This window comes from Chryseobacterium sp. JAH, from assembly GCF_001507335.1.
Classification (GTDB): domain Bacteria; phylum Bacteroidota; class Bacteroidia; order Flavobacteriales; family Weeksellaceae; genus Chryseobacterium.
Window position 1 is genome coordinate 403,315 of the sequence record NZ_LMAH01000003.1, and the last position, 57,671, is coordinate 460,985.

The following is a 57,671-nucleotide window of genomic DNA, read 5'->3' on the forward strand; positions in this document are numbered from 1 at the left end:
CAGAGGGCTGGAGAACAGTAGAAATCTATGTAAATGGATTCAGTTCTTCTCTTCCTGAAGATGTACAAATAAAAGCAATGAAACATATCCCGGGATTTGAAAACGTAAAAGTATTCAGGCCAGGCTATGCTATTGAATATGACTACTTCCCTCCTACTCAGTTGAAGCATACCTTAGAAACTAAATTGGTTGATAATTTATATTTTGCTGGCCAGATTAATGGAACTACAGGGTATGAAGAGGCAGCCGGACAAGGCCTTATGGCAGGTATCAATGCCCATAATAAGGTTCATGAGAAGGATGAATTCATACTTAACAGAGATGAAGCGTATATAGGTGTTCTAATTGATGATTTGATCACTAAAGGAACTGAAGAGCCCTACAGAATGTTTACTTCTAGAGCTGAATACAGATTACTGTTGAGACAAGATAATGCCGATATCAGGCTTACTGAAAAAGCATATCATTTAGGTTTAGCAAAACAAGAAAGATTAACGAAAGTTGAAGAGAAAATCACTAAGAGTCAAGAACTTGAAACATACCTCAGAGAAACTTCTTTAAAGCCAGGAATTATTAATCCTATATTAGAAAGCATTGAAAGTAATCCTGTAGATCAGGCTTACAGAGCTTCGCAATTTCTTACCAGACCTAATATTACCTTAGATAAACTGGATGAGATTGACTCAATAAAAGAATTCACTTCTCAATACAGCGATGAAGTTAGAGAACAGGCTGAAGTAAATATCAAATATAAGGGCTATATCGAAAAGGAAAAAGAGAATGTTGCCAAGTTGAACAGGCTTGAAAATGTAAAGATCCCCGTAGATTTTGATTACATTAAAATTACCAGTCTTTCATCCGAAGCTAAACAAAAAATGAATAAAGTAAGACCTAAAACATTAGCTCAAGCAGGGAGAATAAGTGGTGTGTCTCCAGCTGATATCAACGTTTTAATGGTCTATTTAGGACGATAAATTAAATATGTTTCACGTGAAACATTTAAATTAAACTAAGGTATTTAGAAGCTTAAAACACTTTTCTGAATACCTTTATTTTTAAAATTCAATACTCAAAATGAAAATAAAAGATCATTTTCTTTCTCAGGAAATATTTGAAATACAAGAAACAGAAACTCAAGGAGTCTTCAAGACCTCTCCTATTCCATCCAATATTTCTAAATATTATGAAAGCGAAGATTACATTTCTCATCATCAGGATTCCGGAAGTTTAAAAGAAAAGCTCTATAAATTTTTGCAATCTTTCAATCTTAAGTATAAAAAAAATATTCTTATTGACAGAATAAAAAAGAACTCCAGAGTGCTTGATTACGGATGCGGTGCCGGCGAATTTGTAAAATTTATTGAAAATGATTTTGAAACTTTCGGATTTGAACCAGATCCTGATGCTAAAAAAGCAGCATCAAGTAAAGCCTCAAAAGCAAATATAATTGACAATATTGATTTAATTGAAAACGGATCTTTAGATGCAATCACACTATGGCATGTTTTTGAGCACATAGAAAATCAGGACGAAATGTTAGAAATTTTCAGTTCAAAACTGAAAGATAAAGGTCTCCTAATTATCGCTGTTCCCAACCCCACGTCTTACGATGCAAAACATTATCAAGAATACTGGGCGGCATACGATGTACCAAGACACATATTTCATTTCTCTAAAACAGGAATGGAAAATCTAATTTCTAAAAAGCCAAACTGGAAAATAAGAAAAATAAAACCTTTGGTTTTAGATTCATATTACATCTCCATGTTGAGCGAAAAATACAAAAAATCACCCCTATTTTGGCTAAAAGCAGTCATTCACGGAACAATTTCCAACGTAAAAGCACTGTTTTCTAACGAATTTTCAAGTTTGATATACATTATCGAAAAAAAATAGAAAATAGATTTTCAAGCTATTTCTGTAAGCCGATTTTTACTAAAATTCATTAAAAATTAATAAAACTCAGGATATTTTCCTGAGTTTTTATTTTTTATACATCTTTTTGTAATCTATTTAAAATCTACAGATTTACACTTCTATCAAAAAAAATAATTTCAAATCTTCAATTTAAAAATTTACCTCATTTAATTTTATAAAATTTATTTCTCTCCCAATACCAAAAATGTAAAATTCAAAATGATTACATTATCAAAAAAAATCTCAAAATAAATTATCTCACCAAATACAAATTCGTGAAAATTTAAAATTTCACCTGAAAAAAGATTTCGAAAATGCAAATTCTTACAAAAACACATCATTTTAAGCTTTAAATTAAAATCATGTCTATTTATATTAGAAATTTGAGATTTTAATTTTTTAATATGATTATGAAGGTCATTTTTTATAGGTTTTAAGAAAATTCAGACAATTTCAAATTAAAAATTCGTTTAATAAAAAGTCTTGCATTATTATTTATCATAATTATAAAATGAATTTTTTTCTTTATAATTTAATTTTTACTAATTTTTTGAAAAATAAAAAAGTAAAGAATCGAAAGTATTGAGGTAAATTCTGAAATTGAGAAAAAGAGCAAATTTTAAAATATTCTCCTGTGATAAGAATTTTAAATTTTATTTGATAGTGCTACTCTACAAAGTAAAACAAACGATATTCTTTTTCCAGCAGTCAAAAAAAATCCAAAAGCACAGTGGATGAAAAAAAATGGTTAGTTTGTATGAAACAAAATCCTTCTCCTATGTCAGACCTTCAAGTTTTAAGAGTTCAACAATAAAATTTCGAAACAATAAATTGATCCTACATCAAAAGAAATATAAAGAAAAATGACAGTGCTAATAGTTTTGTAGAACTCAAATTATGTTGCTGAAAGACATTTTCTAAACCTGCTAAATACTATATTAGAGGTTATTTCAGAACAAAATACAGGACTTTAAGTAATAAAAAAACCTCTGAAAATCAGAGGTCTTATATATTGATGTAGAAAATTTATTTGTTAATTGCAGCGATACCAGGAAGTTCTAATCCTTCCAAACTCTCCAACATTGCTCCACCGCCGGTCGAAACATAGCTTACCTTATGATCATACCCAAATTGCTTAACGAAAGCTACACTGTCTCCTCCTCCTACTAGAGAGAAAGCACCCAGTTTTGTAGCTTCTGCAATGCTTTCACCTAATGCTACTGTACCTGCGGAGAAATTAGACATTTCGAAAACACCGATAGGTCCATTCCAAAGGATAGTTCTTGAGTTTAATAAAACATCATTGAACTGTTCACGGGATTTTGGTCCTGCATCCATTCCCATCCAACCTTCAGGAATTTGATAAATGTCCACATCTTTTATATCCGCATCATTACTGAAACTTTCAGCAATTACAGTATCGGAAGGCAGATAAACTTTTACATTATGTTCTTTTGCTTTTCCTAATATTTCAAGTGCTAATGGTAATTTATCTTCTTCGACTAGTGAATTGCCAATTTTACCACCTAGCGCTTTAATAAAAGTAAATGCCATACCACCACCAATGATTAAATTATCAACTGCTGGTAAAATATTTTCTATAATGGTAATTTTAGTTGAAACTTTAGACCCTCCCAGAATAGCCGTAACAGGCTTTTCACCACTTTTCAAAACTTTATCAATTGCTTTTAATTCATTTGCCATCAACAAACCGAAAAATTTAGTTGATTCAAAATAATTAGCAATAACTGCTGTAGATGCATGTGCTCTGTGGGCAGTTCCGAAGGCATCATTTACATAGGCATCTCCTAGTTCGGAAAGTCTTTCAGCGAAAGCTTCATCGCCCTTTTCTTCTTCACTATGAAAACGCAGATTCTCCAATAATAAGATTTCGCCAGGTTGAAGATCTGCTGCAGCCTCCTTAGCTTTCTCCCCTATTGATTCTTCTACAAATTTTACTTTATGACCCAAAACCTCTGAAACTTCATTGACAATATGTTTCAACGAAAATTCATCCTTAACCTCTCCTTTTGGTCTACCCAGGTGAGTCATTAAAATTACCGAACCTCCATCGCTAAGAATCTTTTCAATCGTAGGTTTAACTGCTGAAATTCTTGTATTGTCTGTAATTTTCAGCTGATCATCCTGTGGTACATTAAAGTCAACCCTTACTAAAGCTTTTTTATCTTTAAAATTGAAATCATTGATTGTTTTCATATGTAAATCTATCTATTTTTTAGTTTTTTAAAAATCGTTCCGATGAATTAGTTTTTGTCTTTCCTCAATTCATTTCGATTCATAAATAATTCTAATTTTTTGTTTCACAAATGTAAGATTTTAAACTTTTGAAAAAGATTCAAAAATGCAAAAGTTTTCAAAAAACTTCCCACAAAGCACTCACTCACCAATCAACATTAATTTCTTTATATATAAAAAAAGAATGATAGTTGTTGTTGAGTGTTGTGAGTTTAGGGGATAACTTTTCTTTAAAAACTTCATAACATACAGTTTGAATTCAATTCATATTTAATTCACAATCTAAATAACTGAACACCTGAATAATTTAAGACTTATTAACAAATATTGATAACTTTTAAACAATGTTAAATATTAGTTTCTCAATTATTGAAAAGGTAGAGATTAATCCCCAAAAAGATTTTGAAAGTTTTATATTGACTTTGCCGATCTTTAGTTCATTAGTAAAATTTCATATTCAAAAATAATTTAGTTCGGAAAAGTTTTCCACAGTTATTCACAGTGCTTTTCACATTTTATGAGTGAGTAAATCACATTTTGTGAATAAAATCACATTTTTGTTTATTGCTGTTTGTAGTGTTTTGAAATTCAATATGTTGTGTGTTTTAGTGCCTTGTTACTAGTAATTGGTTATTAAATAAGAGAGCAGCGACATCTTGAAAAGAACTTGAAAATTTCTATTTCTATATTAAATCTGATAAATGAATTTTTGTGTGTTGATTGTAGCACTATTTGCTGTTTTTGCGCTTACACTATCAAAAGATGATGCAGTACATTAGATAGTTATAAAAGCTATCGAAACACAAACAATTACATTCTGATTTAATGTAACTTTGCAGGAAGATTTAATAACAATAGATATATAGTAAAAATGAAAAGAAAAATTGCTATTGCCGGAGATCATGCAGGTTTTGAATACAAAGAAATCCTGAAAAAACATTTGGAAGAAAACTTTGAAGTACAGGATTTTGGAACTTTTTCTACCGACAGCGTAGATTATCCGGATTTTGTGCATCCTGCCGCAAGTTCTGTTGAGAATGGTGAAAACGAATTGGGTATATTAATCTGCGGAAGCGGAAACGGAGTACAGATTACAGCAAATAAACATCAGAAAATAAGATGTGCATTATGTTGGATGCCGGAAATTGCAGAATTGGCAAGACAGCACAATGATGCGAATATGATATCTATCCCCGCTAGATTTATTTCCAAGGAAGTTGCGATAGAAATTGCAAACAGATTTCTTTCTACAGATTTTGAAGGTGGAAGACACCAGACAAGAGTTGATAAAATAGCATTCTGCTAAAACATAAAGGCTTGTAATTCAGTTTGCAAGCCTTATTATTTTTTTATTCCTATATTTGCACCATCAGACAGAAATTACCAATCTGTTTATTCCATTCTGATGCCTGAGAATAATTTAGATATTTATTGAAAGGTTTTCCTCCCACTTCTCCTTTTTTGTATTAAATTTATACAACTAAAATTTTCATTTTAAGCGAAAATTGAATTTTAAAAAATAAAAAACTACGGAATAATTTACCTTTTAAAAGTGATTGATAACTGTCGATTGTATATCATCAATGTTAGAAAATTCTCAAATAAAAGTCATTTCTGAAATTAAAACTAAAGTGAGAAAAGCACAGTAGGAAGCAATGAAGGCGGTGAATATTGTCTTGATTAATCTGTATTGGGAGATTGGGAAGTCGATATCAGAGAACCAGACAGAAAATTGGGGAAAATATGTTGTTGCTACATTATCAAAAGAATTACAAAAAGAATTTCCTGGGATTGGAGAATTTTCGGTTGGAAATTTGTAGTTGATGAATCAACTTTTACCTTTACCGGAAGATTATCAAAACTATACCAAATAATGAAGAATTATCAAATTTTCTTGATAATTATATTAAAAATTTAAAAAAATAAAATGCCAAAAAAAAATAAATACATAAGTCAGAAAAATGACTCAAAACTCCTAGAAATAGGAAGACTGATTCTCCGTTTTATGAATCAGAACCAAACCAAAATATACAATTATAAACAGATTTCAGACGGAATTGACTATAAAAATCCGAGACAGCGTGAGTTGGTGATTCAATCTTTGCACAAGCTTTTAGCAAACCAAAGAATTAAGGAAACTGAGAAAGGTAAATTCAGTATTAATCTTAATATTGAAGGAACTTTAACCGGAGTTATAGACTTTAATCAAAGTGGAAATGCTTATGTAGCTGTTGAGAATTTAAAAGATGATGTTTTCGTTCATGCAAAGAATGTGAAAGATGCTTTACAGGGCGATAAAGTTTTGATTGTTACCTACAATTTTAAAGGAAAAAAAATGGAAGGCTCTGTGCTTGAAGTTTTAGAAAGAAACCGTACAGAGTTTGTAGGAACTTTCCAGCTTGTTCCGCATAAAGAATTCGGGTTTGTAGTTTGTGATAAGAAAACGATTAACACAGATATTTTTATACCAAAAGGTAAGATCAACGGTGCTGAAAACGGCGATAAAGTCGTTGTAAAAATGCTGGAATGGAAACCTGGTGACAAAAATCCTGATGGAGAAATTATAAAAGTTCTCGGCGCTCCGGGAGAGCACGAAACAGAGATTCACTCTATTTTAGCAGAATACGGTTTGCCTTATAATTTCCCTGAAGAAGTAGAAGCAGATGCCGAAAAGATCGATAGAAGAGTGACTGATGAAGAGGTTGCCAAGCGTAGAGATATGCGTAAGATCTGTACATTCACAATTGATCCGAAAGATGCAAAAGACTTTGATGATGCTTTATCTATCCAAAAATTGGATAATGGAAACTGGGAAATCGGAGTACATATTGCCGATGTTTCTCATTATGTAGTTCCCGGAACGATGTTGGATGATGAAGCTTACGAAAGAGCAACTTCTGTGTACTTGGTTGACCGAGTTGTACCCATGTTGCCGGAAGTGTTGAGTAATGATGTTTGTTCATTACGTCCCAACGAAGATAAATTTACTTTCTCAGCGGTCTTTGAGATGAATGATAAAGCTGAAGTCGTGAATGAATGGTTTGGAAGAACTGCCATTCACTCCGACAGAAGATTCACCTACGAAGAAGCTCAGGAAAGAATTGAGACTCAGGAAGGTGATTTGACGGAAGAAATTCTGACACTCGACAGGCTCGCAAAAATTATGCGTGACCAGAGAATTAAAAATGGTGCGATTACTTTTGACAGAAGCGAAGTTCGTTTTAATTTAAATGAAAAAAGCGAACCGATTGGGGTTTACTTTAAAGTCAGTAAAGATTCAAATCATTTAATTGAAGAATTCATGCTTTTGGCGAATAGAAAAGTTTCTGAATTTGTTTCGCTTAAAAAAGGAAGACCAAATGGTAATACTTTTATTTACAGAGTTCACGACGATCCAGATCCGGCAAAATTAGAAGCTTTAAGGGATTTCGTTTCGACTTTCGGATATAAAATGGATTTGGCAAATACCAAAAAAGTTGCCGAATCTCTGAATAATTTACTTTCTGAAGTGAAAGGTAAAGGAGAAGAAAATATGATCGAAACACTTGCTATGCGAAGTATGAGTAAAGCAGTGTATTCTACAGAACCCATCGGTCATTACGGACTTGGATTCGATTATTATTCTCACTTCACCTCTCCTATCCGTCGTTATCCCGATTTATTGGCGCACAGATTACTACAGCATTATTTAGATGGTGGAAAATCTCCCGATAAAAATGAATTAGAAGAAAAAGCTAAACATTGCAGTGCAAGAGAGCGCTTGGCAGCAGACGCAGAGAGAGATTCGATCAAATTTATGCAGGTGAAATTCATGGAGAAACATTTGGGAGAAACATTCACAGGTGTTATTTCGGGAGTGGCTGAGTTTGGTTTCTGGGTGCAGATTCCTGAAAACGGTGCTGAAGGTTTAATTAAATTACGTGATCTGATGGATGATTCTTATACGTATGATAAGTCGACACACGCAGTTTACGGCTCAAGAACAGGTAGAAAGTTTCAGCTGGGCGAAGAAGTTCAGATTAAGGTAGTGAAAGCCAATTTAATTCAGAAGCAACTGGATTTTAAGATTGTTGATTAAATTTTAATGTTAAATAAACGAAGACTGTCCTCTGGGGCAGTCTTTTTCTGTTCACAAAGTTTTTATCATCCAATTTAGATTTAAAAAATTCATTTTTGCGGGCAAATAGAAATATAATTTTTAAATTTGGGATAGAAACAATTTGAATGTTTGAACTCGTATTATCGGCCGTTGGTCTGGGCTTCATGTTGAGCCTGGTTTTCATAGGTCCTATTTTTTTTCTCTTGATAGAAACCAGTTTTACAAGAGGTCCAAGACACGCATTAGCGTTAGATTTTGGAGTAATTACAGCAGATTTACTGTGTATTGTAGCAGCTTATTATGCAAGTGCAGATATTGTAAGTCTTATTGATAAACATCCTGGTTTTTATAGAATTACATCGATTCTTATTCTTTCATATGGTATCATTATGTTGGTTACAAAAACCAAAATGCACTTGCCTGGGGAAGAAAAAATCATCAGCCAGAATTATGTAAAAACTTTTCTTAATGGTTTCCTTTTAAATCTTTTGAATGTAGGAGTTGTCCTATTTTGGCTGGTAACTGTCATAGGGGTAAGAAATCAATATCCCGATACAGGAAATATGATATTCTACTTAGGTTTAGTGATTTCCACCTATTTGATGATTGATTTCCTCAAGATTTTTTTAGCTAAACAATTTCATGACAGACTCACGCAAAAACTTGCCAATAATATTAGAAAAGGTGTGGGTGCGGTTTTAATCCTTTTCAGCTTTTTTATTTTCCTCCAGAGTTTCAAAAAATTTAATCAGTTTGATAAGAAATTGGAAGAGGCTGAAAAAAAAGAAATCATCTACAAAAAGAATCAATAATAATTTGATTTACATTAGAAAAAAAAGCAATTGACAGATGAAAATAATATTTCCGAAACCCCTTAAAAAGGGAGATAAAATTGCCATCATCTCTCCTGCTGGATCCGTAGAACCTGCTCAGCTTCAAAAAGGTATTCAGATGGTTAAAAGTAAGGGGTTTGAACCTGTTCTAGGCGAAAATCTGTATACTAAATTTTCAAATGGATATAATTACGCAGGAACTGAAGAACAAAGATTGAAAGATGTTAATTGGGCATTAAACGATCCTGAAATTTCTGCTATTTGGGCCTCCCGTGGTGGTTATGGATGCCAGCATCTCATTGAAAATTTAAATTTAAAAGGTTTTATAAAAAATCCGAAATGGTATATTGGATATTCTGATAACACAGTGATACAAAGTTATTTGTTGAAGAAAGGTTTCGCTTCGATTCACGGACAAACTATTAAAACCTCAAGTTTCGGAGTAACCGATGAAAGTTATGATCTGACTTTTAATATTCTTAAAGGAAAACCCTTAAAATATACTTTAAAATCGAATCAGTTTAACAAAGAAGGAAATGTGGATGGCGAATTGGTTGGAGGAAATTTAGCTTTAATCTATGCACTTTTAGGAACTAAATATTCTTTTGATTTTAAAGATAAAATTTTATTCATCGAAGATATTGGCGAAAACTTTTATGCTTTGGACAGAATGATAATGAGTCTGGAATTGGCTGGAGTTTTCAATAAAATAAAAGGACTTATCATTGGTGGTATGACCAATATGGGTGACGAAAAAGACAACAAAGAATATGAAGACAGCTTTGATGCATTTGCTTATAAACTGATTTCAGAAAGAATTTCAAAATATAGATTCCCTGTAGTTTTTGCGTTTCCAAATGGGCATATTCATGATAACAGACCATTGATTATCGGTGCACAAACACAATTGAAAGTTGGAAAAATAAGTTCATTAAGTTTTAAAAATTAAATGTTTGTCTCAAAATTTTTACTCGCATTTTTGCTGATTTTAGCCGGCGTTTTACATTTTGTAAGACCCCATATTTTCACGAAGATTATGCCAGATTACATACCAATGCATTTGCAAATGGTATACATCAGCGGTGCTGTAGAAATTTTATGTGGATTTCTCCTCCTTTTTCCGGAAACTCAAAATTTGGGAGTATACCTTTGTATCGCTCTATTCCTTGCCGTTTTTCCTGCCAATATTGAGATGGCAAAAAAATTTTATCAGATTCATCATAAATATTTTTGGCTAACTGTTTTAAGGCTTCCTTTACAGATCGTTTTGATTTGGTGGGTGTATCAATTTAGAAAGTAACAACGAGTATGAATTTTATATTTATTAGAACTTTAGGGATGTATTTTATTTATTTTAAATCTTTATTAAAGGGAGAAAAACTAAGTTTACAGGAGATTTGGAATAAAAAAGATGATTATGATCTCGCATTTTATGGAGCAATTTTATGGATTTTTATCCTGTTTTTATGCTTTGGTATAGTAATTTACTGCGTTAAAAATAATCTTTCAGTTTATTAATATAAATAGTATGGCAGATCACAACGACCTTGGAAAGAAAGCGGAAGATTTAGCAGCTGAATACTTAATTAAAAACGGCTACAGAATTTTAGTGCGGAACTATCGTTATCAGAAAGCTGAAATCGATATTATTTCTGAGAAAGACAACTTAATTATCATTACCGAAGTGAAAGCAAGGTCAACTGATTTTTTCATCTTACCACAGGAAGCCGTGACAAAAGGTAAAATTAAGTCAATTGTTACCGCAGCCAATCATTTTATGGAAGAATTTAATAAAAATCTAGAGGTAAGATTTGATATTATTTCTGTACTTCCAGACGAAAAAGGAAATTTAATTATAGAACAAATACCGGATGCCTTTCAGTCATTCGACGCCAATTAATATCACTGCAGACTTTTAGCTCTTAGCCAATTGTCAGCAGCCAAACGCTAAAAAAATGAAAACAATACTCATCACCGGAGCTACATCCGGTATAGGAAAAGCTACAGCAGAGCTTTTTGCAAAACAAGGAAACAGAATCATCATTTGTGGAAGAAGACGAGATGTTTTAGCATCTGTAAAAACAGAATTATCATCTTTTACAGAAGTTTTTAGTTTACAATTTGATGTGAGAAATCTTGAAGAAGTTGAAAACGCCATTTCAGGACTTCCTGAAGAATGGAAAAATATTGATGTTCTTATCAACAACGCAGGAAATGCGCACGGGTTAGAGCCTCTCTCGGCAGGAAATACACAAGATTGGGACTCTATGATAGACGGAAACGTCAAAGGGCTTTTATACGTCTCAAAAACGCTTATCCCGATGATGAAAAAAAGAAACTCCGGACAGATTATCAATATCAGCTCGGTAGCTGCGAGACAAACCTATGCAAATGGTGTAGTATATTGTGCCACTAAAAAGGCAGTCGATGTCATTTCTGAAGGAATGAGAATAGAGCTTACCGAATTTGGAATCAGAGTGACCAATATTCAACCCGGAGCAGTAGAAACAGATTTTTCCTTGGTTAGGTTTAAAGGTGATCAGGAAAGAGCAGCAACAGTTTATGCGGGTTATGAAGCTTTAAAAGCTGAAGATATTGCCGACGCCATTGCGTATTGTGTCAATGCACCGCAGCATGTTACCGTTTCCGATATGACGATTTATCCGAGCGCACAGAGTGAGCCAAGAACGATTTACAGAAAGTAAGAATTTGAAAATGGTTAATTTGAGAATTTGCAAATGAAAATTCTACACCTATTTTTTCTATTGTTTTTTGTTGTAGGATATTCTCAAAAATATTCAAAGGAGGAAGTAGCAGTTTTGATTCAGGCTAAAAAGCTTGATTCTCTCATGAAGGATAATGATCATTCGGTTATAAATTTATTTTCGAAAGACGTTTCTTTCGGTCATTCTAATGGATGGATTCAGAATCTGGATGATTTTAAAAAAGATTTCACTTCAAAGAAAGTAAGCTACAAGGAAATCAGGCAGACTGAAGTTTCCGAAATTAAAAGGTTTAAAAATACCGTCAGCCTAAGACGAACCATTCAAGTTGCAGGTCTCTATAAAAACTATAATTTTGAGATGAAGCTTGCAGTGCTTGAAATTTGGATTAAGAAGAAATCTGAATGGAAATTGTGGAGCCGGCAAAGTGTGGAAATAAAGCTATAAATTTGTAAAAAATTTTTGTTTAAATGAAAATCCTATACTTGGAAACATCTTCAAAAAACTGTTCGGTCGCTATTTCAGATGATGAAAAGCTGCTATGTGTATGCGAAGAAGTTTCAGAAAATTATAAACAATCAGAAAGTCTCCACTCATTTGTAGAATGGGCTTTGGAAGGGGCAGAACTTTCAATAAAAGATATCGAGGCAGTATGTCTGGGTAAAGGGCCGGGTTCTTACACAGGTTTAAGAATAGGAGCGGCATCTGCAAAAGGATTCTGCTATGGCTTAGATATTCCTTTGATTGCTGTTAATTCTCTGGAAAGCATGAAAGAGCCTTTTTTAGGTCAAAACTATGATTTAGTGATCCCTTTAGTAGATGCAAGGAGAATGGAGGTTTATGCGGCTGTTTATGATGGAATAACTGGGGAAGAACTCGTTACGACAGAAGCTAAGGTATTGGATGAGCATTCATTTGAAGAGTTTAAAGATAAAAAAGTGATGTGTGTTGGTGACGGAGCGAAAAAAGCAAAAGAAATTTTGCAACTACCGATGGCTGATTTTAATGAAGAAATCTATCCTTCAGCACAATATTTAGTCAAGAAAAGTTTAGAGAAGATAAAAAATAAGGACTTTGAAGATATTGCCTATTTTGAACCTTTTTATTTAAAAGAATTTCACGGAGTTAAAAAGAAAAAAAGCGAAGAATAATCTTCGCTTTTTGTTTATTTTGATTTTGAAGGTGCGGCATTTGGATTGGTCATATTAAAATTCGGATTGTTTCCTTCCGGCTTTTTAGGGCTTGGTTTTGTCTGAATTGTATTGTTCATCGGTTGCGAACTGTTTTGTAACGGATTGTTCTGATTTCCAGGTGCCGTTATATTCTGTGACTGCCCCATGTTTTGCGCCGGCTCTCCAAAACCTGCAGGAGTTTGCGGGACATTGTTATTAACAGGATTTTGAGGGAGTACATTTCCTTTATTATCTGTCGATTGAAATGCAATATCACTTTTCAGATAATTAAGCATTTCTTTAGCTTTTTCCCCCTCGGGAGTTTTACCGTAATTGAGAACAATCTGTTCTAATTGTAAAATCATCACCTCTTTCCCACTCGACTTTCCTGCATTGAAAGCATTAAGTAATGAGAGTTTGGGAACAAGTGCATCTTTAGGATTTTTCTGAATAGCCTGATCAATCAAAGTCTGACTTTCTGCAAATTTTTCAGATTCGAATAAAGCATATGCCATTTTGTAATCATTTTCTGTGTCCGGAGATGATTTTACAAACGTGTTGTTTTTAGGGTTTCTCGCAAATTCTGCATACGAACTGTAAGGGTAATCTGTAATTAGAATTTGTTTTGCACGAGCGGAGGCCTGCGGATTTTTTTCGTAATTCATTGCAAAAATCTCATACAAAGCCTGTAACATTACTTTTTCTTCCGGTTGTACATCAACGAGGTCATACAACGTCTTAGTAGCTAAGGGAGTGTTGGTAAAATAATTCTGATACATAATTCCGAGACCCAGAGAAGCAGTATCTCTGTCTTTTTTCAATTGAGAAAGTTTTCCTGCATCATTTGGAATTTGCTCGATGTAATATGCCGTTTCAAAACGTCTCGGGTTCGGTGCAGTACTCACTCCCAATGCTTCATTCTTCATATCTTCAATCGATGCCATCTTTTTAGAATAACGCCAGTTATCCACCAATGCTCTGTCTCCCCAAACCTGCTTAAAGGTTGACGTTCCCTTGCTTACCGTTCCGGTATTTCCGTAATAAAACCCTTTTGTTGCCGTTCCAAAGTCCTCAAAAGAATTTGAGCTGTTGGCAAAAAGCGAATTAGCGTTATAATCTCCTGTGTCAAAACCCTTATTTCTTTCTTCACGCAATCTTTCGAGTTCTTCTTTGGTTTCTTTAGCTTTCAGTTTCTCAATATGTTTGGCAAAATAATCAGTTTTCTGGGCATCAGACATTTTAGCAATCGTCAGAATACTGTCGTTTTTTCTTATTAAATAATAGTTTTTGGAGATTTTCTTAATATTTTCAGACTGATCCTTTAACAGGATTTTTGATGGTTCATAGGTCATTGTAGCCAATGCAGAATCATAGTAAGCACCTGCGCCAATGTAATCGTTTTTGTCTAAATATCTTCTTCCGATTTCATAATAGGTCAAACCTCTCACCTGTGGATCAGAAACCTTTTCCAAAAGTGATTTTCTGAAATATTCCTGTCCTTCATCAGGTTTCCCTGCTTTGCTGGCCATCAATCCTAATGCATAGTAAAATTCATTTTTTCTTGAAGCATAAGTTCCTTTTTTGCTGATATCTTCCAGATATTTTCTTGCACCTTGGTAATCACCCTTTCCGTTAAAAGTTTTTGCAATTTCGATTTGCGATTTAACTTCAAATTCAAAGTCATTGGCATATTTGTAGGCTGATGCAAAGCTTTCGCGGGCAGGTTCGTTTCTTCCCAATTCTGATAAAACCTGCCCTCTCAGGAAGGCAATTCTGCTTTTCAGTTTTCTGTTTCCGTTGAGTTCAAAAGCACGATCCAGTTCCTTTACTGCTTCTTCTTTTTTGCCTGCATCCAGTAGAGATTCAGAATAATAGATGCTCATGAGCTTCTCATGCTCTTTACTTATTCCTTCGCTTTTCAGTTTGGCAAAAACTTGATCAGATTTATAGTAATCTTTTAGCTCGGCATAGGCTAAACCTTCATAAACTCTCGCTAAAGGAAGTCTTTTATCTTCTTTCATGTGCGTAAAAACATAATTCAATGCATCAAGAGCCTGTCTAGATTTTCCTTGGTAAATACGTGACTGTGCAAGAATAATGTAAGCGTCAAAAATCGTTTTGTTCTGCTCCTCTCCTTTTCTGATGACAGAATATTTTCCGATTGCTTTCAGAGCTTTTGCCTCAGCAATTTCGAGTATGGTTGCCCCCTTATTTCCCTGTGAATTGTTGGGATCCTGAGGGGTTCCCGGCATTCCACCAGGTCCGTTTGGTGGCATTCCTGGTGTACTTCTCCCATTGGGAGGCGAAGGACGGTTAACTTCGGCCATCTTCATCGAATTTTCAGCAAATGCGGAAGATTGCCCAAGATCGCTGCCTATTGGCTGTTCTTCATAGGTCAAAATAGGAATGTGGGGCGCATAAAAGTTGTCTTTATGAGCTTTGTCTCGGTCTGTAAATTCACTGTTCAATGCATCTTTTGCATTAAAAAGTGTATTATAATATGTGGAGAAACCTTTTAGAAATTTAGATCTTGCTTCAGGCTTCTTTACCTTGGTACTGCATGAAGCAACGATAATCGCTGCCAAAAGGAATATAATATTCTTTTTCATTTTTCAATATAACTCTCTAATCTGCTTTTTATTATCTGATCAGATTGATGATTTTGTAAAAATAATAAAATTTTATGGGGAATTTATTTATATTTCTTTTAAAATTTTGTAAACCAAATGGGTCGGAAGTCCCATAATGGTATAAAAGCTTCCACTCATCTTTTTTATTTTTGCCATTCCAAGCCATTCTTGAATACCATAACTTCCGGCTTTGTCAAAAGGTTTGTAGTTTTTTATATAAAAATCGATTTCCTCTTCTGAAATTTCGTCGAATTCTACATCGGCAACATCCGTTTCGGTAATGGTTTTATTTAAAGTTTTAATAGAAATTCCGGTATAAACCTGATGGGTTTTCCCCGACAGTGTACGAAGCATTTTTTGTGCGTCGGCTTGATCTTTTGGTTTGCCTAAAATCTGATTATCAATAGCCACTACTGTATCTGCAGTAATTAAAACTTCATCCTGTTCTAATTTTCTAAATGCATTTGCTTTTAATTCAGATAGATAAGCTGCAGCATTTTCAATTTCAATATTTTCAGGTAAAATTTCTTCACAGTCAATTTTTACAACTTCAAAATCAAATCCTAAGCTGACAAGCAATTCTTTTCTTCTGGGAGATTGTGATGCTAAAAGTATTTTCATATTCAATTTAAACAGATTGTGTATTGTCATCATGCCATTTTCCCTGAACTTTCATGACCTGTTCAATCACATCGCGTACTGCACCGCTTCCACCCTTCTTTTCTGAAATATAATCTGCTATATTTTTGATTTCCGGAACGGCATTTTCCGGACAGGTTGAAATTGCTGAATTTTGCATCATGTGAATGTCCGGAAGATCATCTCCCATCGTAAGAATTTCTTCATTTTTAAGGTTATATTTAGCCTTAAAATCTGCATAATCCACCATTTTATCGTGTGATTTTGCATAATAGTCTTCAATACCCAAATAATTGATACGGTGTCTTACCATTTCATCATTTCCGCCGGTAATTACGCCGATCAAGTAATTGTTTTTTAAAGCTTTTACCACAGCATAACCATCCAAAACATTCATCACTCTGCTCATATTACCACCCGGCATTAAGTAAACGCTTCCATCTGTGAAAACTCCGTCTACATCAAAAACAAAGGCTTTTATATCTTTTAATTTCTCTTTATAACTCATGTATTGAATATCATTTAATCTAAATTGTAAGTCAGTCTTACCGTGATTCTCGCTGATTTTGCTTTGCTTGAAGTATCAAAATTTCCGCCATAGCTGTCTTCATCGGTTGAGCCTTTTGCAGTAATTTGAAATACTCCCATTGAAGCATCTTTCAGTTTTCCAAGGCTTCCGTCTGCCGTATTGACAATTTTTTCTGCTCTCTGCATGGCATCTCTAGCGCCTGCTTCTATCAGATTGTGCTTCAGTGAAGCAAGATCTGAATACGTATACTGTGGTGCTCCCGGCTCAAACTGTACTCCACTGTTGATAAGTTCTGCCGTTTTATCCATCACGGTTTCTATTTTTTTCATCAGAACCGGATTTTTTCTTGCGGTAAATGAAATACTTTGTGTGGCTTTGTAACCGTCAAAAATCTCTTCAGCTTTTTCGACACCTTCAGCATCTCTGCTTGTCACGGTGCGGTAAGATTTCGAAAAATTGACACCTCCAAAAGAAAATTCACCATTATTGAAACCTTTGCTTTGGAAAAAGGCTTTTACTTTTTCTTTATCTTGTAAAATGATATTGTAAGCATCTTTTGCATCCATGGCTGATGCATCAAAACTTCCTCCCCATCGTATTTCATCAGACGTGAAATCCTTGGATCCTAAACCCGTGACAGATATAGTGTCTTGTTTTACATTTCTGTTTTTGAAACTTGAACCTAATATGAATGCGGTAATAATTACTGCAATTCCGATGATCAGCGAAGGGACAAAATTTGTTTTCATTATATGGTGTGATTTCCTCAAAGATAACAAATTGCCGTCTTTTTATTCTAAATCATACATTTTTTTTATCGACTGATTCATTGTTTTATAAATCTCAAGACTTTCGTCTTTTAACAACTGCTCATGCAATTCCAAAACTCGTTTGTCATTTCTAACGGCAGGTCCGGTTTGAGCTGATTTCGGTTCTATTTCGTGAATTTTTTTCACTGTTTCATCAATCAAAGGCAAAAAATAATCAAAGGGAATTTCCTGAGCATCTGAAATTTCTTTCGCTCTCGAAAAAAGATGGTTCACAAAATTACAGGCAAAAACTGCAGTAAGATGAATGTATTTTCTTTTTTCATGACTGCTTTCCATTACATTTTCTGAAATTTGAGAAGCTAGATCTGTAAGTAATTTCTGATCTTCAGAGTTTTCAGTTTCAATAAAAAAAGGAATTTTTGAATACTCCAATTCTTTAGATTTTGAAAACGTCTGTAAAGGATAAAAACTTGATTTTCTGTACTCTCCGACCAATATTTCTTTGGGTAATGAACCGGAAGTATGGGCAACCAAACATTTTTTTTTGGTAATCAATTTTGAAACATTTTCCACAGAACTGTCGCTTACACAGATGATATACAAATCTGCATCTTTCAAATTATTTGTAGAATATGGAATGTTTAATTCCTGAGATATTTTGTTTAAATCTTCCTCATTTCTCCCAAATAGCTGAGCCAAAGGAATGTTTTTCTGAGTGAAAGCTTTTGCCAAATGATAAGCTACATTTCCGGAACCGATAATAACAATTTGCATAAAACAAAGATAGGATTTTAGGTTGATAGGAGAAAGTGAAGCAGGAAGAGTGAAGCAAGAGGTTTACAAACAGAATATGATAGTTTGTTATCGTTTTAAATTTAATAATTAAAACATTTGGACTCAAAATTGAAGAAGTAATTTAACTTTTAAATACTTTTGTAATCCAAAACAATGAAAGCATCTTATGAAGATTAAAGACGCAGAGATTATTGCGCTAATGCAAAACCCCCGGACTCAGGAGAAGGGAGTCCGTGTGCTGATGGATGCTTATCAGAGTAGATTGTATTGGCATATCAGAAGAATCATTGTTGACGGAGACCTTGCTCAGGACACTTTGCAGGAGACTTTCATCAAAGCTTATCAGAATTTTCACCAGTTTAAAAATGATAGTCAGCTATACACATGGCTGTATAGAATTGCGACCAATGAAGCTCTACAGCAAATCAACAAGCTGAAAAAAATGCAGAAAACAGATGAAGATCCGGAATATTACATGCAAAATTTGGTGGCGGATAACGTGCACAGTGATGCTGACGAAATACAGGTCTTCCTCCAGAAAGCCATACAAAGCCTGCCTGAGAAGCAGAAACTGGTATTTATGATGCGGTATTATGATGATTTGCCCTACGAAGAGATATCTAAAATTGTAGATATGTCGGTAGGGACTTTAAAGACAAATTATCATTATGCCAAACAGAAAATAGAAGAATATATTAAAGAAAATTACGAAAGATAATTTTTAGAAACAACGACATGAAAGATTTTGATCTAGATAAATTAGAGCGCAAGAACATTTACAAAGTTCCTGAGAATATGTTTGAAAATATTCAGGATAGAGTATTGGGGAAGGTGAATGATTTTGATCTGGATAATTTAGAACGCAAAAACATTTACACAGTTCCTGACAATATGTTTGAGGAAATTCAAATGAAAGTTTTGGGAACAATCAATGATTTTGATTTGGAAAATATAGAGCGCAAAAATATCTATACAGTTCCTGAAAATATGTTTGAAAACATTCAGGATAGCGTATTGACTGGCATAAAAGCGGATAAAAAAGCTCCCATTTTTAAATTAAACTGGGGATATGCAGCAGCAGCTTCACTGGCATTGATCTTCGGGTCAACGTTTTTGTATAATTCTTTTTCTGACTCGAATAAAGATCAGGATTTTACAGAGAACAATGCAACGAATTCCACACCTAAAAAAGAAAGCGAAATTGCTTATGAGACTTTAAAATCTGATTTAACTTCTATTGAAAATAATGATCAAACAAGTGACAATCAGCAGACCAGCCCACAAATAAGAACGGTTGCTGATATTCCTCGAAATAATGTTGAGAGAACACAGAAGGTGAAGACGGTTTCTAAAAAAACAGAAGTACAGATGAATGAGTATATAGAATCTCTGACAAGTTCTGAAATTGCAGAATTGGCCAATAACTCAAGTCAAGATGTTTACTTAGACTTATATAATTAAAGAATGATGAAAAAAATAATATTTATACTTTTTATAATATCGAGTTTTGGGCTTAACGCTCAAATCAAGAATTATGATTGGAAAAATATGAGTCGTGAAAAAAGAATGAAGGTGATAAACAATCTTCCTCCTGATGAAAGGAAGGCTCTACTTACAGAATTAAGAAATAAAATGGTTCTTGATATGCTGGATGTTGCACCAAAGGATAAAGCAGAGTTTACTGAGGTTTATAATGAATATTTAGAAAATCAAAAAAAGATAATTAAACAATTTGATTCTGGTTTTGATCCAGAAAAACTTTCAGAAGAAGAAGCAAAAGAAAAATTACAGCAAAGCTTTGATACAGGGCAAAAACTTGTGGATAACCGGAGAAAATACGCAGAAAAGATGCAGACTGTTATTCCGTGCCAAAAGGTCTTGAAACTTTTTTTATCTGAAAGTATGATGAGAGATAAAATGAATGAAAGAAAACCTCACAACGGAAATAGTAAGGGCTCAAAACCCAGACAAAACCCATAGTAGTTTATTTTTTTAATGTTGGACGACCCTTACAATTTATTGTGAGGGTCGTTTAATTTTAGAGATAAAGAGATATTATCAAAATTGTACGAAGCGATTTCTATATTTTTGTAAAAATTCCATCATGAAAAAAATCCTTTTTTTTCTTTTAGCTACAATTTTTGTGAGCGCTCAGAAAACAGAAACAATTAATTTGTCGAAATCGATAAAGGACAATAAAAAAACATATAAAAACCTGACAGTACTTGATAAAAGAGCGAATCCTGAAATTGGCTCTGTGACATATCATAAAGATCAGGTAAATATGGTTTTCGAAAATAATGCTGAAACAGATTTTAGGAACTGGTTTTACAAGTACAATCCGGTAAGGGGAAATGAAGAGTTGGTTCTGCTCCTCGAAAATATTGCTTTGAGTGAAGATAAAAAAGAAAAATTCTCGATAGGAAAGCTTGAAATTCGAGCGAGTACGTTTATTAAAAAAGAAGACGGATACCATTTTTTATCCCGCAAAGATACGGTAACCACAGTTTCTTCCCGTGCAACTCCATATTTAGCACAAAGTCTTTCCAAAAAACTTACGCTGACTTTCACAGATCTGATGAAGAAATCCTACGAAGCCAGACAATGGGATTTTGCAGTTTCAGAAACGGAACTTCCAAATTATGCAACGGTTTTAAAAGATAAACTTGAAATTTTAAAAGCGGGCGAACTTAAAGAAGGTGTTTATAAAGATTATTACAGTTTTTTTACCCATAATCCTGAGGCTGGTTTTACCATTGAAACCGACAAAAAAGGCGTTGTGACGAAAGCAGTTAATGGAGAAAAAAAAGAGTCTATCAGAAACTTTTATGCATTTGTTCATAATGGTATTCCTTTCAAGGTGATTCCAGTGGGTTATGTAGAAATTTTCAGAGATGAGCAGGGACTATTTATTGAAGCTAAAAAAGAGGAGCTTTATCCTGAATCTAATTCTCCAATGATTATGTTTGGTGGTGGCATTGGCGGTTTGATCGGAAGTATGGTCGCAAATGTTGCCATATCAGCAATTGATGCAAATGCCGCAAAGAAGAGAAGTGCTATGGCGGGTTCCGAAGTAATTCTCGATCCTTTGACCGGAAATTATATTTTGCCGCAGGATTTTATGAAAAAATAATTCAGGTATAATCATAAGTTTAATCACATTTAAAATGAAGAAAATAATTTTATTCCTTTTTGTCACTGTCCTTTTTTCTGCACAGGAAACGGTTACCATCGATTTTAAACAGAGTTTAAAAGACAAGAATTCACGTACAAAATCCCTTACTGTAAAAGACATTCGTCAGGACAAAAGTGTGGGCTCAATTACCAACAAGCGGGGAACTGTTGAAGTAAAACTTGTGGATGAGAATGTAACAGATTTTTTCTCGAAAAGATTTTCAGAAGATAATAAGACCACAGGTAATAACGATATCATGATACTTCTCGAAGATGTAAAAATCTATCATGAGCAGGCTCCTAACGATAATATGACTTATGCAAAAGCAAAAATAAAAATCTCAGGTTTTCTGAAGAGAAATGATAAGTATTATTTCATAGACCGTTTTGACAATGTATTTGTGGAATTAAACAGTGATTCAAAAGTAGCAAAAAATCTGGCGCAGACGACTTCTGATATCATCACAGAATTTATCAAAAACTGCTACACGAGGCCTGTCTTATCTTATTACATTCCTGAAAAAGAACTGGAGAATTACGGTGCATACTTAGCAAATAATAATAAATCACTGAAGGGAAATGTTTTAAAGGATGGTGTATATTTTAATAATAAAAGTTTTTTTGAGCAGACTCCTGACCCCAATCATACCTTAGTAAAAAATAAGAAAGGTGAAGTAAAGAAGATCAATAACGCGCAGGATGTCAGTATTTCGATGGCTGAAGTTTTCTGTTATGTAGATAACGGAGTTCAGTATATAGGAACGGCAACGGTATTTAAAGAAGTTAAAAAAGATAAATTCGGAAGTTATATTATGGCTTCGAGAGCTCAGATGTATCCCGAAAAAATGGGAACCGGTGCTTTGGTAGGAGCAATGGCCGGAGGTATGGTAGGAGCAGCTATCGGAGTGGCAATCGATTCCGGATCCGGTAGAAAAATGGCAAAAGGATATGGGTTTAAAAATGGGACTGTAACAAAAATATACATAGATCCGCTCACAGGAGATTTTGTCTTCACAGAATAATAAAAATTGCCTCGATTGTGAGGCAATTTTTTTTTGTTATATTATTTTTGATCAGTCGAATACGAATATGGAAAGTCCTTTTCATCAATTCCACGCTGTTTATTGGGCTGTGAACTCATCTCAAATTTCAAAGTGGCACCCTTCATCAGTTCTTCATGACTGAGCCAGTTTTTTGAATATTTCTTTCCGTTAAATTTCAGCGCATTGACGTAGCGGTTTTCTTCGCTGTTCTTGTCTGCTTTTATTTCAATGGTGTTTCCGTTGTTCAGATGAATTTTTGCATTTTTAAAAAGTGGAGCACCCAAAACATACTGATCCGTTGCCGGAGTAACGGGATAAAAACCCAATGCCGAGAAAATATACCAGGCTGAGGTCTGTCCGTTGTCTTCGTCACCGCAATATCCGTCAGGAGTTGGCTGGTAAAGACGGTTCATTGTTTCCCGAACCCAATACTGCGTTTTCCAGGGTTCACCAGAATAATTATAGAGGTAGATAATGTGCTGTGCAGGCTGATTTCCGTGGGCATACTGTCCCATATTTGCGTTCACCATTTCCTGAATTTCGTGAATGGTGGAGCCATAATAGGATTCATCAAAAACCGGAGGCAGCTCAAATATTTTATCTAAATTTTTCGAAAACTCTTTCCTTCCGCCCATCAGTTTTGCCAGTCCGTTAATATCCTGAAACACCGACCACGTGTAATGCCACGAATTTCCTTCTGTAAAGGCATCGCCCCATTTAAAAGGATTAAATGGCGTCTGAAAACTTCCATCAAGATTTCTTCCGCGCGCTAATTTCGTTTCAGGATCGATGACTTTCTGGAAATTCTGCGAGCGCCTGTAATATTCTTTCCATTCAGATTCTGGTTTTCCTAAGGCTTTGCCGAGCTGGGCGATGGCAAAATCATCGTAGGCATATTCTAAAGTTCTGGCTGCATTTTCATTGATTTTTACATCGTATGGAACGTAGCCCAGTTTTTTATAATACTCAATTCCCAGTCGTCCGGTTGCCTGTGGACCGGCATTGTTGGCACCGTGAAGCAAAGCCTGATATAAAGTTTCAATATCATAACCTCGCAAACCTTTCAGATAAGCATCCGCCACCACAGAAGCGGAATTGTTTCCAATCATAATATCAGAATAGGAGGGACTCGACCATTCGGGCAGCCAGCCGCCTTCTTTGTAATCATTGATTAATCCTTTCTGCATTTCCACATTGATATCGGGATAAACAAGGTTCAGGAAAGGGTAGAGCGCTCTGAATGTATCCCAGAAACCGGTTCCTGCAAAACGATATCCAGCTTCTGTTTTTCCTGAATACGGACTGTAATGGACAATTTTTCCGTCTTTATCGACTTCATACATTTTGTGCGGAAAACAAAGCATCCGGTAGAGTGAAGAGTAGAAAGTCCGCATCTGATCAATCGTTCCGCCAGCAATTTCGACTCTTTTTAATTTTTGACTCCAAGCTGTTTTTGCTTTATTTAAAGTTTCGTCGAATGAATCTTTGCTGAGCTCTCTCTGTAAATTCAATTCAGCCTGTTCTAAACTGATGAATGATGAAGCAATTCTCAAGTTTACTTTTTCACCCTTTTTTGTGGCAAAACCAACGACTGCACCGCAGTGATCTCCGGTAATTTCAAGCGCATCCTTGACAAAATCTTTGTCTTTCCAGGTGGAATATTTGGTGAAAGGTTTATCGGCATAAATGACAAAATAGTTTTTAAAACCAACAAGTTTTCCTCGTGAATATCGTGTGGAATATCCAATAATTTTATTTTGAGACGGAATAATGGTAATGCTGGAACCTTTGTCAAAAGCATCCACCACAAACCATGAATCACCGGATTCGGGATAGGTGAGGCGCATTTGGGCTGCTCTTTCGGTTGGTGTCAGTTCGGCAGTGACATTGTGATCAGCAAGATAAACGCTGTAATAATAAGGTTTTGAAACTTCAGATTTGTGTGAAAACCAGCTCGCTCTTTCTTCTTCATTAAAACGCATTTTTCCCGTCACAGGCATGATGGAAAACATTCCGTAATCATTCATCCATGGGGAAGGTTGGTGCGTCTGTTTGATCCCTCTGATTTTGTCGGCGTCGTAGGTATATTGCCAACCGTTTCCGTTTTTTCCGGTTTGGGGCGTCCATAAATTCATTCCGTGGGGAACGGCAACAGCGGGATAGGTGTTTCCGTTGGAAAGCGAAGGTTTTGAAAGTGTACCGATTAATGGATTGACAAATTCTTCAGGATTTTCGGGAGCTTTCTCTATCCACTGTGATTTTATTTGGGTAAAAGGTATGATTAAAAGAAGTAGAAGGGCTTTTTTCATTTTAAAAATAAGTTTAAACTTTGCGTGGTTTATGTGATGGAAAAGGTAAAGATTTTATGTTAAATGATTCTAAGATTTTCTGCAAACTTTAATTTGTAAAATAATTTTTCCGTTGATTGGACTGCTCATTTTTAAGAATTCTATTCAGTTTGTCATCCCGTAGGGATCTAAGCAACAATTTTGTTTCGATTCTTTCAGAATGACAAACTGGATGAAATTTTCAAACATTACTTTTTATCAGTGAAGTTGTACCATAGCGAATTCCCCTCCTCTGGAGGGGTGGATCGATTTCGGAGAAAATCGAGACGGGGTGGTCTGTATCACCAGCTTTTTCGATTTTAGAACAAAAAGTGAGTTCCCAAAAAAGACCCTAGCCCCGATGGTAGCGGCATGCTTTTTTGTGGCGGACGCAACGAAGTGAGACCGGCGCAAAAAGATACAGTGGACAGCGGGAAAAAGCTTCAAATAAAAAATTAACATTAGCTTTTCGATGTAATCAAATAGCTTCCTAAAAAAACTACACTGCCATTCAGAGTGGTCAATAAACTCCTGAAAATTATGCGTGTTGTAGTGAAGAAATTTATTTTCTGCGGTACATCATTAAGACTGAGGAATTATCCTGCATTTTATTATCTTTGCAAATTACATAGTTCTTAAATGAAAAACATACGAAATTTTTGCATAATCGCCCATATTGACCACGGTAAATCTACTTTGGCAGACCGTCTTTTGGAGTACACGAACACAGTGACTCAGAGAGAATTACAATCTCAGACGCTTGATGATATGGATCTGGAAAAAGAACGTGGGATCACGATAAAATCTCACGCCATCCAGATGGATTATGAGCTTAATGGCGAAAAATATATTTTAAACCTTATCGATACACCGGGGCACGTAGATTTTTCTTACGAAGTTTCCCGTTCGATTGCGGCTTGTGAAGGTGCGCTTCTGATCGTTGATGCTGCACAAAGTATTCAGGCACAGACGATTAGTAATCTGTATCTTGCTTTAGAAAACGATCTGGAAATTATCCCGATTCTAAATAAAATTGACCTTCCGTCTGCGAATCCTGAGGAAGTTACCGACGAAATTATGGGACTGATCGGTTGTAAATATGAAGATGTTCTTCGTGTTTCTGGAAAAACCGGTGAAGGGGTTCGCGATTTGTTAGAGCAGATCGTTGCAAGAATTCCTGCTCCTGTGGGAGATCCTGAAGCACCGCTTCAGGCATTGATTTTTGACTCAGTTTACAATCCCTTCAGAGGAATTGAGGCTTATTTCAAAGTGGTGAACGGAAGTATTTCTAAAAACGAGAAGATCAAATTTTTCGCTACAGGAAAAGAATACGGTGCTGATGAGGTGGGAACTTTGAAACTGAAACAGGTTCCGAAGAAAACAATTGAATGTGGCGATGTAGGATATATTATTTCCGGAATTAAAGATGCCCGTGAGGTAAAAGTGGGAGATACAATCACTTCTTTTGTGAATCCTGCAGAAGCTCCTATTGACGGTTTTGAGGAAGTAAAACCAATGGTTTTTGCCGGAATTTATCCGATTGAATCTGAAGATTTTGAAGAATTGAGATTTTCACTGGAAAAATTAAGACTGAATGACGCTTCTCTGGTTTTCGAACCTGAAAGTTCTGCAGCACTTGGTTTTGGTTTCCGTTGCGGATTCTTAGGTATGCTTCACATGGAAATCGTTCAGGAAAGGCTGGAAAGAGAATTTGATATGAACGTGATCACGACGGTTCCCAACGTATCTTACCACGGATACTCCAAGAAAGATCCTGAAACAACCATTTTGATTAACAACCCGTCTGAAATGATTGATCCTAATCTTTTAGACAGAGTGGAAGAGCCGTACATTAAAGCTTCGATCATTACAAAATCTGATTTCGTAGGTCCTGTAATGACGCTTTGTATCGAGAAAAGAGGTGAGATCGTTAACCAAAGTTATCTGACAGCAGACCGAGTGGAACTGACCTTCAATATGCCCTTGGCTGAGGTTGTTTTCGACTTTTATGACCGTCTGAAATCTATTTCTAAAGGATATGCATCATTCGATTATTCACCAATCGGAATGCGTTCTTCTAAGTTGGTAAAAATGGATATCCTGATCAATGGCGATATGGTAGATGCTTTATCTTCATTGATCCACGATTCGAATGCATATTACATCGGTAAAAAAATGTGTGAGAAACTACGTGAGCTAATCCCGAGACAGCAGTTTGATATCGCTGTTCAGGCCGCTTTGGGAGCTAAAGTTATCGCAAGAGAAACCATTAAAGCTTTGAGAAAAGACGTTACCGCAAAATGTTACGGTGGTGATATTTCAAGAAAGAGAAAGTTACTTGAAAAGCAGAAAGAAGGGAAGAAGAAAATGAAGCAGATTGGTAGAGTAGAGGTGCCGCAATCAGCGTTTATGGCTGTTTTGAAGCTGAATGATTAACCATCATTGATGGTTTTTAAATATAAATCCGCAGAAATTTTCTGCGGATTTTTTTATTCGAATATTTCTCTTCTTTGAGTATTGATTATGTATTCGGTTATTGATGATTTGTAAATTTTTGATGTTGCACTATCAATTTTAATTTTAAATTCTTTTTTCTCTTTTCCTGCAAAGTATGGAATTGCCATGATAAATAATTCCTTAGGTTCCAAAATGAAAAAAGTGGGGTATGCCGGCGGAATACATTCATTAACTACATATCGCGTGTTTAAAGCCTTCTGCCATTTATCATTCTTATTTTTCACGAAGGGACTAAAATATGCCAAGTAATCAGTATTAATTTTCAGTGGTTTTGCAGAAATATTTTTTATGAAGACTGGATACGATTTAAAACTAACCACTTTGTCATTTCTTAATTTGGAAAGAGGAATGGTATCTTTTTCTTTGACAATAATTTCAATGTTTTCTGAGTTTAAATCATCAGTTATTTTTACATTTTCTGAAGAAATTCCTTGAAAAGGTTGTCTATGAAAATAAGGCAGAAGTGATTGATCAAGAATAAAACTTGACTGCTCTTTTTCACCGACAGCGGGTGGTGCTGGTATCCAGTTGATGTCTTGATAATATTTTACTTGAATAGTATCTTTTGAAAAACCTTTGTAAATAAGATTACTTCCGAAATCAAGACTATCTGAATTGAATTCTTCGATACTCATTTTCTCATCCTTCGGAAAGCTCAAAACAATATCATCCGCAAAAGATTTTTCATCTTTGCAACCAATTTGTAAGACGATTAAAATTAAAAGAAATTGTTTCATTAAATGTTTTCTAAGAATTTTGAATGTAAAAAAAACCGTTTCAACTGAAACGGTTTGCTGTTTATTTTTTAGTATATTTTATCTCCATGGTCTTATACTCCTTGCCTGTTTTAGAATCAGGGCCGTACATTTCGAGTGTTTGATGGGTGTCATCCACAAAAGTATAGACTTCCCTCACGTCGCAATCTTTTCCGGGTCTTGATGGGTCTGTCATTTTTCCTTTAAACTCGATGGATTTTTTGGAAGCATTCCATTCGCCCTCCATGTTCATCACTCCGGTTCCCATATTGTCGATCCATGTGCTGACGAACTTCTTCTTAGAATTGTCATACCCTGTAATACTCATTCCTTCGAAAGGCATTCCCATAAAATCTCCTTTGTGTTCGCTGGTTTGATAACGTCCGTCAAAGATCATTTTATTGGTTGTAGTGGAAGTGCTGGTCATGGGTTTTCCACCGTTTTCCATCCACATCGTATTTTCTCCAGACCAAACGCCGTCAGATTTTGCCAGCATTTTCTGCATTTCTCCAGGTGTGGCAAATTCCATCCATGCTTTGGTGGCGGTTGCAGAATCTACAGGTTTCCATTCTTCTTTTTCTGTAGATTCGGTTGCATCTGAACCTGTTTTTACATCCATTTTCACTTTATCGCAAGCGACAAACAAAAGTGCAGTACAGGCTGCAAAAATTAATTTTTTCATAATTGTTTAGTTTTAAGTTGCTTATAAATTTAATAAAAAATAAGATTCAAAAAATTATTATTTTAATCCTGATATTTATGAGTATTAATTGTAGCTTTGTGTACTCATAACGCAAATTAAATTATGGATTCTCCAAAAAAACTACAGGATATCAAAGTCGCTGTCGATGCCGTTATTTTCGGATATTTTGATAAAAAAGATTTACAACTTCTTTTAATCAAGAGAAATATTGAACCATTCAAAGGTGGTTGGGCGCTACCTGGTGGTTTGGTTTTGGATGACGAAAATCTGGATGAAGCTGTAAAAAGAGAACTACACGAAGAAGCAGGTATAAAGCCTGATTTTTTAGAGCAACTCTACACATTTGGCAATGTAGGTCGTGACCCGAGAAATCGTGTGGTTTCCATTGCTTATTTGGGCTTGGTCAATCCTTCATATCATGAGTTGTTCGCAGATTCAGATGCGGAAGATGCACAATGGTTCAGTGTCAATGAGCTTCCGAAGTTAGCTTTTGATCATCAGACCATTATTGACATTGCATTAAAAAGACTTCGTACAAAAATTCAATATCAACCGATTGGTTTTAATCTTTTGAATGATGAGTTTGTGTTTTCTGAATTGGAGAATCTCTACAAAACGATTATCGGAAAAGAAATCGACCGCCGAAATTTCAGAAAAAAAATCATGAGTTATGGATTGCTCAACGAAACTTCTCAATTTAAAAAAGAAGGAAGTGGCAGACCAGGAAAATTATTTACTTTCAATCAGGAGAAATATAAAGCGCTTGAGGAAGAAGGTTTTTATTTCGAAATTAAATAAGATCTAAACACAAATGTCACAAATGTTTTGCACTAATTTCCACTAATATTTTAATGTAAGATAGGAGAAAATTTTAAAAAATACAGGTTATATACATCAATAGGAACGGGCTTTAGCCCGTTTTTTTAATAAATAAGCATTCCATCGGCTTTAGCCAAAACTTAAATGAATAATAATCATTTGTACCATTCGTGAAAAATATTTGTGTGATTCGTGTTTTATAAAATAAATTTTTATTGTTGAAAATCAATTACTTAAATTAATTAGCGTAAAATAAACACAAACAAATTTGGTCAATAAAATCAAACCTTCTTATATTTGTGTAACAATAACGCAATCACGAAATACACATTACAAAATACAATAGAGAAATTTCAGAAAAAAGAAAACATAGAATTCTTATTTTTCTGGGGACATACAGTAAAAGAGGAGATTACAAAAGCTTGTTTCAGTCAATGGTTTCCTTTACAATTCGAAGAAAGTGGAGTAAATTATCCAACTGCCGAATATTATATGATGGCTGGGAAAGCGAGACTTTTTAATGATAATGAAACTTTAGAGGAAATTTTAAAATCAGACTCTCCAAATCAGGCGAAAAGTTTGGGAAGAAAGGTAAAAAACTTTGATCCTAAAATTTGGGACGAACAAAAATATGACATCGTTAAGCGAGCAAATTTTTTAAAGTTTTCACAGAATGAAGCGTTTAAAGAGTTTTTACTTTCAACAAACGATAAAATATTGGTAGAAGCAAGTCCGTACGATACAATTTGGGGAATTGGAATGCTGAAAACAGATTCAAAAGCACAAGATCCATCTCTTTGGAATGGTGAAAATCTGTTAGGATTTGCTTTAATGGAAGTAAGAGATTTATTAAAGGAATAGAATAATTCGCAAAGAATTAAGGCAAAACTATGCAGTTTTTAATTAGTGTAATATTAACACAAATAAAGATTTAAAAACATGGAAGAAGACTTAAAACCCAGATTTATCGAATCATTACAAAGAAATAATGACCAGATAAGAGAAGATCGTGCCCGAACCATCGGGGAAGATTCAGAGTTGATTTACAGGCGGAGAGTAGAAGATATCGAACTGAAAATCAAAAGACTTGAAAGAGAGCAGGAAGGTTTAATCGATATTAGTCCTTTAGACAAAAACAGCTTGACATTTGCTGATTTTCAGCCGGAAGCATTCGTTCAGAAAGACATAGAATTATCATTAACAATCAGAAATTTAAATATTCAGCTTGAAGTTTCCAGAAAAAGATTTGAGTATTTATTTGGCAAAAAATTTTAGTTATGGGAAGTACAAGATACGATATGGACGCTCGTTATGACAGAGCAAGAAAAGAAGGGTATGCATCAAAATCTGCAAGTGAGATTTTCACGCAGAATGCAAAAAGAATGGCACACGAATCAATGAATCCTAAAGGCATTTCTTTCAGAGAATCGAGAGATTCTGCAGTTCATCCGAATTCTGTTCCGATTATTTTAGGATTGGACGTCACCGGAAGTATGGGACATATTCCTCATGAATTGATCAAAGAAGGGCTACCAAAATTAATGGGCGGAATTATTCAGGGCGGTGTTCCTGATCCTGCACTTTTATTCTTAGGAATCGGAGATCATGAATGTGATGGTTATCCTTTACAGGTCGGTCAGTTTGAATCCGGAGATGAAGAATTGGATATGTGGTTGACCAGAACTTATATTGAATCCGGAGGTGGTGGAAATGCCGGAGAAAGTTATTTACTGGCTTGGTATTTTGCCGCTTTTCATACCAGAACCGATGCTTTTGAAAAGAGAAATCAAAAAGGATTGTTGTTCACGGTAGGCGATGAACCTTGCCTGAAAACACTTCCTGCTTCTGCGATCAGAGAAATTATGGGAACGGGTCAGCAAACCTTTACGCATACCGAATTGTTGAAAGAGGCTCAAAAAAAATATGAAGTTTTCCACATCAGTGTTTTGCATTCAGATGGTGCGATGAGAGCGGATAAAGTATGGAAAGATCTTTTAGGACAAAACTGTTTGTCAATTGAAGATTACAGAGATGTTCCAAAAGTGATTAAGGAGATTGTCTGCAGCAGAATTAGTGAAAATCAGTTTAAAACTAAAGATTTAGGTGGTATTGGTAATATTCAAATGTTCTAAAAAATGAAAACAGCACAAATAATTATAGGCTTAGGTTTTGGTGATGAAGGAAAAGGAATCACTACAGATTTTCTGGCTCAGCAACATCCTGAGTCTGTAGTTATTCGTTTTTCCGGAGGACAACAGGCGGCGCATACGGTGATGATTGATTACAAAAAGCACATTCATTCCAGTTTTGCAAGTGGAGCGCTGCGTGGTTTGCCGTCATATTTTACGGAACACTGCACAATTCACCCGACTTTTTTATTTAATGAAAGCCAGGAATTAAAAAAGAAAAATGGAAATGTTGAACTACATATTCATCCGCTGGCAAAGGTTACAACACCTTTTGATGTTTTTAGCAATAGAAAAAATGTTAGAAACTTAGAACATGGCACTTGTGGAAAAGGAGTAGGAGCCACGATGAAAAGAAATGAAAGTCCGTTTAAACTATTTGCTGCTGATTTAATTGCTCCAAAATCAATGTTAATTGAAAAATTAAAAGGCATTGCCAATTATTACGGTTTTGAAGGAGGAGTAGAAATTGAAAATGCTTTACAGGATTTTTTAGAAGCTGTTGATAAAATTGATTGGAAAATTGAAGGTTACAATTATCTAAACTCATTTAACAATCTTATTTTTGAAGGAAGTCAGGGAATTTTATTGGATATGGATCATGGCGTTTTTCCGAATGTGACGTATGCGAATACCACTTCAAAAAACGCGTATGAAATCTGTCGGAAATTACAAGTTGAAGACATCGAAATGTTTTACGTAACAAGAAGTTACTCAACCCGTCACGGAAGCGGGTGGATGAGTAATGAAAAATCGATAAACCTGAAAAATAATCAGGAAGAAACCTGTACTTTTAATGAATTTCAAAAGGATCTTCGTTTTGGAGATTTGGATTATGACTTGTTAAATTATGCTCTGAAATTAGATGAAGCTTACGTGGTTGCTCAACAGAAAAATCTGGTAGTAACCTGTATGGATCAACTGGATGAAACATTTAAATTAGAAAATCTTAAGGTGAAATTTGATGAGGTTTATGGATCATATTCTCCTTATTCAAAGGATTTTAAAAGAATTGATTGATGAGAAATATTGGTAATTTTAAAAGAGAATAAATTTACATATCATTAAATCGATAGCAATGAGCATGTCATCCTGAACTTATCGATGGAAGCCCATTTTTATAATGAATAAATTTCAACGGCTTTAGCCAAAACTTATAAATGATTAAACACAAATGAAAACAACAACACTTTACAGACCTGTCGGAGAAAAGGAAATTATTTTAATTATAGAAAGCAATTCCAAAAAATTTCCGCCAAGATTAGAATGGCAGCCGATTTTTTATCCTGTTTTAAATGAAGATTATGCTTCTGAAATTGCAGAAAAATGGAATACAAGAGATGAAGCAGGAAATTATCTCGGGTTTGTAACCCAATTTGAAGTCTTGGAAGATGAAGTAAATAAATATCCTGCCCAAAATGTCGGAGCTAAAAACCACAATGAATTGTGGGTTCCATCAGAAGAATTAGAAAAATTCAATCAAGCAATTGTTGGAAATATTGAAGTGACAAAAGTATTTATAGGGAAAGATTTCAAAAAGCCTGCAAATAATGACATAGAAAATTTACTATTAAAAATAAAAAAACTAACGATGACAAACAAAGGAATGGCAAAAGATACATTAGACATCTTAGCCAAGAAATATTATATAAACGAACACAACGAAAAAATAAACATAGAAAACGAACTGGAAATTTCTACAAAAGGAACCATTTTGTTTTCACCAGAAGAACTTTCGGAAATGACAAAAAAAGAACTCCCCAAAACAAATTTCGAAACTCGATTTGAGGTTTGGAAATGCAGTTCTTTAAAAGCAATTTTACAATTAGCCGAAGAAGAAAATCAGGAAAAGCTGATGTGTCTGAACTTTGCATCAGCAAAAAATCCGGGCGGAGGTTTTATCAATGGAGCAGAAGCACAGGAAGAAAGTCTGGCACGAACCTCTGCGTTATATGAAACACAGCTTCAGGCAGACAATTATTATAAAACTCATCGTGCAATGAAGTCTTGTTTTTACACAGATATGATGATCTACAGCCCGAAAGTTCCGGTTTTCAGAAAAGATAAAGGTGAATTGTTGCTAAAACCTATTCTGTGCAATTTCATTACTTCTCCAGCGGTAAATGCTGGAGTTGTAAAGCAACAAGAACCGGAAAGAGTTGGTGAGATTTTCGGGGCAATGGATATGAGAATGGATAAGATGCTGGCTTTAGCTCTACACCAAGGAAACGAAACATTGATTTTAGGAGCTTGGGGATGTGGTGTTTTTAAAAATGATCCGAAAGAAATTGCGGAATTATTTAAAAAATATCTTCACGGAAAATATAAAAATAAATTTAAAAGGGTGGTTTTTGCGATTCTTTCGAAGAAAGAGGAAATGATACAGCCGTTCGAAGAAATATAAATTAGTATAAAAAACCAAAATAATCTTATGAAAGCTTACAAGTATAGATCCATTGAAGAAGATATTTTTAAAAGAGATTTTAAAACACTAGCCAGCAATACTTTTTATTCTCCTAATTATACAACACTTAATGATCCATTTGATATTTATTTTGGTGAACAAATATCGCCTTTAATTAAGATTTTAAACAAAGTGTTTCCAAGCAATGATTCATCAAATTTTGAAAAACAATTTAAATCGGTTTTAAATTCTAAAGAAGAGGCAGGTATTTATTGTTTAAGTAAACACTTTTTAAATGAACAGCTTTGGGCTTATTATGCAAGCTCCTATTCAGGCTATTGTATTGAGTATGATTTAGAAAAATTAGTTGATAAAGGGCAGAACTTTGATTTTCAATATCAATTTGAAGTAGATTATAAAGATGATATACCTACTTTAAAAATTAATGATATTATTGAAAGGAATATCAACTTTATTAGAAAGATGTTCGCTACAAAAAAATCGACTTGGAAACATGAAGAAGAAATAAGATTAATTTTTGATAAGTATGGAGTAAAAAAATTTCATCCTTCTGCCATTACAGGAATTTATTTTGGAATTAAAACACCAGAAATAATTAAGGAGTCTTTTTATGGACTTTATAAAGATATGGATGTGAAATTTTATGAAGTATTTCCATCAAATTTTAAATTGGATTTTAAACTTATTAATGAAACAAAAAGAAAATTGAAATATGATATTAGTAAATTTCAATTTGATATTCTGGATCATACAACTAATGTCCTGCATGAGATTTATTATATTTTCTACAATCATGATATTGATAGCTTGAGTATAAAAGAGTTCATTTTAGCTTTCAGAGAAAAATACTGTGTAAAAGAAAATACTTTGTATCTATTTAATAATAAGGAAGCTAAATCATTTATTAATGTCTTACAAAAAAGTGAAAAAGAATATATTTTTTACGCTGACTCAATAATAACAGTCAGTGATAGCGGAGAAGATATAGATATATACAATCCTCTTAAAGATTTTAAATACAATGAAATTATGAATAAAAACAAATGAAAAAACTAACCATATTAACCGGTGCCGGAATCAGCGCCGAAAGCGGAATAAAAACATTCAGAGACGGAGATGGTCTTTGGGAAAATCATAATATAACAGATGTGGCAAGTCCGGAAGGATGGAGAAAAGACAGAGAATTGGTTCTTGAATTTTACAACCAAAGACGCCGCCAGCTTCATGAAGTAGAACCCAATGATGCTCACAAATTAATTGCCGATTTAGAAAAATATTTTGACGTTCAAATCATCACTCAAAACATCGATGATTTACACGAAAGAGCGGGTTCAGAAAATATCATTCATCTTCACGGAGAATTGTTTAAATCTTGTTCGTGCAATAATAAAAGTTTGATTTACGAACAAAAAGAAGATATCAAAATCGGTGACAAAGCCGAAGACGGAGCACAATTACGACCTTTTATTGTTTGGTTCGGGGAAGAAGTTCCGTTGATGAATGAAGCCACGGAAAAAGCAAAAGAAGCCGATATTTTTTTGGTAATCGGAACTTCTTTGCAGGTCTATCCGGCTGCAGGATTGCTTCATGACATCAAAGATAATTGTTTGTTAATTGTCATCAATCCCAACGAAACAGGCTTCGGATACGGACAAAGAGCTGTTGTCATGAAAGAAACCGCAACACAAGGAATGAAACTATTGTTTGATAAATTAGTAAATCTAGCCTAATGGAAAATATTGTAAAAGCCGGAATTTTTGGGGTTTGCATTGGCGATGCTTTGGGCGTTCCAGTGGAATTCCAAAGTCGAGACCAATTAAAACGCTCACCAATTACAACAATGAGAGCTTTTGGAACACATCATCAACCTGCGGGAACCTGGAGTGATGATAGTTCTTTAATGTTGTGTCTTGCGGATAGTCTTTGCAAAGGATATTATTTAGAAGATATCGCTTTAAAGTTTTTGCAATGGTATAATGCAGAAGCCTGGACTCCTCACGGAAGAGTTTTCGATATTGGAATAGCAACTTCACAAGCGATTCATAGGATTAGCAAAGGAACTTCTCCTACTTTATGTGGTGGAACAAGTGAGTTTGATAACGGGAATGGTTCTTTAATGAGAATTTTGCCATTATTATTTTATATTAAAGATTTTCCTATTGAAAAACGTTTTGATAAAGTAAAAGATGTTTCGAGCATTACACATGGTCACATTCGTTCTGTTTTAGCTTGTTTTATTTACTTAGAATTGGGTTTGGAAATTCTGACAGGAAAAGATAAATGGGACGCATATAAAACAATGCAGGGAAAAGTGCGAAACTTTTTGGATCAGAATCCGATTTGTTCTCAAAATGAAATGGATAAATTCTATCGAATTTTAGAATTAAAAGTCGGCGAATATGATTTGGATCATTTGCATACTTTGCAGGAAGAAGAAATAAGTTCTTCAGGCTACGTTCTTCACAGTTTAGAAGCTTCATTATGGTGTTTTCTAAACTCAGAAAGTTATTCCGAAGCGGTCTTAAAAGCAGTCAATTTAGGAGAAGACACCGACACAACCGGAGCTATCACAGGTGGAATTGCGGGAATTTATTATGGTTTTGAAAATATTCCTGAGGAATGGATTACAGAGTTGGTGAGGAAAGAGGATATTGAAAACTTATGTAATAAATTAGAACAGAAATTAATGAATTAAAACACAGACCATGAACGAACAGCAAAAGAAAAAAACCAGCAAATTCCTGAGCTACGTTCTCAGGCATCATCCCGAACTCATCAATTTAAATTTGGATGAAAACGGATGGGCAGATGTTGCTGAATTAATCACAAAATCAAAAAGAGATTCTTATGAGGACTTTACCTTTGAAGAATTGGATGAAATCGTACAAACTAACGAAAAAAAGCGCTTTGCTTTTAATGAAGATAAAACAAGAATCAGAGCCAGTCAGGGACATTCGATTGATATTAATCTGGCTTTAATTCCACAGCAACCACCGGAATTTTTATACCACGGAACGGCTGAAAACAACATCAAATCTATTTTAGAAAACGGAATCGAAAAAAGAAACAGACAGCACGTTCATTTAAGTCAGGATAAAGAAACCGCAACCAACGTCGGAATGCGCCACGGAAAACCAATAATTCTAACTATTAAAACACAAGCCATGTTTGAAGACGGAATAGAATTTTATTTTTCTGATAATCAAGTTTGGCTGACGGATTTTGTAGATAAAAAATATATTGCTGAATAAGAACTGCTGATCAACTGTATAATGTTATTATTCAGCTGTAAAGAGAATACATCTAAAATGATCAGAAAATTAGGAATAGATAACCTGATAAATGAAGCAAGATTTGAATCTTGTATTACGCAGAAGCGAAAAAAATGTGCGGCTTTGCAAAACAATCAAATACCCTTCAAAAATTTATTTCAGTAATTTTAAAGCTTGAAATATCACCCCAATGAAACTTAACTATCTCCTGTTCTTTCTAAGTTCTTTATTTTTTGCGCAGAATACTTTTGAGACACCATTTGAAAAAGGAAATGGAAATCAGACTGTTAGCTATGATGAAATGAATTCCTATTATCAGAATTTAGCAAAAAACTTCAATACGATTCAATATCTGAAAAAAGGAGAAGATGATAATGGTAAACCGATCTATGTGGTTGTTTACAATCCTTTTCCTGAAAAAGATTTAGAGCAATTAAGGAAAGAAAAAGTCATTCTCTTTATCAACAACGGAATTCATCCTGGCGAACCGGACGGAATTGATGCTACCATGATAATGCTGAGAGATTTGGCAACAAAAAAAATCAAAACTCCTGAGAACTTCATCATCGCTGCTATTTCAGCTTATAATGTAAGCGGAATGTTGAATCGTGGTTCATTTTCCAGAGCCAATCAGAATGGTCCCGAAGAATATGGTTTCAGAGGAAATTCGAGAAATTATGATTTGAACAGAGATTTCATTAAAGCAGATTCTAAAAATGCAAAAAGCTTTCAGGAGATCTATCAATGGCTCAAACCTGATGTTTTTATCGATAATCACGTAAGCAACGGAGCTGACTATCAGTATACTTTTACTTATATTTCAACATTCAAAGAACGGTTAGGAAATCGTTTGGGCGAGTATTTCTATAATCATTTTCAATCTAAAAATCTGGAAAACCTAAAGCAAATAGGGTATGAAAGTACACCGTATGTCAATATTCACGGGGATGTTCCGGAAATCGGTTTTGCGGCTTTTGAAGATTCGCCGAGATATTCTACAGGATATGCTTCTTTGTTTAATGCAATGGGAACAATGCCTGAAACACACATGTTGAAACCTTATGATAAAAGGGTAGACGCGACGTACAAATATATGCTTGTCAATCTTCAGAATATAGATAAAGAGTACAAAAAAATAAAAAAAATTCGTCTTGAAAATCTGGAACAGTATCAAGCAGGAAAAAAGTATGGAATTCGCTGGAAAATAGACTCTACAAAATTTTCTACAATGGATTTTAAAGGCTTTGAGGGCGCTTATAAACCCAGCGATGTTTCAGGTAAACCGAGGCTGTATTATGACCGGAAAAAACCTTTTACCAAAAGAATAAAATTATTTACAACTGCAAATCCTACAGGGTATATAACGATCCCGAAACAGTATATTATTCCTCAGGCGCAGTATGAAGTGATTGAGAATCTTAAGAGGAATGGAATTCAGATGGAAGTTATTAAAAAAGATGATGTTTTATCTGTAGAATATTACACAATTGATGATTTCAAAACGGTAAAAAGTCCCTACGAAGGTCATTATCTGCATTATGATACCAAAGTAACCAAGTCAATGAATTCGATTCAGTTTCTGAAGGGAGATTACTTGGTTTCTACCAATCAGCCAGGTGTGAAGTATATCATTGAAACTCTCGAGCCGGAAGCCATTGATTCATTTTTCAATTGGAATTTCTTCGATTCGATATTGGCTCAGAAAGAATATTATTCTGCTTACATTTTTGAAGATACAGCCGCACAATTGTTAAAGGATAATGCTCAGCTAAATAAACTTTTTGAAGAAAAAAAATCTTCCGATAAAAAATTTGCTGATGATGGAAAGGTACAATTGGATTGGATTTACAGACATTCTCCTTATTATGAGAGAAATTCGCATAGAGTTTATCCTGTTTACAGAGTTTTAGAAAACTAAAAAGAAAAGACGTTTCGGCAGAAACGTCTTTTCTTTTTATCTTTTAGGTAATCCTTTTTTCAAAGCATAATTGGCTCTTTCAACAGCTTTTTTCTCCTTCCAGTCCATATATTTCTTTTTGAACTGACCTTTCATGATATTATCAAAATTTCTCTGTACGGTAAGGTTCCATAGTGAATTAGCTTTCACAGCCCAGGATTTATCCCATGCGCGAAGCGAAAGTGAGAAACTTCCATCCAAATACTTCATCCAGTGCCACCAACCGGTTGGCATAAACAAAGTGTCACCATGCTCCAGAAAACATTCAATTCCTTCTACACCGTCCAACGCAGGGAATTTTTCAAAATCAGGATTGGAAATATCAAAATCCTCCAAAGCATAGGTGGCATAAGGAAGTTTGTACAATCTGTCTTTCCATTTGTATTCAAAAAGCAAGACATGTTTTCTTCCGTTGAAATGCGTGTGGAAGATATGCGCTAAATCAATATCGTAATGTAAGAATGTTACAGAACCTTTACCTCCAAAAAACATTGAAGGGTATTTATCTAAAAATCCGCCCATCAAATCTGATGGAGAGATGTAATCCTCCAATAATTTATTCGCACGTTTGATAGGATCAAAAAAGAAAATCCTCAAATCGGTAGGTTCTCTTTGGATCAAATCGATATAATCGGCAAACTTCATTTCAGTAGTTGGCGTATTGATAGGAGCTGAAGGATCAGCTTTTGCGCTGTCATAAAGGGGAACCGTCACATCTCCTACCACTTCCTTCACATAATCCATCGTCCATTTTTGATAGGCCGGCCATTTTTTGGCCATATTTTTAATCACTACCGGTCTTCTTGGGATCAGATACTTCTCGCGAAACTCTTCCTGAGTAATATCATCAACAATATCTATAGGTTTTAGAATAACCCCCATTATTATAAATTTTATGTTACAAAATTATTAAATAAATAGATATGAAAATTGAATTACTATTCTTTTTAATCTATGACCTTCATCATTTTTTTTTTGATTTAAAATAAAAGGAAGTGAATTTTACGTAAAGATTAAGAATAAATCAAGAAAAAATTGGAAAAGGATTTTATTAAGCTATATTTATCACTATTTTTGTAGTTATAAAAAAGAGATTTAACCTTTGTCTCAAAATTATATCTCTATAATGTGTAACAAAAAAACAAACCTAATAACTAATTACTCAAATAATCAATTATGAACAGAAAAATCTCCTTATTTCTTATGGTGTTTTTCTCAGTCATTGCTTTCGCACAGAAAACAGTGTCAGGGAAAATTACAGATGAAGACGGTGTGGCAATCCCGAGTGCCAGTGTAACGGTAGAAGAACCTGGCAAAGATGCCATTCTTGCATACGGAATTACCAATTCTAAAGGAGAATATAAGGTAACGTTCACTTCTTCAGAATCCAATGTAGATTTGAAAGTAAAAGCTTTTAACCAAAAACCTTTAACCAAACAAATCCCAAATAGTGATCAGACGTTGACATTCAAGATGCAGTCTGAAGCTACAGAAATTAAAGAAGTTCAGCTCAAAACCAAGATGATTACCTCCAGAGGAGATACGATCGCTTACGATCTGAAAGCATTCGACAGCAAAAACGACCGTACATTGGCCGATGTAATGAAGAAAATTCCTGGAATTGAGGTGAACGCAGACGGTTCTATTCTTTATCAGGGAAATGCCATCAACAAATTTTACGTCAACGGAAAAGATTTGATGGAAGGAGGATACGGAACCATCAACAACTCGCTTCCAAAAGATGCTGTACAAAAAGTTGAAGTTTTGGAGAATCACCAACCCGTAAAAATGCTTCAGGGAAAAATTCCTTCAGATGCAGCGGCAATCAACATTAAGCTTAAAAACTCTGTAACGATGACAGGTCGAGGCGAAGTGGGAACCGGTTTCGGAGATCCTTGGCTTTGGAATGTGAAACTAACACCTATGTTTTTTGGTCAGAAAAGCCAATGGGTAGTCAATTATAAAACCAATAATGTAGGTGAGCAGGTAGAAAACGAAGGAAATATCATCGGTTTCGGAAGCAGCTGGGAAGGTAGAAGAGGAAATGCTTCACAGAATAACTGGTTAAGCGTAGAAAATGCGAGTGTGCCCAATCTTCCGGTAAAAAGGTATTTGTTTAACAGTGTACATTATGTTTCTGCGAACTATTTAACCAATATTGACAAAAAGAAAGAATGGGAATTAAAAGTTAACGCTAACTATACAAATAATGCTGTGGAAAGAGAGTCGACCACAAATGTTAATGATTTCCAGCAGAATACGTCTTATGGATATAGCTTTTTGAACAATTTTTACACAGACAAATTAAAAGGAGAATTAATCTTCACCAAAAATGCTAAAAAAGGATTTTTCAAAAACGTGACGACTTTCTCACAATTTTGGAATGCAGACCGATCTGATGCAAACAGATATGACAATATTGCGGGTAACAGATTTGGTAGTGAGGCTGTTCAGTCACCAACATCTTCTTTCCAAAACTCACTGAGTACGATTATTCCGTGGAAAGAAAAGATGGTTAATTTAAAATCTTATATAAACTATCAGGATGACTATCAAACATTGCAGATCACTCCTGCCAATTATCTGCAAATACCTTTCAGAGCAACACCTGCGGGACCGCTTACGACGATTCCTTTTGCTCCGGGTAGTGTTGCTTTTCAGACTTACAGAATGAAAACTTTAGATACGTCTCATTCCGCAAATATTAGTTTTACAGCAAAAGGGTGGACTTTCACGCCAGAAGTTGGAGTAGATTTTTCAACAGATAACCTGACAACAGACTTTAATGGTGTTACTACAGGATCAACTCCGGATTTTGGAAGTTCGTTGTACGAAAACAGCTTAAAATTCACAGAGTTTAAGCCTTTTGCTTCGGTGGGGATCAACTATAAATCTGATGCATGGAGTGTATTTTCTAGTTTACCGGTAAATTTTAATAATATAAAAGCTGAAGATCCTTTCAGAAATGTTAATAAAACTTTGAGCAGAACGACTTTTACACCTAATTTATTTGCTCAGTATTCTTTCGCTTCTTTCTTTAAAGCAAGTGTTAACGGTAATATCAGCAATAACTTTGGAGATATTCAAACTGCGTATGCAGGATATATCTTAACGAGTCCTGGAGGTTTCAATGTAATGAACGCTTCAAACCCAATTCCTCAAACTACTACAAAGAGCTTAGGCGGTAGATTGGAATATAGAAACCCACTTAATAACTTATTCTTTAACGCAGGATACAGATTAAGTGATGCAAAAAATAACCTATTGGCTTCAAGTTCAGTAAATGCTTCAGGATTCAGTGTTATTGAATATATTGAAAGAGAAAACAAAAGAGAAACAAATACTTTGTATGGTGAAGTTGGAAAGTATTTTCCAAAATTTAAAACAAATACATCTGTTACATTTAATCAGTCAACAACAATATCTCAGTCTATAAGAAATAATGATCTTTTAGATAATAAGAATCTGTCGAATGCATTAGGATTTAAATTTAACAATACTTATTTCTCATGGATGAGTGTTGATTTCAATTTCTCTAAAACGTGGAGTAACAGAACTAACGGAATATTACAGGGGGACTTAGGGAAAGCTGAAGGTTATACGCATAATTTAAATGTATTCTTTTATCCTTTAGAAAATCATACAGTAGGATTCTACTGGGATCAAATCAATTCGAGCCAAGCAAATGAAGAATACAAGAATGGTTTCTTTGATTTATCTTACCAATACAGCTGGGCTAGTAAAAAGGTTGATTTTGAATTGAAATGGATGAATATTGCCAACAGAAAAGTTTTTGAAAGAGTAGACGTAGGTGATGCTTCAATCAGTCAGACGACAATGCTACTAAGACCAAGTCAGGTAATGCTCGCTGTAAAATTCAACTTTAAATAAAACACAAAAACCAATCTCACTGAGATTGGTTTTTTATTTAAATTAAAAGCTTTGCAAATCTGCGGTCGGGCCATAACTTCCGGGCAGCTGAATATCATTTAATCTGTAATAAACTCCTAGCTGTGCACGGTGATGAGTAATTTGGCTTAAACTGTGGCGGATGGCACCGTATTTCGTCCAGGAAGAAAGTGTTTGTCCGTCATTTTTCAAAGACCAGCTTGGCTCAAGATCTTTTTCTGTAGCTTTTTCCAAAGCTTCTTTACTCGATTTGTAATTGTCTTCCAAAACTTTAAGCAAATCTTCTCTTGTGGTAAGCAGTTTTGGTCTTAAACTACTTTTAGCAAAATCAAGTTCTGAGCTATTGAGCATAAAGCCAGCCCATCCAAAAATTTCCGCAATATGGGTGGCAAGATGTGCCATTTTCATGCTTTTAGGATGCGGGCTGTACTCATTTTTGTCTTCCGGATAAATTTCAAAAAACTTCTTTGTTGTCTGATACTCGGCTTTCAGCTCGTCTCTGAATTGTTTTAATGGGTCCATACAATATTTGTTTTTAGGTTATTTAAATTTAAAAATTTTCGTCAAAATAGAAATGAAAGAAATTTTAATTAAAAAAATCTGTAACAAAATTATATAAGTGATCACTAATTATATAAACGTTATTAAAATGAAAAATTTATTTTCAATAGTATTGATTGCAGTTTGTACAATTGCTAATGCGCAGGAAACTGCCAACCGATTCTTTTACGAATTAACCTTTAAACCTAAAAAAGATTCTACAAAAATTGATAAAGTAATTGCCACTCTAGACATTACAGGTAAAAAATCTATCTATCAGGACTATACTGTCGCTGCTCAGGATTCTATCATCAAGTTAGCGGTAGAAGAGATGGAAAAGACTAAATCGTTTAAAGATATGTCTAAGCTTATTAAGATGCCAAAATTTTCATACAAGATTATAAAGACATATCCTGAAATGAAAGAGCAGTTTGTAGATAGAATCAGTATGAATTTATTTGGATATGAAGATGACATAAAATTTAATTGGAATATTCTTCCCGAAAAAGAAAAAGTAGGAGAATATAATACTCAAAAAGCAACTACAGATTTCGGAGGAAGAAAATGGACGGCTTGGTTCAGTACAGATATTCCATTCCAGGACGGACCTTATAAATTTTACGGATTGCCTGGATTAATTGTTAAGATTGAAGATACAGACAAACATTATTCTTGGAAATTAAGTGGTAATAAGAAAATCGAAAACTACGATGAATTATCGTACTCAGAAAAGATCAATGCTAAATACGGGATGTCAAATACGGTAACACCTACATCTAAAGAGAAATTTGAAAAAGCATATGCTACATTTAAGAAAGATCCGATGGGAGAGTTTCGTCAGAGAATTACCCCAGAAATGTCTAGTATGAAAATGCCCGGATCTGATATTACAATTGGAGAAATGATGAAAAAACAGGAAAAGATGGCGAAAGATTTTTTCAATTCTAATGATAATCCTATTGAGAAAAGCAACAAACCGAACGTAGGCAATTTAGAGAAAGTTGGAGTAGAAAAAAACAAAAAATAATTTTCATATTTAACTCACTATATTGGAATAAACCCAAATGCAGTACCGCATTTGGGTTTGTTTTTTTAGGTCAACAATGTTATTTAGATTAAATTTAAATAGCGTATATTTGCAGGTAGAAAAAATATAGGTATTGAAAGATAACTATTCACAAACATTAAACAGATTTCCTAAGAATAAACTTGGGAAGATTTTGGGTTATAATAACAATCAGTTGAAGATGCCCAACAAAATCATAGAAATGGGGCTTTTGCCTGAAACTGTTTTCAGAATTCTGTATCAGGCTCCTTTCAACGGTCCTCTTTATGTAGAATTTGGCGAAGAGAGAAGCCGGATTGCACTGCGCAAAGAAGAAGGCGAGTTTATCATTGTAGAAGATTGGAATTAATGCAGCAAAACAACAGGAAACAGGTACTTTTAGTAGGAAATCCCAACGTAGGAAAATCAACCCTTTTTAATGCTCTCTGTAATAAGAAACAGAAGACGGGTAACTACGCAGGAGTTACCGTTTCAAGTCATTCCGGCTTATACACCTACAAGAATGAAGAGGTTGAGGTTGTAGACCTTCCCGGTTCTTACAGTATTTATCCTAGTTCTGAGGACGAAGCAATTTTTTCTAAATTTCTTTTGGAAGGTCAGAAAGACTTTGCGGGAGTTATTTATATTCTGGAAGCTTTAAGTTTAAAGAGAGGATTGCTTTTATTTCAGCAGATTCAGGATCTGGGCATTCCGATGATTTTGGTTGTTAACCAAATAGATCAGGCAGAGAGAAGAGGAATCAATATTGATATTGGGAAATTTTCAGAGGCTTTGAATATCAAAATTATACAAACCAATGCTAAGGAACAGTTGGGAATTGAAGCGATACAGGAGGCTGTTTTAAATAATGATTTTGCTGAAATAGAAAAACCATCATTTGAAATTCCTGCCGAACATAAAGATTTTTTAAATAAAGTTGCTGCACACAATCATTTTCAAAACGATTATAAAGCGTGGATGAGTATTTCTGTCGGCGCAGATTTAAATAAATTAGATTCTGCGACAGATTTAATTGAGGATCCTGAATCTAAGAGTTTGGTTCCGAAAAGATTGCAGGTTCAGGAAGTGGTGAGGAGATATCAGAATATTGACAAAATTTTATCGAATGTCATTTCTAAAAAACCTCAGTTTAAAGAACTGTTAACCGAAAAACTAGATAAAGTTCTTGTTCATCCAATTTTAGGATATGTGGTTTTTATTGGAATTTTGCTGGTTATTTTCAACAGCGTTTTCTTTTTGGCAGAATATCCGATGAATTGGATCGATGAGTTTTTTGCATGGCTTTCTGCATTTACTGGAGAACATTTGCCTGAAGGTCCAATCAATTCACTGATTTCAGACGGAATTGTCCCGGGGTTAGGCGGAATCATCATCTTCGCTCCACAAATCGGGATTTTATTATATTTCCTTTATCTTTTGGAAGATTCGGGATACATGGCGAGAGTTATCTTCTTGATGGATCGATTTCTTCGTCCTTTTGGGTTGAATGGGAAAAGTATCGTTCCGCTGGTTTCAGGAACAGCCTGTGCGATTCCTGCGGTCATTTCAACAAGAAATATCGAAAATTTCAGAGAAAGACTGCTGACGATTCTGGTGACTCCGTTTATGACTTGCTCGGCAAGACTTCCGGTGTACAGCATTATCATTGGGTTGATTATTTCAGATAAAACTTTCTTGGGAATTCAGTACAGAGCTTTGGTGCTTTTGGCAATGTATCTTTTAGGTTTTTTCGTAGCATTACTTTCTGCGGCAATTTTAAAAGGTTTCATTAAAAATAAAGGAAAGACTTATCTGGTAATGGATCTGCCAACTTATAAAAAACCTCTTTTCGGATATGATATGAAAATGGTTTTAGGGAAAGTCTGGGATTTTATTACAGGAGCGGGTAAAATTATATTCATCGTTAGTATCATCATATGGTCTCTGAGTTATTTTGGGCCAAAACAAAGTCCTGATCAGATGGTGGCCACAGATGTGAAGTTAGATCACTCTTATTTAGCTAAGATGGGAAAGGCAATCGAGCCTGCCATTGCACCGTTGGGATATGACTGGAAGATGGGCGTAGGGATTCTGACAAGTTTTGTGGCAAGAGAGGTTTTCGTGGGAACGATGTCTACTTTGTACAGTTTAGACGATGAGGCTCCTGAAGGAAAAGTAATCGATAAAATGCGGATGGATGTAAAACCAAATGGCGAAAAAGTCTTCAGTTTTGCAACCGGAATTTCGGTTTTATTGTTTTATGCGTTTGCAATGCAGTGTGTTTCTACCGTTGCAGTAGTTTATAGAGAAACCAAAAGCTGGAAATGGACAGGCTTTCAGGTGATAATGATGACAGGTTTGGCATATTTTGTGTCATTAATAGCGTATCAAATCTTAAAATAATGGATTCTTCCTTAATTTTTCAATATATAGTCATCGCTCTGGTCGTGCTTTTTGCCTGTTATTCTTTATTTAGATATATCAGGAAAAACTTTGCACCCAAGAAATTTGATTCTAAAAGATCAGGCTGCGATAAGGATTGTGGGTGTTCTTAGAAGTCTTCTTCGAGTTATCATCATTAACAAAGTTTAAACTCTGTTTTTTTTAAGGAACAACTTACTAACGTTAAGCACAATTCATCAATCGATCTTTGTTTTATTCGTATTTTTGCAAAAACATTTTTAAAGTATGTCATTAATAAAAAGTATCTCCGGAATCAGAGGAACGATTGGTGGAAAAGTAAATGATAACTTGACACCGCTTGATGTCGTGAAATTTGCCTCTGCGTTCGGAACATGGCTTCAGAACAATAAAAATAAAAAAGATTTAACCTTAATTATTGGTAGAGATGCAAGAATCTCGGGTTCAATGGTCAATTCTTTAGTGACTGCAACTTTGCAGGGATTGGGAATTCATGTTGTTGATCTTGGGCTTTCAACTACGCCAACAGTGGAAATCATGGTTCCTGAATTAAATGCTGACGGCGGAATTATTTTAACCGCTTCCCACAATCCAAAACAATGGAATGCGCTAAAGCTGTTGAATGAAAAGGGAGAATTTATCAACGGGGAAAATGGAGCTGAAGTATTGGCATTGGCAGAAAATGAAGATTTTAACTATGCTGAGGTTGATGATTTAGGAAAATACGAAACCAGAGATGATGCTTTTGATATTCATATTCAGCAGATTCTTGATTTACCGATGGTGGATTTTGAAGCGATTAAAGCTAAAAAATATAAAATAGTTTTAGATGCCGTAAACTCTACTGGCGGAATTGCTATTCCTATGCTTTTAGAAAAATTAGGTTGCGAAACGGTAAAATTATATTGCGAACCCAACGGACAATTCCCGCATAATCCAGAGCCTTTGAAAGAACATTTGGGAGATATATGTGAATTGGTGATCAAAGAAAAAGCAGATTTCGGTGTGGTGGTAGATCCGGATGTTGACAGATTGGCTTTGGTCGACGAAAACGGAGAAATGTTCGGTGAAGAATATACTTTGGTTGCCGTTGCGGATTATCTGCTGAAAAATAAAAACGGAGTGGCCATTTCAAATCTTTCTTCAAGCCGCGCACTGAGAGACGTTGCCAAAGCTCACAATTCAGAATACTTTGCAAGTGCTGTAGGGGAAGTGAATGTGGTGAATTTAATGAAAGAAAAAAATGCTGTGATCGGTGGCGAAGGAAACGGAGGGATTATCTATCCTGAACTTCATTACGGAAGAGATTCTTTGGTGGGTGTTGCTTTGTTCTTAACGCATTTGGCTAAAGAAAACAAAACTGTGTCAGAATTGAGAGCCGGCTACCCAAGTTATTTCATGGGGAAAAAGAAAATTGAATTAACTCCTGAAATAAATGTTGATGAGCTTTTAACTAAAATGGAAAAAGAATATCAAAATGAAGAGGTTTCTACGGTAGACGGTGTAAAAATAGATTTTGAAAACAATTGGGTTCACTTAAGAAAGTCGAATACAGAACCGATTATCAGAATTTATACTGAGGCTTTTTCACAAGAAGAAGCCGACAAATTAGGCGATGATATGATAGAAAAAATCAGAAGTTTGATTTAAAAATTTTAACATCTGTTTCATCATTTTAATCGTAATTATTATTAACTTTAAAGTAATAAGATTTTCAGAAGCGAGTATTGGTATATCTCATATCTCTGGTCTTAAATCTTAAAACTCTTTTTTATATTGGAAGAATATTTTGGAAATGAACTTGTAAAAAAGTTCGAGGAAATGATGGAAAATAATGATGAATTCTACTTCGATACAGAAGAATTAGATGATATTATTGTTTATTATCTGGAGTTGGGAGATTTTAATTACGCCGATATGGCAGTAACTTATGGTCTCAAACTTCATCCCAATTCTTTGGATATCAAGATCAAAAAACTTGAAGTGCTCTTAGAATGGGAAGATTATAATACAGCGAAGGAAATGATCGACGAGTTAAAAGGTTCTTCTATGGAGAATACAGACTTTTTGGTATGCTACGCAAAGTATTATTCGAATTTAGGAAACCCCAGAAAATCTATTGACATTTGCAAAAAAGCTTTAGAATTAAATGAAGAAGAAAACTTCCTGAATAATTTTATCGCTGATGAATATGTCAATTTGGGAGATCCTTTTAACGCACTTAAACATTATCAGCAGGCATTGAAGGATGATCCTACCGATGAATATTCGTTGGAAAACGCAATGATCTGTTTCAGTGATATGAATAAGAGTGAGGAAGCAATTGCTTTTCTGAATGACTATCTTGATAATTTTGCCTACTCAGAAGTAGCGTGGAGCGAGTACGGACAGTATTATTTCAACAGAAAGAATTATGAAGAAGCCATCAAAGGTTTCGACTATTTGCTGGCAATCAACTCCAGCGCTGTTGGAGTGTATGCAAGTAAAGCAGCATGTTATGAAGCTTTGAATCAATACAAAAAGGCAATTGAAGTTTATGAAGAAATGCTTGAGTTGGAATACACAAAAGCATTCACCTTTTATAAAATAGGATTGTGTTATAAAGCTTTAAAGCAGCCGACCGTAGCTTTAAATTATTTCCAGAAATCACTGAGAGAAGATCCTCAGTTTTATATGGCAATGATGGAGCAGTCTTATCTATACGAAGAAATGGGCGGAATGCCTGAAGCGCTGCACTTTGCAAGAGAAGCTACTTTGCTGAATGACGGTAACCTTGAGTATCAGAAAAGGCTTGCCTTTTTATTTATCGACTCAGGAAAGTTTGAAGAAAGTCTTTCGTGCCTGAAAAAGTTGGTCGATGCAGAACCGTCAAGATTTTATAATTGGTACGCATATACAGAAGTTTTAATGTTGGTGGGCGAATATGAAGAAGCGGTTACCGTTTTGATTGCGGCCTTACAACATCACAATCGTGCAGAATTGTATTACCAGCTGAGTAACTGTTATTTTAATTTGAAAAATGCAACAAAAGGCGCTGAAAGTTTAGAGAAAGCTTTAGAACTCGACCCTTCCTTGATTAGTGATATGCAGAAAAAATATCCGTATATCAAAGATGAAGTGAAGAAAGTTAAGGCTAAGGTGGTGAAGAAGAAAGATTGATTAGCTGGGTGTTAGCAGCTGCAAGATGGATGTTTTGCTTTGCCTTACAAACAGATTTAGTCTTCTCATCTGATAAAATTTAAAAGATTAATTTAAATAAAATAATCCTGCAGCAATGCGGGATTTATTTTTGCGCATTCGTCATCAATCTACGTTATTTCAATTGATGAAACTTTGTGGTCTCTGCTAAGTGGAACGACTTTGCGAACTTAAAAACAGTTAGTAGTAAAAAAAAATCTTAGTAAACTTTGCGTTTAAAAAAATGCATTCAATCAATTTAAGTTAATTAACGTGGGATTTATTTTTGAATAACAGTTTTAGCCCTTAAAAAGATCAACCCGGCAATAATAATACTTGCTCCCGCAAATTGTAAAATCGTCAGTTTTTCACCGTCTAAAATCCCCCAGATAATTGCTACAATCGGCATCAGCAAAGTAACGGTCGATGCAAACAGCGGAGTAGAAACTTTGAGCAAACGATAATTCATCATCATCGCCAAACCAGTTCCGAAAACGGAAAGCAAACTCACAAACATCAAACCCATCATGTTTTCTTTTGAAAAAGTAAATGTTGAAGCAAAACCGGTTGAAAGTAAGGCTATAAGTGATGGTAAAAATAAAATAAATGAAAATACAAATGCCGACAAAACAGTAGAGGAAACTTCCATCAGCTTAGATTTTACAGTCGTTGTACTGATAGCGTAGCATAATGTTGCCAAGAGCAAAAGCAAAATAGGAAATATTTTAAATTGAGAATCTTCTCCGCCCCCAAAAGCAAGCATGCAGACTCCGGCAAAACTGATGAAAATACCGGTCATTTGTCTCTTGGTCGTTTCAAACTTCCAGAATAAAGTTCCAACAATAATCACAAAGATAGGCATCATTGAATTGATGATTCCTGCAATACTGCTGCTGACTTCTGTTTCAGCGATAGGAAACAGGAACATTGGGATAAAATTTCCTGTAAAAGCTGCTAAAATCAACCATTTTAAATGCTTCTTTGGAAAGAGTTTGTATTTTGATAAGGCAATGGGCATTAGAATAATTCCTGCGATTAAAACTCTCAATGCTCCGACCTGATAAGGAGTAAAATGGTCTAAGGACTTTTTAATTAAAATAAATGACGAACCCCAAATAATGCTGAGCACAATCAGAAGAATCCATTTTTCTTTATCTGCTCTCATTGTTGTTGTGTAAAGTTTTTAGAAACTCTTTTTTAGGGATCATGGTTGCGCCTAAGCTTTCAAGGTGTACGGTGTGAGATTGACAGTCGATCAAAGCGAATTCGTCTTTATGAGCTTCTACAAAATGTATAAATCCGGCTTTTGATGCGTTGCTCACTTTGGCAAACATACTTTCTCCGCAAAAGACGTTTCCCACCTGCAAGCCGTAAAATCCACCGACCAGTTCATTGTTTTGCCACACTTCAATACTTCTTGCAAAGCCATATTCATGAAGTTTTATAAAAGATTCCATCAACTCATCCGAAAGCCAGGTTCCGTCTTGTCCTTTTCGGCTGACCTGCTGACAGTTTTTAATCACTTCTCTGAAATTCTGATTTTCTGTAAATGTGAATTGATTATTCTTTAAAATTTTCCTCATTGATTTGGAAACTTTTAAATCTTTTGGAAACAAAACAAACCTCGGATCAGGACACCACCAGAGAATTTCTTCATCAGGATTGAACCACGGGAAAATACCATTTTGATATGCAAACCAAATTCTTTCCATAGACAGGTCACCTCCAAAGGCAATAATACCTTCATGACCGTCATAATGCAACGGATTGGGAAAAGAAATTTCGTTGGGGTCTAGTCGAATCATAGGTGAAAAAAATCCCACTTAAAAAGCGGGATTGTGTTTGATAGTATGCTTTAATTAAAAAGGTAAATCGTCGTCGTCGTCTCCCGCAAAAGGATTTTCGTTAGAAACCGGTGAAGCAGATTGTTGAGAAGATGCTTGGGTTGGCTCAGAACCAGTACCGCCATCCATCACTTTTTCTACTCTCCATCCTGTAATAGAGTTGAAATATTTAGTTTCTCCTTGTGGCGAAACCCATTCTCTTCCTCTGATGTTGATTCCTACCTTCACATTTTCTCCTTCTTTCAAAACATCCAATAAATTTATTTTATCTTGTAAAAATTCGATGTTGATTGGCTGTGGGTATTGTTCTTGTGTAAGAATAACCATTTCTCTCTTTTGGAAACCACTCGCAAATGTTTGAACATCAGTGATTTTCTTTACCGTTCCTTGTAATTCCATATCGTAAATATTAACTTTGTAAAAGTAGTAAATTGAAATGTAATAAAACAACTGGGAAAGAAACTTTGTAAAAAAAATAAATTTTTTTTTGAAAAGTCTTGCAAATACAAATTATTGCCCTATATTTGCACTCACAAAAACGAAAGAAGATCTTTAAAATAACTCAATAATAATGCGGATGTGGTGTAATTGGTAGCCACGCCAGACTTAGGATCTGGTGCCGTGAGGCGTGGGGGTTCGAGTCCCTTCATCCGCACTACAAATTGCGAAAATAGCTCAGCTGGTAGAGCACAACCTTGCCAAGGTTGGGGTCGCGGGTTCGAGTCCCGTTTTTCGCTCTCATCACGCCCTGGTGGTGGAATTGGTAGACACGCAGGACTTAAAATCCTGTATCTTCGGATGTACGGGTTCAAGTCCCGTCTGGGGTACTTAAAAAGACTGTTAATCATTGATTAACAGTCTTTTTTGTTTTGGTGGGGGAATAAAAGGGGGATGTAGTTATAAATATCGATATTAGTTACATGTTACATTTCATAGAGAGAGTTGACAAAAGTAGAAATATGCAATCTAAAATGTACAGTCTATATCAATGACTTCAGCAGATATAATTTTATATCTTAGTCAAATCAAACAGCGAAAAGGGCAATTGTTAACATATAGGAACAGTTTTTGTCGAACTATTATATTAACCAGTATACCGAATTATCTACAATCTTCGCCAAATGAATGATATGATTTAAAAAAAAATAAAATTATAGTATGAAATATTTCAGAAAAATTAATTGATAGATATTTATTTCAGTGTTAATTTACAGGAAACAGTAATATAGCATACATATATTTTGTAGATTTGTCAAATAAATTTTGATTTTAATTTAGCTTATTTCAAGACGAAATCGTTATTCAATTAAAAAATAAATTTAATTCTATATGAGCCAAGCTGACTACATAAAAGATATTGCTAAATATGGTTTAGAAAATGATCGAAGTAACTTATTAAATGTTCTTAATGAGTTAATCGAACATTCTAAAAAGACAAGAAAAGTAAATTTAGCTATACAACTTCAATCCATTTTAAAAGACAGCTTAAAACAGTCAAATAATATTCTTACTAAAGTTGGCTCTGATTCATATTACAATAGAGTAGAAGATCGGGAATTTAATGAACTTATCTTAGAAAAAATAACTTCCGATTATACACTTTCAAACATTGTAGTTGATCCTAATATTAAAAATGATCTTAATTGTTTTATCGAAGAGCATGAAAATATAGAAGTATTAAGAAAATTTGATCTTCCAGTATCAAACAAAATACTTTTACATGGTCCATCAGGATGCGGAAAAACTTTAGCGTCTTATATAATTGCAGGAGAGCTAAAAAAAATGATGATGGTTGTAAATCTTGGATCTGTCGTTTCTTCTAAATTAGGAGACACAAGTAAAAACTTATCAAAAATATTTAGAAATGCCTCAGCTGAAGATTGTATTATTTTTATTGATGAGTTTGATAGTTTAGGAAAAGTTAGAGATTATAATCAGGATCATGGAGAAATGAAAAGAGTTGTTAATACAATATTGCAACTTTTTGATTACCTGCCACAAAGCAGTATTATTATAGCTGCTACAAATCAAAAAGAAATGATCGATGATGCACTTCTCAGAAGATTTGATTTTTCTATTGAGTTCTTGTTGCCTAATGAGAGGCAAATAAATGATTTATTATCTCTAACATTAGATAATGGAAAATTTGAGTTCGATAATAAAACCTCCGCTAAAAAAATTGCTAAAAAAGCAATTGGCTTATCTTATTATAGTATTCAAAAAACATTAATTACTGCAATAAAGAGAAGTCTTTTTGAGCTTTCTAAATCATCTTCATTTTTTCAAACTGCAAAAATAAAAACTGCTATTTGGGGAGAATTGATCGAAAAGGAAAAAGTTTCTTTGAATTTATAAATCTTGGAATAGATCTCCAATTACCCCTGCATCCAAATCGGTTTCGATATCTAAGTATGCATTAATTCTCATCATTTCTGTATATAGTTCTTGTTGAGGCTCATTTTCATTCGAGATCAGCTCTGTTATTCTAATAGCTATAGAAAAAGGATGATTTACTCTTGATAAAGTATCTTTAAAATCAGCTTTACCCAAACATCTAATAGCAAGTGCAACAGAACCATCAACATTAACAATATCTTGTGGCTGTAGTGTGAAAGATTTTTTTTGTGCATTAGAAAAAATTCTGTTATCAATACCAAAATGGTCTTCACTCCAAGAAAAGCCATTTTTTATGCCATAATCGTCCTTTTTTCCTGCGATTTCTTGCATAGGAACATTTTTCACAATACAAAAAGACATATGCAACGGAAGATAATTTAGATGATTATCTTCTTTTGGATCAAAACTATAAGCAAGTGAAATATCAAATTTCAATTTATTTCCATTTGTTAACATATATGGGGGAATAAAAATTGGATATTTAATAATTTGTTCTATTTTTATTTCTTTTTCAAGAATGTAAACAATAGAATTAATATCAGTATCTTTTATATGATGTTTTGAGGGCTTTCCAAAACCTATTAAACTTTTTAGGAGGTCATCCTTACCATTAAAATGAGGAAATTTATTTGCGTTGTAATATGAAGAACTATTTATAAGAATTGCTTTTACTGTTTGGGCACGTATGTTTGGGTAATGTGTCAGTATTTCAGAAGCATAAGAAGTTAAAAGTGGAGTTGCCAAACTTGTTCCTGAAGTTTTTCCATAGAATTTTTCTACGTTAGCTAAAGGGGAAGTTAAAATGTTTATTCCTGCGTTTAAAGCAAATAAGTCACCACCTTCCATAATAAAGTCAGGTTTATTAAGGTTTTTATTTCTCAATCTACTTATATTTATTCCATTAATCTCTTTATTAAAATCAATATGAAATTTTCTTGTGTAATGTGCAGGATATAATGACGAAGGAGTAACGTCTGAATTATCTCCATCTTCTAAATTATCTGCGATTGCACCTACAGAAATATTATTTAAAGATTCAGCGGGGCTGCAAATATTTGTATCCTCACACATATGAGATTCTGATTCACTATCTAATGCGTAAAAAAAAGTTGGATACTCATGGTTTTCATGAAAGTATTCTCCCTTTAGTAATTCTAGGCTTTCAGCATCAAAATTCCCTGTGGAGATAAAAACAATTAAATCTTCTTCATGTGCTAATTTATCCAACTCATAGGCAAATCTACTGTAGGAAGAATTATATTTTTTTGCATTTGGGAGAACAAGTGACATATTAAAAAGCTTAACACCGAAAGTCCTTCTGATATCTCTCAAATTATCTATTAAAAGTGGAATATTCAGTTCATCGTTACTTCGATGGAGAGCTTTTATGTTGAGTATTTTTGCTTTTGCATCGTAAACCGCTCTATCTTCTTTGTAAAAATCATCACCCAACACAATTAAACCTGAAACTAAAGTTCCATGTCCCTCCTCATCCCAAAATGCTTCTACAGCAGTGTGATTATATGATACTGCATCTGTAACATTTTCAAATGGGACTATTCTGGCTATCCCTGTATCAATAACTCCCACTAAAGGAATGTTTTCATCTACATTAACCGTAAATCCATACTCTTTAACTGGACCTGCAATACTTCTTCTGATCTTCTCAATTCTTGAACTTGTTACAGTTTTGACAATGTCAAAATTATCTACAATAAGAGCTAAATTAGTTGGAGAAATGGTATGAATCTCGAGTATATAAGGGGTGTTTCTCGAATAAGTAAATTGTATGTTTCTAATTCTTAATTGATTAAATAACGCTTCTTTCTGTTCATTATAAATACCTTCTAAATGTGTATAAATAAATGAAATAAGGATTCCATGATCAGAAAATGTTAGTGTTCTTTCTTCACTACTATAAAAAGAAAATTTATAAACTAATGCTAATAAATTATATTCTTCACCGTGATAAGAGACCCCTTCATTACTATTAACAATACTATCAATATGTCCCAAAAAGACAGTAAATAATCTTGCATTTTCGATTTGAAATAAAATAGTCCTATTGAAATCAGTATATTCTATTGGACTAATTCCGTATTTTCTCAAAAAAGCACGGTGAAGAGCGTTATCGAAGGTTTTAAAAAAATGAATTTTAATTAATTCAACATTGGGAAGTTCAATAGTTTTTTTTTCAGATCTTACATCTCTCTTCTGTAGAAATTCGATTTTAAAATTTCTTAAAATACGTTTTCTATCTTCATTTATTACTGTGTTTTGCTCTCCTTCTTGAGTGTCAACTCTTCTTTGACGTTGGAAGCCTATTTGACTACCTGTTTCATTATTTAAATAAACAAATTTATTACCCATATTTATTCTCGCTAGTTGTTAGTTTTAACTACTAAAAGTAATAAAATCTTTTTTAATTTACATTACCAAAAACGTTGATGAAATTTTTATTTATTAAAATAATACCATGAGTATTAAATTAATTGCCATCCATCTGTTAATTCAATATTGTAATAATAAATGAATTAAGCTTTACAGCACAAAACATATCGGACAATAGTGACACCTACCTTTTTAAGCTCACGTTCCATCTTTGGGAAAAAATCGTATAGGGACTGTAGTTTGGGGCTGATGGACTGAACCGTGTTATTGGAAAACAAAAGTTCCAGCTCGGCGTCTGTCTTGGCATTGATTGCATCAGGGCTCAAGCCTAGAATCTCATATAATGAGATGTATTTTTTAACGGTATTTCTGGAAAGCGATAAATAGCTGCTTATAAATAACTTGC

The 57,671-nt window shown here is 34.4% G+C and carries 52 protein-coding genes and 3 tRNA genes (2 of these 55 only partly in view); 39 read left to right on the forward strand and 16 right to left on the reverse strand.

The window, feature by feature from the left end:
* Together mnmG and AR685_RS09055 are read left to right on the forward strand one after the other, a co-directional pair.
* Positions 1 to 974, forward strand: partial view of a tRNA uridine-5-carboxymethylaminomethyl(34) synthesis enzyme MnmG gene (gene mnmG, locus AR685_RS09050; RefSeq protein WP_059124348.1) — the 3' portion only. 889 nt of this gene lie to the left of the window's left edge; only the last 974 of its 1,863 coding nucleotides appear in the window; its start codon lies off the left edge, out of view; its stop codon occupies positions 972 to 974.
* Between the two features lie 100 nt (positions 975 to 1,074).
* Entirely contained in the window at positions 1,075 to 1,896 is an 822-nt protein-coding gene (locus AR685_RS09055; protein ID WP_059124349.1) for a class I SAM-dependent methyltransferase, read from the forward strand.
* A 1,047-nt stretch (positions 1,897 to 2,943) separates the two neighbouring features.
* On the opposite strand, the gene AR685_RS09060 is transcribed toward AR685_RS09055, so the two are convergent.
* Positions 2,944 to 4,134 carry a phosphoglycerate kinase gene (locus tag AR685_RS09060; protein WP_059124350.1) on the reverse strand — a complete coding sequence of 397 codons (1,191 nt, stop codon included), beginning with the start codon at positions 4,132 to 4,134 and terminating at the stop codon, positions 2,944 to 2,946.
* Between the two features lie 910 nt (positions 4,135 to 5,044).
* Between AR685_RS09060 and rpiB the strand changes: the two genes are divergently transcribed.
* The 10 genes from rpiB to tsaB all read left to right on the forward strand — a co-directional run bounded on the left by rpiB (position 5,045) and on the right by tsaB (position 12,979).
* Positions 5,045 to 5,479 carry a ribose 5-phosphate isomerase B gene (gene rpiB, locus AR685_RS09065; RefSeq protein WP_047443347.1) on the forward strand — a complete coding sequence of 145 codons (435 nt, stop codon included), beginning with the start codon at positions 5,045 to 5,047 and terminating at the stop codon, positions 5,477 to 5,479.
* A gap of 349 nt (positions 5,480 to 5,828) precedes the next feature.
* Complete coding sequence (locus AR685_RS17860) at positions 5,829 to 5,993, forward strand: DUF1016 N-terminal domain-containing protein (RefSeq protein ID WP_082671910.1); 165 nt, start codon at positions 5,829 to 5,831, stop codon at positions 5,991 to 5,993.
* 107 nt (positions 5,994 to 6,100) lie between these two features.
* Positions 6,101 to 8,251, forward strand: coding sequence for a ribonuclease R (gene rnr, locus AR685_RS09070; RefSeq protein WP_047443349.1), 2,151 nt, complete (start codon positions 6,101 to 6,103; stop codon positions 8,249 to 8,251).
* 146 nt (positions 8,252 to 8,397) lie between these two features.
* The gene (locus tag AR685_RS09075; protein WP_047443350.1) at positions 8,398 to 9,084 is read left to right on the forward strand and encodes a LysE family translocator; all 687 of its coding nucleotides are present in this window, start codon (positions 8,398 to 8,400) and stop codon (positions 9,082 to 9,084) included.
* Between the two features lie 37 nt (positions 9,085 to 9,121).
* The gene (locus tag AR685_RS09080) at positions 9,122 to 10,054 is read left to right on the forward strand and encodes an LD-carboxypeptidase (protein ID WP_059124351.1); all 933 of its coding nucleotides are present in this window, start codon (positions 9,122 to 9,124) and stop codon (positions 10,052 to 10,054) included.
* Complete coding sequence (locus tag AR685_RS09085) at positions 10,055 to 10,405, forward strand: MauE/DoxX family redox-associated membrane protein (RefSeq protein WP_047443352.1); 351 nt, start codon at positions 10,055 to 10,057, stop codon at positions 10,403 to 10,405.
* A gap of 228 nt (positions 10,406 to 10,633) precedes the next feature.
* Positions 10,634 to 11,005: a YraN family protein gene (locus AR685_RS09095; protein ID WP_047443354.1), complete on the forward strand. Its 372-nt coding sequence runs from the start codon at positions 10,634 to 10,636 to the stop codon at positions 11,003 to 11,005.
* A gap of 55 nt (positions 11,006 to 11,060) precedes the next feature.
* The gene (locus tag AR685_RS09100) at positions 11,061 to 11,810 is read left to right on the forward strand and encodes an SDR family NAD(P)-dependent oxidoreductase (RefSeq protein WP_047443355.1); all 750 of its coding nucleotides are present in this window, start codon (positions 11,061 to 11,063) and stop codon (positions 11,808 to 11,810) included.
* A gap of 33 nt (positions 11,811 to 11,843) precedes the next feature.
* On the forward strand, positions 11,844 to 12,275 hold the full coding sequence (locus AR685_RS09105) for a nuclear transport factor 2 family protein (protein WP_131777607.1): 432 nt from the start codon (positions 11,844 to 11,846) through the stop codon (positions 12,273 to 12,275).
* Between the two features lie 23 nt (positions 12,276 to 12,298).
* On the forward strand, positions 12,299 to 12,979 hold the full coding sequence (gene tsaB / locus AR685_RS09110; protein WP_059124353.1) for a tRNA (adenosine(37)-N6)-threonylcarbamoyltransferase complex dimerization subunit type 1 TsaB: 681 nt from the start codon (positions 12,299 to 12,301) through the stop codon (positions 12,977 to 12,979).
* Positions 12,980 to 12,993: 14 nt separating this feature from the next.
* On the opposite strand, the gene AR685_RS09115 is transcribed toward tsaB, so the two are convergent.
* The 5 genes from AR685_RS09115 to AR685_RS09135 form a co-directional block, all read right to left on the reverse strand.
* The gene (locus AR685_RS09115; RefSeq protein ID WP_082671911.1) at positions 12,994 to 15,609 is read right to left on the reverse strand and encodes a tetratricopeptide repeat protein; all 2,616 of its coding nucleotides are present in this window, start codon (positions 15,607 to 15,609) and stop codon (positions 12,994 to 12,996) included.
* Positions 15,610 to 15,696: 87 nt separating this feature from the next.
* Positions 15,697 to 16,251 carry a Maf family protein gene (locus AR685_RS09120; protein ID WP_059124554.1) on the reverse strand — a complete coding sequence of 185 codons (555 nt, stop codon included), beginning with the start codon at positions 16,249 to 16,251 and terminating at the stop codon, positions 15,697 to 15,699.
* 7 nt (positions 16,252 to 16,258) lie between these two features.
* The gene (locus AR685_RS09125; protein WP_047443359.1) at positions 16,259 to 16,777 is read right to left on the reverse strand and encodes a KdsC family phosphatase; all 519 of its coding nucleotides are present in this window, start codon (positions 16,775 to 16,777) and stop codon (positions 16,259 to 16,261) included.
* Positions 16,778 to 16,791: 14 nt separating this feature from the next.
* The gene (locus AR685_RS09130; protein ID WP_059124354.1) at positions 16,792 to 17,547 is read right to left on the reverse strand and encodes an SIMPL domain-containing protein; all 756 of its coding nucleotides are present in this window, start codon (positions 17,545 to 17,547) and stop codon (positions 16,792 to 16,794) included.
* 42 nt (positions 17,548 to 17,589) lie between these two features.
* A complete protein-coding gene (locus AR685_RS09135; protein ID WP_059124355.1) occupies positions 17,590 to 18,342 on the reverse strand; it encodes a Rossmann-like and DUF2520 domain-containing protein in 753 nt (250 codons plus the stop codon).
* Positions 18,343 to 18,529: 187 nt separating this feature from the next.
* Between AR685_RS09135 and AR685_RS09140 the strand changes: the two genes are divergently transcribed.
* From AR685_RS09140 to AR685_RS09160, 5 genes are all read left to right on the forward strand, one after another.
* The gene (locus AR685_RS09140; protein ID WP_059124356.1) at positions 18,530 to 19,081 is read left to right on the forward strand and encodes an RNA polymerase sigma factor; all 552 of its coding nucleotides are present in this window, start codon (positions 18,530 to 18,532) and stop codon (positions 19,079 to 19,081) included.
* A gap of 17 nt (positions 19,082 to 19,098) precedes the next feature.
* The gene (locus AR685_RS09145; RefSeq protein WP_228376416.1) at positions 19,099 to 19,824 is read left to right on the forward strand and encodes a hypothetical protein; all 726 of its coding nucleotides are present in this window, start codon (positions 19,099 to 19,101) and stop codon (positions 19,822 to 19,824) included.
* Positions 19,825 to 19,827: 3 nt separating this feature from the next.
* Positions 19,828 to 20,343, forward strand: coding sequence for a hypothetical protein (locus AR685_RS09150; protein ID WP_228376417.1), 516 nt, complete (start codon positions 19,828 to 19,830; stop codon positions 20,341 to 20,343).
* A gap of 124 nt (positions 20,344 to 20,467) precedes the next feature.
* Entirely contained in the window at positions 20,468 to 21,496 is a 1,029-nt protein-coding gene (locus AR685_RS09155) for a hypothetical protein (protein WP_059124357.1), read from the forward strand.
* A gap of 34 nt (positions 21,497 to 21,530) precedes the next feature.
* The gene (locus AR685_RS09160; protein ID WP_059124358.1) at positions 21,531 to 22,559 is read left to right on the forward strand and encodes a hypothetical protein; all 1,029 of its coding nucleotides are present in this window, start codon (positions 21,531 to 21,533) and stop codon (positions 22,557 to 22,559) included.
* A 41-nt stretch (positions 22,560 to 22,600) separates the two neighbouring features.
* Here the strand turns inward: AR685_RS09160 and AR685_RS09165 are convergent, their stop codons facing one another.
* The gene (locus AR685_RS09165) at positions 22,601 to 24,889 is read right to left on the reverse strand and encodes a GH92 family glycosyl hydrolase (protein WP_059124359.1); all 2,289 of its coding nucleotides are present in this window, start codon (positions 24,887 to 24,889) and stop codon (positions 22,601 to 22,603) included.
* 657 nt (positions 24,890 to 25,546) lie between these two features.
* Here AR685_RS09165 and lepA point away from each other — a divergent pair.
* Positions 25,547 to 27,343, forward strand: coding sequence for a translation elongation factor 4 (gene lepA, locus AR685_RS09170; RefSeq protein ID WP_047443366.1), 1,797 nt, complete (start codon positions 25,547 to 25,549; stop codon positions 27,341 to 27,343).
* 53 nt (positions 27,344 to 27,396) lie between these two features.
* Here lepA and AR685_RS09175 read toward each other — a convergent pair whose 3' ends face one another.
* Positions 27,397 to 28,161, reverse strand: a complete 765-nt coding sequence (locus tag AR685_RS09175) for a hypothetical protein (protein ID WP_059124360.1) — start codon at positions 28,159 to 28,161, stop codon at positions 27,397 to 27,399.
* A 61-nt stretch (positions 28,162 to 28,222) separates the two neighbouring features.
* Positions 28,223 to 28,861: a DUF1579 domain-containing protein gene (locus AR685_RS09180; RefSeq protein ID WP_059124361.1), complete on the reverse strand. Its 639-nt coding sequence runs from the start codon at positions 28,859 to 28,861 to the stop codon at positions 28,223 to 28,225.
* Between the two features lie 123 nt (positions 28,862 to 28,984).
* Here AR685_RS09180 and AR685_RS09185 point away from each other — a divergent pair, with 123 nt between their 5' ends.
* The 11 genes from AR685_RS09185 to AR685_RS09240 all read left to right on the forward strand — a co-directional run bounded on the left by AR685_RS09185 (position 28,985) and on the right by AR685_RS09240 (position 39,502).
* Positions 28,985 to 29,680, forward strand: a complete 696-nt coding sequence (locus tag AR685_RS09185) for an NUDIX hydrolase (RefSeq protein ID WP_059124362.1) — start codon at positions 28,985 to 28,987, stop codon at positions 29,678 to 29,680.
* 318 nt (positions 29,681 to 29,998) lie between these two features.
* Positions 29,999 to 30,562, forward strand: a complete 564-nt coding sequence (locus AR685_RS09190; RefSeq protein ID WP_228376418.1) for an NADAR family protein — start codon at positions 29,999 to 30,001, stop codon at positions 30,560 to 30,562.
* A gap of 78 nt (positions 30,563 to 30,640) precedes the next feature.
* Positions 30,641 to 30,976 (forward strand): hypothetical protein, encoded by a 336-nt coding sequence (locus AR685_RS09195; protein WP_059124363.1) that lies wholly within the window; start codon positions 30,641 to 30,643, stop codon positions 30,974 to 30,976.
* Between the two features lie 2 nt (positions 30,977 to 30,978).
* Positions 30,979 to 31,833, forward strand: coding sequence for a hypothetical protein (locus AR685_RS09200; RefSeq protein WP_059124364.1), 855 nt, complete (start codon positions 30,979 to 30,981; stop codon positions 31,831 to 31,833).
* A 3-nt stretch (positions 31,834 to 31,836) separates the two neighbouring features.
* Positions 31,837 to 32,907: an adenylosuccinate synthetase gene (locus tag AR685_RS09205; RefSeq protein ID WP_059124365.1), complete on the forward strand. Its 1,071-nt coding sequence runs from the start codon at positions 31,837 to 31,839 to the stop codon at positions 32,905 to 32,907.
* 154 nt (positions 32,908 to 33,061) lie between these two features.
* Entirely contained in the window at positions 33,062 to 34,291 is a 1,230-nt protein-coding gene (locus AR685_RS09215) for a TIGR02452 family protein (protein WP_228376419.1), read from the forward strand.
* Between the two features lie 27 nt (positions 34,292 to 34,318).
* Entirely contained in the window at positions 34,319 to 35,359 is a 1,041-nt protein-coding gene (locus tag AR685_RS09220) for a DUF2971 domain-containing protein (protein WP_059124366.1), read from the forward strand.
* The gene (locus AR685_RS09225) at positions 35,356 to 36,042 is read left to right on the forward strand and encodes an SIR2 family NAD-dependent protein deacylase (protein ID WP_059124367.1); all 687 of its coding nucleotides are present in this window, start codon (positions 35,356 to 35,358) and stop codon (positions 36,040 to 36,042) included. The genes AR685_RS09220 and AR685_RS09225 overlap by 4 nt, the downstream gene beginning before the upstream one ends.
* Positions 36,042 to 37,007 carry an ADP-ribosylglycohydrolase family protein gene (locus AR685_RS09230; protein ID WP_059124368.1) on the forward strand — a complete coding sequence of 322 codons (966 nt, stop codon included), beginning with the start codon at positions 36,042 to 36,044 and terminating at the stop codon, positions 37,005 to 37,007. The genes AR685_RS09225 and AR685_RS09230 overlap by 1 nt, the downstream gene beginning before the upstream one ends.
* 10 nt (positions 37,008 to 37,017) lie before the next feature.
* Positions 37,018 to 37,563 carry an RNA 2'-phosphotransferase gene (locus AR685_RS09235; protein WP_047443377.1) on the forward strand — a complete coding sequence of 182 codons (546 nt, stop codon included), beginning with the start codon at positions 37,018 to 37,020 and terminating at the stop codon, positions 37,561 to 37,563.
* Between the two features lie 211 nt (positions 37,564 to 37,774).
* Positions 37,775 to 39,502, forward strand: coding sequence for a hypothetical protein (locus AR685_RS09240; RefSeq protein ID WP_047443378.1), 1,728 nt, complete (start codon positions 37,775 to 37,777; stop codon positions 39,500 to 39,502).
* Between the two features lie 36 nt (positions 39,503 to 39,538).
* On the opposite strand, the gene AR685_RS09245 is transcribed toward AR685_RS09240, so the two are convergent.
* Complete coding sequence (locus AR685_RS09245; protein ID WP_047443379.1) at positions 39,539 to 40,423, reverse strand: cupin-like domain-containing protein; 885 nt, start codon at positions 40,421 to 40,423, stop codon at positions 39,539 to 39,541.
* A 294-nt stretch (positions 40,424 to 40,717) separates the two neighbouring features.
* Between AR685_RS09245 and AR685_RS09250 the strand changes: the two genes are divergently transcribed.
* Positions 40,718 to 43,432, forward strand: a complete 2,715-nt coding sequence (locus AR685_RS09250; RefSeq protein WP_059124369.1) for a Plug and carboxypeptidase regulatory-like domain-containing protein — start codon at positions 40,718 to 40,720, stop codon at positions 43,430 to 43,432.
* A gap of 42 nt (positions 43,433 to 43,474) precedes the next feature.
* On the opposite strand, the gene AR685_RS09255 is transcribed toward AR685_RS09250, so the two are convergent.
* Positions 43,475 to 43,972, reverse strand: a complete 498-nt coding sequence (locus tag AR685_RS09255) for a DinB family protein (RefSeq protein WP_059124370.1) — start codon at positions 43,970 to 43,972, stop codon at positions 43,475 to 43,477.
* Between the two features lie 127 nt (positions 43,973 to 44,099).
* On the opposite strand from AR685_RS09255, the gene AR685_RS09260 reads away from it, so the two are divergent.
* The 5 genes from AR685_RS09260 to AR685_RS09280 all read left to right on the forward strand — a co-directional run bounded on the left by AR685_RS09260 (position 44,100) and on the right by AR685_RS09280 (position 50,615).
* Positions 44,100 to 45,017: a GLPGLI family protein gene (locus AR685_RS09260; RefSeq protein ID WP_047443382.1), complete on the forward strand. Its 918-nt coding sequence runs from the start codon at positions 44,100 to 44,102 to the stop codon at positions 45,015 to 45,017.
* A gap of 133 nt (positions 45,018 to 45,150) precedes the next feature.
* A complete protein-coding gene (locus tag AR685_RS09265; protein WP_047443383.1) occupies positions 45,151 to 45,405 on the forward strand; it encodes a ferrous iron transport protein A in 255 nt (84 codons plus the stop codon).
* A complete protein-coding gene (feoB, locus tag AR685_RS09270; protein WP_059124371.1) occupies positions 45,405 to 47,438 on the forward strand; it encodes a ferrous iron transport protein B in 2,034 nt (677 codons plus the stop codon). Before AR685_RS09265 ends, feoB begins: the two co-directional genes overlap by 1 nt.
* Positions 47,439 to 47,723: 285 nt before the next feature.
* The gene (glmM, locus tag AR685_RS09275) at positions 47,724 to 49,106 is read left to right on the forward strand and encodes a phosphoglucosamine mutase (protein ID WP_059124372.1); all 1,383 of its coding nucleotides are present in this window, start codon (positions 47,724 to 47,726) and stop codon (positions 49,104 to 49,106) included.
* 126 nt (positions 49,107 to 49,232) lie between these two features.
* Positions 49,233 to 50,615 carry a tetratricopeptide repeat protein gene (locus AR685_RS09280; RefSeq protein WP_059124373.1) on the forward strand — a complete coding sequence of 461 codons (1,383 nt, stop codon included), beginning with the start codon at positions 49,233 to 49,235 and terminating at the stop codon, positions 50,613 to 50,615.
* Between the two features lie 298 nt (positions 50,616 to 50,913).
* Here the strand turns inward: AR685_RS09280 and AR685_RS09285 are convergent, their stop codons facing one another.
* From AR685_RS09285 to AR685_RS09295, 3 genes are read right to left on the reverse strand one after another with little or no spacing between them, the layout of a single operon-like run.
* Entirely contained in the window at positions 50,914 to 51,798 is an 885-nt protein-coding gene (locus tag AR685_RS09285; RefSeq protein WP_059124374.1) for a DMT family transporter, read from the reverse strand.
* The gene (gene aat, locus AR685_RS09290; protein WP_059124375.1) at positions 51,785 to 52,438 is read right to left on the reverse strand and encodes a leucyl/phenylalanyl-tRNA--protein transferase; all 654 of its coding nucleotides are present in this window, start codon (positions 52,436 to 52,438) and stop codon (positions 51,785 to 51,787) included. Before aat ends, AR685_RS09285 begins: the two co-directional genes overlap by 14 nt.
* Before the next feature lie 54 nt (positions 52,439 to 52,492).
* On the reverse strand, positions 52,493 to 52,876 hold the full coding sequence (locus AR685_RS09295) for a DUF3127 domain-containing protein (RefSeq protein WP_059124376.1): 384 nt from the start codon (positions 52,874 to 52,876) through the stop codon (positions 52,493 to 52,495).
* Positions 52,877 to 53,050: 174 nt separating this feature from the next.
* On the opposite strand from AR685_RS09295, the gene AR685_RS09300 reads away from it, so the two are divergent.
* From AR685_RS09300 to AR685_RS09315, 4 genes are all read left to right on the forward strand, one after another.
* Positions 53,051 to 53,132, forward strand: a tRNA-Leu gene (locus AR685_RS09300).
* 9 nt (positions 53,133 to 53,141) lie between these two features.
* Positions 53,142 to 53,214, forward strand: a tRNA-Gly gene (locus AR685_RS09305).
* A gap of 8 nt (positions 53,215 to 53,222) precedes the next feature.
* A tRNA-Leu gene (locus AR685_RS09310) sits at positions 53,223 to 53,304 on the forward strand.
* A 502-nt stretch (positions 53,305 to 53,806) separates the two neighbouring features.
* Positions 53,807 to 54,832, forward strand: a complete 1,026-nt coding sequence (locus AR685_RS09315) for an AAA family ATPase (protein WP_059124377.1) — start codon at positions 53,807 to 53,809, stop codon at positions 54,830 to 54,832.
* Here the strand turns inward: AR685_RS09315 and AR685_RS09320 are convergent.
* Together AR685_RS09320 and AR685_RS18020 are read right to left on the reverse strand one after the other, a co-directional pair.
* The gene (locus AR685_RS09320; protein WP_059124378.1) at positions 54,827 to 57,244 is read right to left on the reverse strand and encodes a S8 family peptidase; all 2,418 of its coding nucleotides are present in this window, start codon (positions 57,242 to 57,244) and stop codon (positions 54,827 to 54,829) included. The genes AR685_RS09315 and AR685_RS09320 overlap by 6 nt on opposite strands.
* Before the next feature lie 164 nt (positions 57,245 to 57,408).
* Positions 57,409 to 57,671, reverse strand: the 3' portion of a protein-coding gene (locus AR685_RS18020; protein WP_131777608.1) for a hypothetical protein. It continues 67 nt past the right edge of the window; 263 of the gene's 330 nt are visible here — the last part of the coding sequence; its start codon lies beyond the right edge, outside the window; it ends in the stop codon at positions 57,409 to 57,411.

Coding starts and splice junctions, on each gene's coding strand:
- AR685_RS09055 (WP_059124349.1), top strand. CDS start 1,075: ATGAAAATAAAAGATCATTTTCTTTCTCAGGAAATATTTGAAATACAA.
- AR685_RS09060 (WP_059124350.1), bottom strand. CDS start 4,134: ATGAAAACAATCAATGATTTCAATTTTAAAGATAAAAAAGCTTTAGTA.
- rpiB (WP_047443347.1), top strand. CDS start 5,045: ATGAAAAGAAAAATTGCTATTGCCGGAGATCATGCAGGTTTTGAATAC.
- AR685_RS17860 (WP_082671910.1), top strand. CDS start 5,829: ATGAAGGCGGTGAATATTGTCTTGATTAATCTGTATTGGGAGATTGGG.
- rnr (WP_047443349.1), top strand. CDS start 6,101: ATGCCAAAAAAAAATAAATACATAAGTCAGAAAAATGACTCAAAACTC.
- AR685_RS09075 (WP_047443350.1), top strand. CDS start 8,398: ATGTTTGAACTCGTATTATCGGCCGTTGGTCTGGGCTTCATGTTGAGC.
- AR685_RS09080 (WP_059124351.1), top strand. CDS start 9,122: ATGAAAATAATATTTCCGAAACCCCTTAAAAAGGGAGATAAAATTGCC.
- AR685_RS09085 (WP_047443352.1), top strand. CDS start 10,055: ATGTTTGTCTCAAAATTTTTACTCGCATTTTTGCTGATTTTAGCCGGC.
- AR685_RS09095 (WP_047443354.1), top strand. CDS start 10,634: ATGGCAGATCACAACGACCTTGGAAAGAAAGCGGAAGATTTAGCAGCT.
- AR685_RS09100 (WP_047443355.1), top strand. CDS start 11,061: ATGAAAACAATACTCATCACCGGAGCTACATCCGGTATAGGAAAAGCT.
- AR685_RS09105 (WP_131777607.1), top strand. CDS start 11,844: ATGAAAATTCTACACCTATTTTTTCTATTGTTTTTTGTTGTAGGATAT.
- tsaB (WP_059124353.1), top strand. CDS start 12,299: ATGAAAATCCTATACTTGGAAACATCTTCAAAAAACTGTTCGGTCGCT.
- AR685_RS09115 (WP_082671911.1), bottom strand. CDS start 15,609: ATGAAAAAGAATATTATATTCCTTTTGGCAGCGATTATCGTTGCTTCA.
- AR685_RS09120 (WP_059124554.1), bottom strand. CDS start 16,251: ATGAAAATACTTTTAGCATCACAATCTCCCAGAAGAAAAGAATTGCTT.
- AR685_RS09125 (WP_047443359.1), bottom strand. CDS start 16,777: ATGAGTTATAAAGAGAAATTAAAAGATATAAAAGCCTTTGTTTTTGAT.
- AR685_RS09130 (WP_059124354.1), bottom strand. CDS start 17,547: ATGAAAACAAATTTTGTCCCTTCGCTGATCATCGGAATTGCAGTAATT.
- AR685_RS09135 (WP_059124355.1), bottom strand. CDS start 18,342: ATGCAAATTGTTATTATCGGTTCCGGAAATGTAGCTTATCATTTGGCA.
- AR685_RS09140 (WP_059124356.1), top strand. CDS start 18,530: ATGAAGATTAAAGACGCAGAGATTATTGCGCTAATGCAAAACCCCCGG.
- AR685_RS09145 (WP_228376416.1), top strand. CDS start 19,099: ATGAAAGATTTTGATCTAGATAAATTAGAGCGCAAGAACATTTACAAA.
- AR685_RS09150 (WP_228376417.1), top strand. CDS start 19,828: ATGATGAAAAAAATAATATTTATACTTTTTATAATATCGAGTTTTGGG.
- AR685_RS09155 (WP_059124357.1), top strand. CDS start 20,468: ATGAAAAAAATCCTTTTTTTTCTTTTAGCTACAATTTTTGTGAGCGCT.
- AR685_RS09160 (WP_059124358.1), top strand. CDS start 21,531: ATGAAGAAAATAATTTTATTCCTTTTTGTCACTGTCCTTTTTTCTGCA.
- AR685_RS09165 (WP_059124359.1), bottom strand. CDS start 24,889: ATGAAAAAAGCCCTTCTACTTCTTTTAATCATACCTTTTACCCAAATA.
- lepA (WP_047443366.1), top strand. CDS start 25,547: ATGAAAAACATACGAAATTTTTGCATAATCGCCCATATTGACCACGGT.
- AR685_RS09175 (WP_059124360.1), bottom strand. CDS start 28,161: ATGAAACAATTTCTTTTAATTTTAATCGTCTTACAAATTGGTTGCAAA.
- AR685_RS09180 (WP_059124361.1), bottom strand. CDS start 28,861: ATGAAAAAATTAATTTTTGCAGCCTGTACTGCACTTTTGTTTGTCGCT.
- AR685_RS09185 (WP_059124362.1), top strand. CDS start 28,985: ATGGATTCTCCAAAAAAACTACAGGATATCAAAGTCGCTGTCGATGCC.
- AR685_RS09195 (WP_059124363.1), top strand. CDS start 30,641: ATGGAAGAAGACTTAAAACCCAGATTTATCGAATCATTACAAAGAAAT.
- AR685_RS09200 (WP_059124364.1), top strand. CDS start 30,979: ATGGGAAGTACAAGATACGATATGGACGCTCGTTATGACAGAGCAAGA.
- AR685_RS09205 (WP_059124365.1), top strand. CDS start 31,837: ATGAAAACAGCACAAATAATTATAGGCTTAGGTTTTGGTGATGAAGGA.
- AR685_RS09215 (WP_228376419.1), top strand. CDS start 33,062: ATGAAAACAACAACACTTTACAGACCTGTCGGAGAAAAGGAAATTATT.
- AR685_RS09220 (WP_059124366.1), top strand. CDS start 34,319: ATGAAAGCTTACAAGTATAGATCCATTGAAGAAGATATTTTTAAAAGA.
- AR685_RS09225 (WP_059124367.1), top strand. CDS start 35,356: ATGAAAAAACTAACCATATTAACCGGTGCCGGAATCAGCGCCGAAAGC.
- AR685_RS09230 (WP_059124368.1), top strand. CDS start 36,042: ATGGAAAATATTGTAAAAGCCGGAATTTTTGGGGTTTGCATTGGCGAT.
- AR685_RS09235 (WP_047443377.1), top strand. CDS start 37,018: ATGAACGAACAGCAAAAGAAAAAAACCAGCAAATTCCTGAGCTACGTT.
- AR685_RS09240 (WP_047443378.1), top strand. CDS start 37,775: ATGAAACTTAACTATCTCCTGTTCTTTCTAAGTTCTTTATTTTTTGCG.
- AR685_RS09245 (WP_047443379.1), bottom strand. CDS start 40,423: ATGGGGGTTATTCTAAAACCTATAGATATTGTTGATGATATTACTCAG.
- AR685_RS09250 (WP_059124369.1), top strand. CDS start 40,718: ATGAACAGAAAAATCTCCTTATTTCTTATGGTGTTTTTCTCAGTCATT.
- AR685_RS09255 (WP_059124370.1), bottom strand. CDS start 43,972: ATGGACCCATTAAAACAATTCAGAGACGAGCTGAAAGCCGAGTATCAG.
- AR685_RS09260 (WP_047443382.1), top strand. CDS start 44,100: ATGAAAAATTTATTTTCAATAGTATTGATTGCAGTTTGTACAATTGCT.
- feoB (WP_059124371.1), top strand. CDS start 45,405: ATGCAGCAAAACAACAGGAAACAGGTACTTTTAGTAGGAAATCCCAAC.
- glmM (WP_059124372.1), top strand. CDS start 47,724: ATGTCATTAATAAAAAGTATCTCCGGAATCAGAGGAACGATTGGTGGA.
- AR685_RS09285 (WP_059124374.1), bottom strand. CDS start 51,798: ATGAGAGCAGATAAAGAAAAATGGATTCTTCTGATTGTGCTCAGCATT.
- aat (WP_059124375.1), bottom strand. CDS start 52,438: ATGATTCGACTAGACCCCAACGAAATTTCTTTTCCCAATCCGTTGCAT.
- AR685_RS09295 (WP_059124376.1), bottom strand. CDS start 52,876: ATGGAATTACAAGGAACGGTAAAGAAAATCACTGATGTTCAAACATTT.
- AR685_RS09315 (WP_059124377.1), top strand. CDS start 53,807: ATGAGCCAAGCTGACTACATAAAAGATATTGCTAAATATGGTTTAGAA.
- AR685_RS09320 (WP_059124378.1), bottom strand. CDS start 57,244: ATGGGTAATAAATTTGTTTATTTAAATAATGAAACAGGTAGTCAAATA.